General features: G+C 47.9%; 49 protein-coding genes (2 of these 49 running past the window's edge). 28 read left to right on the top strand and 21 right to left on the bottom strand.

All coding sequences use genetic code 11. From position 1 onward, the window contains the following. Both OXH00_13590 and OXH00_13585 read left to right on the top strand, forming a co-directional pair. Positions 1-5,215, top strand: the 3' portion of a protein-coding gene (locus OXH00_13590; GenBank protein MCY3742043.1) for a hypothetical protein. 1,301 nt of this gene lie to the left of the window's left edge; only the last 5,215 of its 6,516 coding nucleotides appear in the window; the start codon falls outside the window, past its left edge; it ends in the stop codon at positions 5,213-5,215. Further along, positions 5,215-8,370 carry a BamA/TamA family outer membrane protein gene (locus tag OXH00_13585; GenBank protein MCY3742042.1) on the top strand — a complete coding sequence of 1,052 codons (3,156 nt, stop codon included), beginning with the start codon at positions 5,215-5,217 and terminating at the stop codon, positions 8,368-8,370. The genes OXH00_13590 and OXH00_13585 overlap by 1 nt, the downstream gene beginning before the upstream one ends. Positions 8,371-8,472: 102 nt before the next feature. Here OXH00_13585 and OXH00_13580 read toward each other — a convergent pair whose 3' ends face one another. The 6 genes from OXH00_13580 to OXH00_13555 all read right to left on the bottom strand — a co-directional run bounded on the left by OXH00_13580 (position 8,473) and on the right by OXH00_13555 (position 18,035). After that, positions 8,473-9,396 (bottom strand): ABC transporter permease, encoded by a 924-nt coding sequence (locus tag OXH00_13580; protein ID MCY3742041.1) that lies wholly within the window; start codon positions 9,394-9,396, stop codon positions 8,473-8,475. Between the two features lie 414 nt (positions 9,397-9,810). Continuing rightward, entirely contained in the window at positions 9,811-12,516 is a 2,706-nt protein-coding gene (locus OXH00_13575; GenBank protein MCY3742040.1) for a leucine-rich repeat domain-containing protein, read from the bottom strand. Positions 12,517-12,799: 283 nt separating this feature from the next. Next, entirely contained in the window at positions 12,800-13,873 is a 1,074-nt protein-coding gene (locus OXH00_13570; GenBank protein MCY3742039.1) for an ABC transporter permease, read from the bottom strand. Beyond that, positions 13,870-15,483: an ABC transporter ATP-binding protein gene (locus OXH00_13565; GenBank protein ID MCY3742038.1), complete on the bottom strand. Its 1,614-nt coding sequence runs from the start codon at positions 15,481-15,483 to the stop codon at positions 13,870-13,872. Before OXH00_13565 ends, OXH00_13570 begins: the two co-directional genes overlap by 4 nt. After that, positions 15,484-16,338 carry a PmoA family protein gene (locus tag OXH00_13560; protein MCY3742037.1) on the bottom strand — a complete coding sequence of 285 codons (855 nt, stop codon included), beginning with the start codon at positions 16,336-16,338 and terminating at the stop codon, positions 15,484-15,486. It abuts the gene before it with no gap. 56 nt (positions 16,339-16,394) lie between these two features. Then, the gene (locus OXH00_13555) at positions 16,395-18,035 is read right to left on the bottom strand and encodes an AAA-like domain-containing protein (GenBank protein ID MCY3742036.1); all 1,641 of its coding nucleotides are present in this window, start codon (positions 18,033-18,035) and stop codon (positions 16,395-16,397) included. 239 nt (positions 18,036-18,274) lie between these two features. Between OXH00_13555 and OXH00_13550 the strand changes: the two genes are divergently transcribed. The 7 genes from OXH00_13550 to OXH00_13520 all read left to right on the top strand — a co-directional run bounded on the left by OXH00_13550 (position 18,275) and on the right by OXH00_13520 (position 26,803). Beyond that, complete coding sequence (locus OXH00_13550) at positions 18,275-19,315, top strand: BMP family protein (protein ID MCY3742035.1); 1,041 nt, start codon at positions 18,275-18,277, stop codon at positions 19,313-19,315. Positions 19,316-19,384: 69 nt separating this feature from the next. Beyond that, complete coding sequence (locus OXH00_13545) at positions 19,385-20,422, top strand: BMP family protein (GenBank protein MCY3742034.1); 1,038 nt, start codon at positions 19,385-19,387, stop codon at positions 20,420-20,422. An 86-nt stretch (positions 20,423-20,508) separates the two neighbouring features. Continuing rightward, on the top strand, positions 20,509-21,579 hold the full coding sequence (locus OXH00_13540; protein MCY3742033.1) for a BMP family protein: 1,071 nt from the start codon (positions 20,509-20,511) through the stop codon (positions 21,577-21,579). A gap of 50 nt (positions 21,580-21,629) precedes the next feature. Beyond that, on the top strand, positions 21,630-24,329 hold the full coding sequence (fdhF, locus tag OXH00_13535; GenBank protein ID MCY3742032.1) for a formate dehydrogenase subunit alpha: 2,700 nt from the start codon (positions 21,630-21,632) through the stop codon (positions 24,327-24,329). Between the two features lie 133 nt (positions 24,330-24,462). Further along, positions 24,463-24,861 (top strand): VOC family protein, encoded by a 399-nt coding sequence (locus OXH00_13530; GenBank protein MCY3742031.1) that lies wholly within the window; start codon positions 24,463-24,465, stop codon positions 24,859-24,861. Positions 24,862-24,965: 104 nt separating this feature from the next. Beyond that, on the top strand, positions 24,966-25,271 hold the full coding sequence (locus OXH00_13525; protein ID MCY3742030.1) for a cupin domain-containing protein: 306 nt from the start codon (positions 24,966-24,968) through the stop codon (positions 25,269-25,271). 44 nt (positions 25,272-25,315) lie between these two features. Continuing rightward, positions 25,316-26,803, top strand: coding sequence for a leucyl aminopeptidase (locus tag OXH00_13520; GenBank protein MCY3742029.1), 1,488 nt, complete (start codon positions 25,316-25,318; stop codon positions 26,801-26,803). Positions 26,804-26,894: 91 nt separating this feature from the next. On the opposite strand, the gene OXH00_13515 is transcribed toward OXH00_13520, so the two are convergent. The 3 genes from OXH00_13515 to aroF form a co-directional block, all read right to left on the bottom strand. Next, positions 26,895-27,335, bottom strand: coding sequence for a hypothetical protein (locus OXH00_13515; GenBank protein MCY3742028.1), 441 nt, complete (start codon positions 27,333-27,335; stop codon positions 26,895-26,897). A 142-nt stretch (positions 27,336-27,477) separates the two neighbouring features. Beyond that, a complete protein-coding gene (locus OXH00_13510) occupies positions 27,478-29,031 on the bottom strand; it encodes a 2-isopropylmalate synthase (GenBank protein MCY3742027.1) in 1,554 nt (517 codons plus the stop codon). Between the two features lie 149 nt (positions 29,032-29,180). After that, on the bottom strand, positions 29,181-30,197 hold the full coding sequence (gene aroF / locus OXH00_13505) for a 3-deoxy-7-phosphoheptulonate synthase (GenBank protein MCY3742026.1): 1,017 nt from the start codon (positions 30,195-30,197) through the stop codon (positions 29,181-29,183). Between the two features lie 731 nt (positions 30,198-30,928). Between aroF and OXH00_13500 the strand changes: the two genes are divergently transcribed. From OXH00_13500 to OXH00_13490, 3 genes are all read left to right on the top strand, one after another. After that, positions 30,929-31,582: an AAA family ATPase gene (locus OXH00_13500; protein MCY3742025.1), complete on the top strand. Its 654-nt coding sequence runs from the start codon at positions 30,929-30,931 to the stop codon at positions 31,580-31,582. Between the two features lie 343 nt (positions 31,583-31,925). Further along, a complete protein-coding gene (locus OXH00_13495; GenBank protein MCY3742024.1) occupies positions 31,926-32,378 on the top strand; it encodes an Hsp20/alpha crystallin family protein in 453 nt (150 codons plus the stop codon). Positions 32,379-32,490: 112 nt separating this feature from the next. After that, positions 32,491-32,922: an Hsp20/alpha crystallin family protein gene (locus OXH00_13490; GenBank protein ID MCY3742023.1), complete on the top strand. Its 432-nt coding sequence runs from the start codon at positions 32,491-32,493 to the stop codon at positions 32,920-32,922. 77 nt (positions 32,923-32,999) lie between these two features. On the opposite strand, the gene OXH00_13485 is transcribed toward OXH00_13490, so the two are convergent. Next, complete coding sequence (locus tag OXH00_13485; GenBank protein MCY3742022.1) at positions 33,000-33,647, bottom strand: aquaporin; 648 nt, start codon at positions 33,645-33,647, stop codon at positions 33,000-33,002. Between the two features lie 298 nt (positions 33,648-33,945). On the opposite strand from OXH00_13485, the gene OXH00_13480 reads away from it, so the two are divergent. After that, positions 33,946-34,251 carry a cupin domain-containing protein gene (locus tag OXH00_13480; protein MCY3742021.1) on the top strand — a complete coding sequence of 102 codons (306 nt, stop codon included), beginning with the start codon at positions 33,946-33,948 and terminating at the stop codon, positions 34,249-34,251. A gap of 47 nt (positions 34,252-34,298) precedes the next feature. On the opposite strand, the gene OXH00_13475 is transcribed toward OXH00_13480, so the two are convergent. The 5 genes from OXH00_13475 to OXH00_13455 form a co-directional block, all read right to left on the bottom strand. Further along, positions 34,299-34,736 carry a hypothetical protein gene (locus OXH00_13475; protein ID MCY3742020.1) on the bottom strand — a complete coding sequence of 146 codons (438 nt, stop codon included), beginning with the start codon at positions 34,734-34,736 and terminating at the stop codon, positions 34,299-34,301. Between the two features lie 11 nt (positions 34,737-34,747). Then, a complete protein-coding gene (locus OXH00_13470) occupies positions 34,748-35,728 on the bottom strand; it encodes an ABC transporter permease (GenBank protein MCY3742019.1) in 981 nt (326 codons plus the stop codon). Positions 35,729-35,808: 80 nt separating this feature from the next. Then, the gene (locus OXH00_13465; GenBank protein MCY3742018.1) at positions 35,809-37,923 is read right to left on the bottom strand and encodes an ABC transporter substrate-binding protein; all 2,115 of its coding nucleotides are present in this window, start codon (positions 37,921-37,923) and stop codon (positions 35,809-35,811) included. A gap of 126 nt (positions 37,924-38,049) precedes the next feature. Continuing rightward, positions 38,050-38,985: a hypothetical protein gene (locus OXH00_13460; GenBank protein MCY3742017.1), complete on the bottom strand. Its 936-nt coding sequence runs from the start codon at positions 38,983-38,985 to the stop codon at positions 38,050-38,052. Positions 38,986-39,125: 140 nt separating this feature from the next. Beyond that, positions 39,126-40,076: an aldo/keto reductase gene (locus tag OXH00_13455; protein ID MCY3742016.1), complete on the bottom strand. Its 951-nt coding sequence runs from the start codon at positions 40,074-40,076 to the stop codon at positions 39,126-39,128. A gap of 477 nt (positions 40,077-40,553) precedes the next feature. Here OXH00_13455 and OXH00_13450 point away from each other — a divergent pair, with 477 nt between their 5' ends. From OXH00_13450 to rsfS, 9 genes are all read left to right on the top strand, one after another. Continuing rightward, positions 40,554-40,712 carry a hypothetical protein gene (locus OXH00_13450; GenBank protein MCY3742015.1) on the top strand — a complete coding sequence of 53 codons (159 nt, stop codon included), beginning with the start codon at positions 40,554-40,556 and terminating at the stop codon, positions 40,710-40,712. Positions 40,713-40,746: 34 nt separating this feature from the next. Further along, a complete protein-coding gene (locus OXH00_13445) occupies positions 40,747-41,748 on the top strand; it encodes a hypothetical protein (protein ID MCY3742014.1) in 1,002 nt (333 codons plus the stop codon). Between the two features lie 3 nt (positions 41,749-41,751). Next, complete coding sequence (locus OXH00_13440) at positions 41,752-42,264, top strand: hypothetical protein (GenBank protein ID MCY3742013.1); 513 nt, start codon at positions 41,752-41,754, stop codon at positions 42,262-42,264. A 29-nt stretch (positions 42,265-42,293) separates the two neighbouring features. Continuing rightward, positions 42,294-43,061: an SIS domain-containing protein gene (locus OXH00_13435; GenBank protein ID MCY3742012.1), complete on the top strand. Its 768-nt coding sequence runs from the start codon at positions 42,294-42,296 to the stop codon at positions 43,059-43,061. A gap of 107 nt (positions 43,062-43,168) precedes the next feature. Further along, on the top strand, positions 43,169-43,768 hold the full coding sequence (gene nadD, locus OXH00_13430; protein ID MCY3742011.1) for a nicotinate-nucleotide adenylyltransferase: 600 nt from the start codon (positions 43,169-43,171) through the stop codon (positions 43,766-43,768). A gap of 46 nt (positions 43,769-43,814) precedes the next feature. Continuing rightward, a complete protein-coding gene (locus OXH00_13425; protein MCY3742010.1) occupies positions 43,815-44,213 on the top strand; it encodes a hypothetical protein in 399 nt (132 codons plus the stop codon). A 78-nt stretch (positions 44,214-44,291) separates the two neighbouring features. After that, a complete protein-coding gene (gene yacG, locus OXH00_13420; GenBank protein MCY3742009.1) occupies positions 44,292-44,534 on the top strand; it encodes a DNA gyrase inhibitor YacG in 243 nt (80 codons plus the stop codon). Next, positions 44,535-45,158 carry a bis(5'-nucleosyl)-tetraphosphatase (symmetrical) YqeK gene (gene yqeK, locus OXH00_13415; protein ID MCY3742008.1) on the top strand — a complete coding sequence of 208 codons (624 nt, stop codon included), beginning with the start codon at positions 44,535-44,537 and terminating at the stop codon, positions 45,156-45,158. A gap of 11 nt (positions 45,159-45,169) precedes the next feature. Next, complete coding sequence (gene rsfS, locus OXH00_13410) at positions 45,170-45,637, top strand: ribosome silencing factor (GenBank protein MCY3742007.1); 468 nt, start codon at positions 45,170-45,172, stop codon at positions 45,635-45,637. A gap of 52 nt (positions 45,638-45,689) precedes the next feature. On the opposite strand, the gene OXH00_13405 is transcribed toward rsfS, so the two are convergent. Next, positions 45,690-46,424, bottom strand: coding sequence for a Stp1/IreP family PP2C-type Ser/Thr phosphatase (locus OXH00_13405; GenBank protein ID MCY3742006.1), 735 nt, complete (start codon positions 46,422-46,424; stop codon positions 45,690-45,692). A gap of 182 nt (positions 46,425-46,606) precedes the next feature. Between OXH00_13405 and OXH00_13400 the strand changes: the two genes are divergently transcribed. From OXH00_13400 to OXH00_13390, 3 genes are read left to right on the top strand one after another with little or no spacing between them, the layout of a single operon-like run. After that, the gene (locus OXH00_13400; protein MCY3742005.1) at positions 46,607-47,746 is read left to right on the top strand and encodes a hypothetical protein; all 1,140 of its coding nucleotides are present in this window, start codon (positions 46,607-46,609) and stop codon (positions 47,744-47,746) included. Between the two features lie 15 nt (positions 47,747-47,761). Further along, positions 47,762-48,799 carry an iron-containing alcohol dehydrogenase gene (locus OXH00_13395; GenBank protein ID MCY3742004.1) on the top strand — a complete coding sequence of 346 codons (1,038 nt, stop codon included), beginning with the start codon at positions 47,762-47,764 and terminating at the stop codon, positions 48,797-48,799. A 5-nt stretch (positions 48,800-48,804) separates the two neighbouring features. Then, a complete protein-coding gene (locus tag OXH00_13390) occupies positions 48,805-49,878 on the top strand; it encodes a dipeptidase (GenBank protein ID MCY3742003.1) in 1,074 nt (357 codons plus the stop codon). A gap of 19 nt (positions 49,879-49,897) precedes the next feature. Here the strand turns inward: OXH00_13390 and OXH00_13385 are convergent, their stop codons facing one another. The 5 genes from OXH00_13385 to OXH00_13365 form a co-directional block, all read right to left on the bottom strand. Further along, a complete protein-coding gene (locus tag OXH00_13385; GenBank protein MCY3742002.1) occupies positions 49,898-50,905 on the bottom strand; it encodes a glycosyltransferase family 9 protein in 1,008 nt (335 codons plus the stop codon). Between the two features lie 116 nt (positions 50,906-51,021). Then, the gene (gene thiI, locus OXH00_13380) at positions 51,022-52,179 is read right to left on the bottom strand and encodes a tRNA 4-thiouridine(8) synthase ThiI (protein ID MCY3742001.1); all 1,158 of its coding nucleotides are present in this window, start codon (positions 52,177-52,179) and stop codon (positions 51,022-51,024) included. A gap of 68 nt (positions 52,180-52,247) precedes the next feature. Beyond that, on the bottom strand, positions 52,248-52,955 hold the full coding sequence (locus OXH00_13375) for a ribonuclease HIII (protein ID MCY3742000.1): 708 nt from the start codon (positions 52,953-52,955) through the stop codon (positions 52,248-52,250). Between the two features lie 32 nt (positions 52,956-52,987). After that, entirely contained in the window at positions 52,988-53,557 is a 570-nt protein-coding gene (locus tag OXH00_13370) for an NAD(P)H-dependent oxidoreductase (protein MCY3741999.1), read from the bottom strand. A 29-nt stretch (positions 53,558-53,586) separates the two neighbouring features. Continuing rightward, on the bottom strand, positions 53,587-54,615 hold the full coding sequence (locus tag OXH00_13365) for an RRXRR domain-containing protein (protein ID MCY3741998.1): 1,029 nt from the start codon (positions 54,613-54,615) through the stop codon (positions 53,587-53,589). Between the two features lie 450 nt (positions 54,616-55,065). Between OXH00_13365 and OXH00_13360 the strand changes: the two genes are divergently transcribed. The 3 genes from OXH00_13360 to OXH00_13350 form a co-directional block, all read left to right on the top strand. Further along, positions 55,066-55,854: a LamG domain-containing protein gene (locus OXH00_13360; protein MCY3741997.1), complete on the top strand. Its 789-nt coding sequence runs from the start codon at positions 55,066-55,068 to the stop codon at positions 55,852-55,854. Between the two features lie 303 nt (positions 55,855-56,157). Continuing rightward, positions 56,158-56,949 carry a LamG domain-containing protein gene (locus OXH00_13355; GenBank protein ID MCY3741996.1) on the top strand — a complete coding sequence of 264 codons (792 nt, stop codon included), beginning with the start codon at positions 56,158-56,160 and terminating at the stop codon, positions 56,947-56,949. 95 nt (positions 56,950-57,044) lie between these two features. After that, positions 57,045-57,671: the start of a tetratricopeptide repeat protein gene (locus OXH00_13350; protein MCY3741995.1), read on the top strand. It continues 687 nt past the right edge of the window; only the first 627 of its 1,314 coding nucleotides appear in the window; it begins with the start codon at positions 57,045-57,047; its stop codon lies off the right edge, out of view.

Raw genomic sequence — 57,671 nt, 5'->3', positions numbered from 1 at the left:
GACGGTCCTCAATACGATAACACTTGCGGATTCAACACTGCGTTGCCTGATTGATGCGGGTGAATTGAAAGTCGATGGCAACCTTGATGAAACCGAGATTAACATCACGGGTCCCTTCCCATTAGCGGATCAAGAGGCTTTAGACCTCCGGATGTCAGGTATTAACTTTGACGATTTGATGAAAATTGTCAACAGTGCGGATCTCGGTGGAACTGGAGAATACACAGCGAAGTTGTCGTTGGATGGCACCTTGGCAGGTTCTATGAAAATCCCGAACGCGAGTTTCAATGACATCCCGCTCGGCATTCTGGTAGGTAACCTTGATTATCAAGAGGGACAGGTATTCATTGAAAACGGTCTGCTCACTAAAAACACGATAAACGACCGCGTGACAGCGTATGAGAGCCGGGCCACAATTAGGGGTGTTGTAGATGTTGAAGGTAATTTCCCGGCGGAATTTAGCATCGTCGCAGCCCCCGTTTATGCCCAACACTATCGGAGAGTATTGTTAGGAGCAGACTATCCGGTAGACGGCGAAGCGAGAGGTGAACTCAAACTATACGGAACGCTGATTAATCTTGATGGCAGTGCCGATTTCAGTGTCACCAAGGGCGTGGCGTGGGGTATCCATTTGGATCCGCTAACGCTGCCGTTACGGATTGAGGATTACAACATCGATCTTCCCAACTGTGAGATAACCACCCGTGGTCAGAAGGTTACGCTCAATGTTTCAGTAGCCTCGAATGCTGATTACGATCTGTTGCTTGAAAGCGATGCCCCTGTGAGTTTCCAAGCACTTGCAAGCGCAGCAAACATCTCCGATTTCCCTTTTGGCGGGCAGTTTGATGTTCGGGTCGTCGGCACGCTCAAAAAACCGAAAAATACTGACTTTCAGGTTAAACTGGATTTCTCGGACATAACCTTCTTAGACAACGGGCGTGAGACTCATCACCCACTGGGTGATGCTTCCCTGCACGGCACACTCGTAGAACTGAAAAATGTTACGGGTGAACCGGATCGTTTTGATTTCACGGGAAGTGGGTTTAACGGTCAGATTCAGGGTTATGTTAGTATGGCTACCGACAACCCTTACAAATTCATAATGGAGAGCGAAGCACTTGAGGTTACACCGATTCTGCGCATCTTGCATCCCGCTCTTGAAGCGGTCACAGGGACTGCTAATGGACGCGCCGAAATCAAAGGAACAGTCGCAGCGCTTGCGCCAACGGATGAGGAAAATAGCCGTCAGCCATCAACCATCGGTTTCCATCAGCAAGAAAACCGCCTTGCTGAAAGCGATTCTTCCTTGAACATCAATCGATCTATAGATACTTTTGATAAGGCGCAAGTTGATAGTCAAAAACAGCGGATTTACCCTTACGATGTTGACATTACAATTGACACCAGCCAACTTTACTATGAAAATTCAACGGGACACAAGACCCCATTTACAAATGCCGGGCACATTCAATTGTCCCTCAAAGATGACAAATGGACGATTGATGCACTTTCTCTAAGGACGTTAGAAGACGAATCACCTTTTATGGAACTGACAGGGACCTATAACGCAAAGGGCGAGGTGATAGATTTTGAAGCGAAATCTGACGGGTTCGCGCTGGCACCTTTTGGCGCAGCGTTAGGGCTTCCGTCTGCTATGCTCAAAGTTGGGAGCGGTCGTTATACCTCAACAGTCACTGGCACCAGCAAACATCCGATAGTCGTTTTGGACTGGACAATCCCGACATTGGATTTAAAAACAGAAGTGGGTGATATTCGCATCAGTGATGCTGGCGGTGCGATCGCATACCGAGACAACTTAATGCGCCTTGAAAAGACTGCTTTGAAACTTTTGGGTAACGCTGTAGATATAAGCGGCGAGATAAACGTTCACCCAGAAGAGGTTAACAAGTCGCGGCTAAACCTCAGCGTCAACGCTCCGGATTTAGCACTCACGACGTTTAGCGACTTAATAGCGAAGGCTTCCGAAAATGGCATTAAGGGTGAGGATCTCACAGGCGGTGCGTTAGGGGTTTCAATAGACATCACAGGCACCCTTGCTGAAACTGTTATCGCCGTAAACGCGCAAACGGCACCCCAGCAACCGATTCGCCTCATGGCTAACGTAGCCCCGATCACACTGGAAAGCCTGCATGCGACTGCTACTCTTAATTCGGATGCCCTAAATGTCCGATCAATAGCGGCAGATGGACGGATCGGCGATGGCAGCTACACGCTCCAAGGAGATGCCTCGTTCTCAACGCAAGACGCAGAGGTTGCGATTGATGTGTCAGTATCTGACCTGGGGATTGCTGACTTTGCAACCGTGTTGTCAGGAGAAGTTCCACCCTTCCGCGGCACCGTTTCTGGATATGCGAACCTCAGCAGTAAAGGGCACCTGCGCCCAAACCTCGGAAGTCACTCGACACAGCCACTGCGTGGGGTGCTTCCGACAATCTCAATAACCGGTGAAGTGAGTGCGTTGAATTTTCAGGGCTATGGTATTAACTGTAGCAACACAGCACCGCTCCAATTCCAATCCGAACGAGGGGACCTTGTCGTGCGTCTCCCTTTAGCGCTGAAGTCGCCTGAAATGGTGACAACAGCAAACGTTAATATTACAGGCACTTTTGAGGCACCGGAGATTACAGCGGAATGGAACGGCGACATCAATGAGATGGAATGGAACGGAAAAGTCGAGTACCGTGATGAACGGATAACACTCGCAGGAATTGAGATAAAGAACCGTGCGGGTACGTCAACTATTACCGGTGTGATTCCGTTCAATTTAGGATTCACAGGGATAGACATATCGGATCGGTTTCCGGATGAACCGATTGATGTACATTTTCGGGGTAGTGAACTACCGCTTGAATTTTTCCCCGGCATTGATCTACTCTTTTCAGAGGCAGATGGCACGGTTGACATAGATTTAGCACTACAAGGTATAAGCAGCGATCCTTACATAACGGGGAGCGCATCGCTTGAGGCGGTGCAACTCCAACTGAAGAATTTCCATGAACCGATTCGGAACATGAAGATGAAGTTTAGTGCTCGCGAAGATACGATTGACCTTACAGAACTCAGATTCGATTTAGGGGCAGGTTCCTGTACGCTTCAACAGGCGCAATTGGCATTGGACGGATTAACACCTAAAGACTTCACGCTAATAGGATTGAAATTTGAATTATTCCCACTCGGCTCAACGGTTCAGCATGCCCTGCCGCCAGAAGTGTTGGAAGAAGTTGAGGGGCATCTGAGTACGACGCTCAATGAATTAACAATTCCTTTCAGTAGTTTTCTGACAAAAGGAGAAAATACCGCATTTCCACAAATCCAAAAGGTCCCTTCACTCGCAGATATTGTGGCAGTCGCAAACGCCAAACTATCCATTAACAGTGTCCGTTTCGCCTTTAAGGCACTGGATCAACCCTATAACTTCCAAAATCCGAGTTCCATTCAGGTCATGCTGAAGGCGGGAACAATAACTTTACCTAAAGCGTTTACCCTTGAAAATCAGTACACCTTTCCGGTCACGCAGACGTTTACGGCTGAAGATGAGAAGTTAGAAGATGTTGTCGGCAACGTATACACAGTTGAAGACGCAAAAACGACGCTCAGTATTGATGCCGGAAGTCAATGGTCGGTAAATGGAGAATTTAACACAGCCCTACGCCTCAAAAATTTCGATGTCTCGGCGGTAACTGACCTTTGGCCCGCGCCCTATCGGATTGTAGGTGCGCTGTCGGGAAGCCTACAGATAAGCGGTACCAGTGAAAATCCGAAGATAACTTTGCGACGACACCAGTCTGAACCCGCGGAACTCTACCTGCATGACATACCTATTGACCTGCGCTGGAGAATTCGGTACCAGAACGGGAAGTGGGAAATCTCGAAAAAACGGTATGTTGAAGCGACGTTCGGTGGAAATCTCCTTACTTTTTCGTGGACGATGCCTTATCACCTTGAGATAACGCCGTTTTTAGTGGCACTGCAACGGTCTCCAGAAGCAGTTTGGCACGAACTCCTACAAACAGAGATGGACGGTATCTTGGATATTACAGTCAATGATCTTGACATTCTACGCTACTTAGTACCGGGTCTGGAATCTCCTGCAGGGACGAGTCAAGTCTATGTCGTACTCAATGGGACGATGGAAACGCCACAAGTCGAAGGCGCTGTGCGTTTCGACGGTATAGGGTTTGAACTTCCCGAAGCCGGCATTCATGTTAAAGAGACAACAAGTAGAATTGCGTTATCAGAGCAAGGCGCGACTGTTGAGCAGCTTGAGGGTGTGTTGAACGATGGTCCTTTCTCGATGACCGGCAGCGTCAAGGCACCGCCCGATGGACGTGTATGGGAAAACCCACCGACGATGGATTTGCAGACCAGCATCTCATCCGCGCTTTTTGAACAACCCGGAAAGTATCAAATTCAACTCGGCTCTAATCCGACGCAATTACACCTACGCGGTGGATTTGATGATCCGTCTTTAACAGGCAATCTGAATATAAGTCAGGGGTATTATGAACAAAACTGGGAGGCAGTTGTCGATTGGTTCGCGGGGGCTTCCGTAAGCGAAGTCGATGTTATATTGGATTATCCGATTCTTCGCGATTTATATTTGGATGTTGATATTGATATCCCTGATAACTTTGATGTGCGCTCATCTATCACGGGCCCGACAGACATTGAAATTTCGAGTTCCGGCGGTAAACTCATCGGTCGGATTCAAAAGCCGGTTTTCAATGGAACTGTTTCGGTGCTGAGTGGTAAAATTGGACTTGTTCCACAGACCTTTGAATTTATTGAAGGCTCAAGAATTACGAACGGAAGTACGAGCGAATTTGATCCAGAACTCAACATCTCTCTCCGAACACCGGATCGTATTCGCGGTGTCCTGCCGAGGGATCAAAGCACCGTTGACCTTGAGATTACCGCGAGTCTGACTGGCACCTTAACGAACCCAGCGTTTGTGCTGAGCGCACCGAACGCGCCTGAAAACCTCTCACATGAGGAGATTATGACGTTTCTGATACGCAACGCTGCATTTTCGCGTGCCTTCTGGGGCTTCACGTTTAATTTTCACCGTCCGCATGATGAAGACGCGCGGTCTGTCAGCGCAGAATATCAACTGAGAAAAAACATGTCCATTAAAATTGAGAACAACGAAAAAGGCGAATACGGGGTCGGTTTTGAGATAAAGGGGCGTTTTTAATGGGCGCTGCAAATTATAACACATTCATAAATAGTGTGATTTGTCTTATCTTGATGTTCTGCTGTTTTTTTCCGCAATCTGTAGGGGCGAACGCACCCACGGAAACGTCAGATGATATAAGGGCGGAAAAGTTTGCGCTGCGCCAGGCGTTTGGGACGACGCGCATAGACAAAATTGCGTACTACATTGATGCAGAAGTTGTAGCCGAAACGACAGAACAATACGACACGCTCAGCAAGCAGACCTCGGTACGTGTTGGGGACAAATTGTCTCCGTACGCGATTCAACAGAGTATTAAGAGACTTTACGCGACACAGCAATATTCCCAAATTCAGATTTACGCACAAGAGCACCACAATGGCGTTGCGTTAACCTATCAACTCACATCTTTTGATCTCATTAAAGCCGTTGTCATTGCCGGTATTCCACCGAACCCATTCAGGTCTGCCATTGAAAATGCGGTAAAATCGAAGCCGGGCGGGAGGTATATCCCTGCGATTGCCAAAGCAGATATTATCTATATCAAACGGATTTGCAGAGACCATGGCTATTTTGACGCACAAGTTACGGTTGCCGATGTCCTTACCGAAAATGGCGTATTAACCTATCAGATAACCCCAGGTGCGTCGTCAACGATCAAAAGGTTGCAAATTCAGGGGAATTTCGCTATCTCAACCAACCGCCTCAAACGTGCGTGTGGCTTCAGCATACGCTATCCGGTTTATAACAAAGTTAATGTTGACAGTGATGTGGCAGCAATGGAAGCACTCTACCGTAAAAACAACTATCCGACTGCCACCATCGTGCCGACCTTTACACCTGAAACAGGGCTGTTGCAGTTTGACATCAATGAAGGTAAGCAGGTCGAGCTTAATTTTGTTTTGGGGACGGGTGAACTCTCTTTATCCGAACAAGATACCTTCAGAAAAGATATAGCCGAGGTGATAAGTCCGGGGGCACCCTCTCTGTGGGAAGGACGGATAAAAGCGTATTTCAAAGACGAAGGTTATCATGGGACGACTGTGCAGGAGAAAGCTTCGGATGCCTTCAGCGTTCAACTTACGATTAATCCTGGGAACCGTTATAAGGTTACGCGTGTATCTTTTTCTGGGAACCGCGCCTTTCCGGACGCGGATTTACTCCGAGAAATGACAGTAAAACCGACAGTCGGACTTCTGGGCAGTCTGCGACTCTCGAATCTTGTTGCCAGGTTCCTCTCGCGGCGAGAACAGAAACGCTTTTTCTATGAAGAAGACCTTGAGACAGATGAACATCGACTTGATATTTTATACGAGAGAGCGGGTTATCCTAACGCAGTCATCACAGCAACACCTAAAAAACACCCTTTAAACAGTGGAAACATTGGCGAAGTCACAATACACGTCTCTGTTGTTGAAAACCGAAAAGAGGTGATTCACCGCTGTACGATCAGCGGTAATCGCGCAATAGATACTGCTATGCTTCTGAAAGATTTGGAAAGCGAATTTCGGTTGCCACAACCGAATGCTGTGTTTGAAAGAACTGTCTACCAAGATGCAGTTCGCAATGCTTATCGTGAACGCGGATACATTAACGTCCAGGTTGATGACACCTACATCTCAGAAACGCCTGTTTTTGAAGTAGAAGGTAATTTTTCGGAATCTCTTTTGGAAGGGAACCTCCCTTTGGAAATCCGAGATGAATTTAAAAGGCACAATCTGACACTCGCGGGACTTTTCATAGCGACAAAGGTCGGTAACCGCTGGAGCATCCAAGATATTGAGGGCAATCCACGCTATACACTCAACCAGGAACCGACACATCTTGAGGTCTTTGAACACGGTATCCTCAATCTTGCTGTCGAGACAGAGGGTGAACAAGTAACATTCGGTAAATTCTATTTTCAAGGCGATACGGACATCGTGAAACAACACGTTCTCAAACGGGAAGTAGCCCACCTTAAGGCGGAGCTTTGGACATCTGAAAGATTGAGCCGTGCCTTGCAAAACCTCTCCGGGTTAGGGATTTTCCGCAGGGTTCACGCAGAACCACAAACCCCAAAAATAGAAGGCAACGATGGCCTAAAGACCACTGACGGAGAGAACCCTCACGCTATTCCGAGAACCTATGACGTTTTAGTAACAGTCGATAAGCAGCAACCGAGAACCTATAGTTATGGCGGTGGCTATAGTTTCGCAGAAGGTTGGTACGGGACGCTGGAGCTCACGGATAGCAACTTCCTTTTTAAACGGAACATCCGCGGGTACTTCCTCAGTAGATTAGGGTGGCGTGATGAATTAGGTTACCTTGTGGATGCGAGGCTCACCGAACCGTGGTTGATTGGCAGGACACGCGGCACCTTACGGTTATCTGCTAAGAAGTTAGAGATAGATGACAATGTTCGCGCCCTCCAAGGGAGTTTCATCCTCAGTCGGAAATTAGGCGCATCGCATCATTTGGATTTGCGATACAGTTACAGAGATTTGAACCAACCGGTGCCACCCATGGGGCAAGGGGCACCGATAGAGCTCCGTTTACCTGAAGAACAGAACCCATTCAGCACAATCGTGAGTAGTCTACGCTTCTCTTGGACTTACGACGGTCGTGTGCGCTATCTGAATCCGATAGGCGGCATGTTCAACGAGATGACACTTGAATACGCGGGTGGACTCTTGCAAGGCGAAACCAGTTTTATTAAAACGACGACAGATACTCGCTATTACCAAAAACTCATCGGCAGTTTTGTGTTAGCGACCGCGGTTCGATGCGGTGTTACTACAGGCTTGCGTTCAAACCGCCGCGCGGAACTTATCTCTTTTGAGCGGTTTTGGGCAGGCGGCAGCACGACGGTTAGAGGTTACGCCGAGCGTTCCCTCGGTCCCGAAGGTATCACAGGGATCTACCGTGGTGATGTCCAATTCATTTTTAATACGGAATTACGGTTCCCAATCTATTCGGTGGTCCGCGGTGCCTTCTTTTTCGATGCTGGCAACGTCTGGAATTCACTGGCAGATATTGAGCGTAGTTTAACGCGTTTGCCGTCCGCTGTCGGTGCTGGACTCCATTTGGATTTTGGGGCGTTCACATTCGGGCTTGACTATGCTTTTCCACTGGTCCCCGTTCCGAGTTCACCCGATACAAGAAGGGCACATGTCCGCCTCGGCAGTACTTTTTAATGGTTGTCAGTACGATTTTTTTCAAAAAATCTTTCAGTTATCGGTTATCAGTTAAAGAGGTTTGCTGTGGTATTCCATCAACTTATCACTGACAACTGACAACTATTCCCGGTACGGTTTTCCCAAGGCGAGGGGTGCCTCAGCACGTCCGACAAACCCTGCCAGTACCGCTAAGCACAGTACATAAGGCAACATCAACCACAACTGATACGGAATATCCCAGCCCAGGGCTTGGAACCGCGCATCAAGTGCGGAACCGAGTCCGAAGAGCAACGCAGCACCACACGCCTTCACCGGATGCCATTTCCCAAAAATAACGATCGCCAGAGCGATGAATCCGCGCCCGACTGTCATCCCCGGTGTAAAATAAGGGACATCGGCGAGGGAGAGATAGCCGCCAGCGATGCCTGCCATCGCACCCGCGAAGAGTAGACAAAGCGTTCTCAAGCGGCGCACATTAGCACCGACGGTGGCAATCGCCTTCGGATGCTCACCACACGCGCGTATCCTGAGTCCGAGTTGCGTATGGTAGAGGAAAAAATAGACACACGGCACCAGCAGAAACGCAATGAAAACGAGGATATTGTGTGAAAACAAGGCATGCCCTAAGACAGGGATTTTGGAGAGCATCGGGATGTTGATCTGCTGGAACGCTGGCACGCCTTTTGCAATCCCTGTTGCCCCGAAGAGTCGTTGATAGATGACTTCAGTCAACCCCAGTGCCAAAAGCGTCATCGCAGTGCCGATGATCACTTGGTCACCACGGAGTCTGATGGCACATAACGCAAAGAGCGCGGCAGCGATAAGTCCACTGAGTCCTGCCATCAGCAGCCCGAACCACGGCGCGAACATCACGAATTCCGCTGTGTAGAAGGAGCCGACCATCCCAAAAAACGCGCCGATGAGCATCATCCCTTCGATGCCGATGTTCAATACACCTGCACGTTGGGAGATGACCTCACCTAAAGCTGCCAGCAGGAGCGGTGTCGCTCCGCGTATCGTCGCCGAAAGAATCTCTTCAAACATAATTTTTAACTATTGGGTTTCCGCTCGTTTTTCTTATTTTTATCTATTGGGTTTTTGCTCGTTTTTCTCCGTTGTCGAAAAACGGTTTTTTCTTAGGTTGTTACGGTATCGAAATAATTACGTATTAAAGTCCCCCTGATAAAGGGGATTTAGGGGAAATGCGTAAGTCCTATAGGTGGACATCTTTGTAGCATGATGCACGTCGCATCTGGGGTTTTTGCTTGGGTGTTTCTTCAAGTACGCCGCAAAACTGTTAGTTTGTGCCAGTCTGAATGCCTGTCATAGGCATTCAGACTGTTTGAGAGTGCCCAATTAATTATAGGTTCTACTATAAAACTAAAAAAATCTACCATCGCGTGTTAAATTTCCGTAAGTCCTTTTACGTTTTTGGTCTCTAATAATGGTATCAAAAAATTACTTCCATATCAACATTTTTCGTGTTGCTGTGAAATCTCCGGCTGTTAGCGTGTAGAAATAAATTCCGCTGGCGACAGACTCACCGAGGGCATTCCGTCCATTCCAATACGCGGCACGGCTCCGGGACTGATACGTTCCAACAGGTTGATGCCCCAACGCCAATGCCCGCACCAATCTCCCATCCACAGCATAGATGTGCAATGTCACCGCCGCGGGTTTCGCTAACTGATACGGGATCCACGTCTCAGGGTTGAAGGGGTTCGGGTAGTTTGGTAACAAAGCCGTCTCCTTTGGCAGTAAGAGTGCCAGCAGCTGCTCCAGCATCGCAACGCCGCGCAGATAGGCAGGATCTGTGAGTGCCATCTGGCGTGCTTGTGTTAGCAGATCTTGTACCTCCGCGGCGGTAAGCCCTTCAAGATCCGATGGATGTAGGGTCGGTGAGGCAGCCGTTCCGTGTCCTAAAGCACCAGCGACCATGACGAGGTCTTGGATATTGACGACACCGTCGCCGTTGACATCTGCGCTACTTTGACCCGTCTGTCCAAGACTTGACGATACCAAAACGAGGTCTTGGACATTGACGATGCCATCGCCGTTGACATCTGCAGATACGACGGCATCGAGTGGGCGTTTATAAACAGGATTAACATCTGCTCTGATACCGACAAACATACTCCAAGCCCTAGCGCGCTCACTGACCTTCACGAGTAAGAGATTATCACCTTTTTCCAAATCAACTGTGAAATCGTCCTTGAAATCAGACGCACTCCGATCAATAGGGTGATTATGCACCACTTCCCCGTTGAGCCAGACCTTGATAGCGTCACTACTTCCGACCTTCATCAGCACACCGGACTGAGCCGTGGCGGATTCAAGCGTGATCAGCGCGTAAGAGGAATGATCGTTTATATCACCTTTTGCCATCCCGATAGTATTCAGGAGGTCATTGATATTATCTCCACCGCGCGGTGCAATCTTTCCCAGTTTCCAGACATAATCACCGACGGTATCGCCTTCTTTGGCACCGTTCGTCGCGACTTCCGCCTCTGTCACAGCACCCGCACTCGCAGCAGCGAGTGAATCTACATTGATGGAGCGTTTGCCCCCTTGCCGAGGTTCGGTTGGCGCGATCATCCAGAGCCAGGGACCGATAATTTTGCCAAGGTTCAGATCATAGCTGATTCTAATTCCTTTCGCCTGCAGGGCGGGGATGTGTGTGTTGAGAGAAGTGTGACTCAGTGGATTGTTCCCAATAGACAGGAGTGTCAGTTGCGTTAATCCGGCTAAAGGCGTTATATCGCTAATTTGATTCCCACGAAGGCTAAGATATGCCAAGTGTGTTAATTTTTTAACGGACCCAATATCCTGAATCCGATTATTGGAAAGATCTATGCTACGAAGTTTCGTAAGTTCTGTGATTGGCGTAAGATCATCAATAGCATTGTAGGGAAGATTTAAATATTCGAGGTTGGTTGCATATTCAAGACCCGTAAGGTCTTTTATTTGCTTTTCAGGTAGACGACCGGAAGAACCGTAAGTATACTTTCTCGATATATTATTATATGGAACGAGTCTACCTAAGCCTAACATATCCAATTCTGTGATAGGAGTTCCAGGTGCTAAGTCAAGGGTTTCCCTGATCGCCGCTGCTAAATTTGCATCGGGTATTAATATAGATTTGGATTCTGGGAGCAAGGCGGTTATATCAATCGGAAATCTTTCGCTTATAGTAAAGTTGCCATGCGCATCAATAACGTGAAGGGCAACATATTCAGTTGTGGGTGCTAATTCAGTTGTGACAAATTCAATTGTGAGGTTGTTTCCGTTTACAGATTTACAATCAGACACTGTGATTTCGTCAAAATATGGATTTCCTGGCCAAGAAAGTGAATTCGTAAGCAGCTGGGCTTGATGAAGTTTTGCGGAAGAACTTATCTCAAATTGGAGACGGATAGTATTCGGTGAAGATACGAAAGCAGGATCAAGCATCCGTATTGTTGACACTTGGGAAAAAGGGTCACGGGTAGTATTAAAGTATCGATGCGCATCCAAAAACTCAGCAGCGCAGTACGCCAATTGGTTTTTGACAGGAGAATCGCCATAAGACATAATGTAACGATCATCTCGGAAATCGTGCTGTAAACCAAAGGCGTGTCCAAGTTCGTGGGCAATTGTCGTCCATGCTCGAGTATAGAGGTTCTTGGGGGCATTGTCGTCAAAGTCTACGAGTGTAATGTTTGCAGTTCCATTAAATGGACTACTAGAGGCATTACCACCGACTTGGCTAAAATTCTGATTATGGTCAAATTTTATAAAATTAAGATATATGAGATGTTCCGACCTATCAAACTGTTCACTAATTTCTTTGTTCGCTTTCTCAATCGGGTTACTTCTGTAATGTTCATTGGTAAACTTCCCTTTAACGTAGTGCCTGACTGGATTTCCCTGTGCATCCGTTTCAAGTTGAAAAGTTTTTCTGCCGAACCCGTGACGTTCCATCTCATCGGCATAAAACTGTTGTACGTGTTCTACCCACTCGTCTAATGTTGCGTCTATATCCTGTAAGGGTCCAAGGTCGCTTGGGTGAAAGTAGATCTGCCGCACTATATACTCGGGTGGGGTTTCTTGCGCAAAACTACTTGGCATAAACACAAGCGTAGCAAAAATGAGGAGTGTAAGTGTGAGATATAACATTGTTTTCATGAATTCGTTCTCCTTTTTTATGAAGGGTGTAGGCATTTGTGTTCATGCTTCTGAATTGAAGGGTAAGTTAGTTCTGATGTTGAGTTTCGCTCAAACTTACAACCCGCAACTTAGATTACAATTAGTTAATTTTACTTATTATTTTAATATTAAATTATAAGTCTATATCTGACTAATATCATACAATATTTTTAGGGAAAAGCAAAGAAAATCCCGTGCTGTGTGCGATTTTTAGGAGGTCTCCGTTCAACTTCCAGATCAAATATATAGGTTGAATATATCCTTAAGAACGCGAAGACTCACGTTTTCGGAACAACTGCACAGAACTATAACCGATAACAAAAAGGAGAATTGTCGCTTGCATGACAAATGTCACTTTGTCAGAGATGCCGACCGTTCGCTGCATACTGTATGAACCGGTCGATAGCGCGCCAAACAGCAAGGCAGCAGCAACCGTCACCAACGGATTCAACTTCGCCAGTAGTGCAACTGCAATTGCTGTGTACCCGTATCCGGGTGAGAAATTGAGAAAAAGTCGGCGGGTCAGTGCGGTGAGTTCAATCGCGCCGCCGAGTCCGGCGAGCGCACCACTAATAAAAAAGACGCGGAGGGTGTTATGCATAATCGAAATCCCCGCCGCTTCCGCTGCAGCCGAGCCTTCGCCGACTGCGCGGAGTTGGTAGCCAAACGCTGTCCGAAAGAGGATAAACGTCAGGATAATCGCCAATACGACAGCGATAACGATGCCGAGATGGACCCGATGCGGTGGGAAAAGTCGCGGTAGAAATACCCACTCGGCGATCCGATCGCTCTGCGGCCCGCGTTGTGCGGCTTCTTGCAACGGACCGCCATCTATCATCATACCCACCAGATGGAGCGCGACGTAGTTCAACATGATCGTACTGATAACTTCGTTGACCCCGCGTGTCACCTTGAGCACTGCGGGGATAAGTCCCCATATCCCGCCTGCGAGCGTCGCAATACCGAGGCATATCGGCACAGCAATCCAAGGCGTTTCAGGGAAAAGTGGCGCGAGTTTCGTTCCAAACCACGTCGCTACTAACGCGCCCATCAGGAACTGTCCTTCGGCACCGATATTCCAAATCCCACACCGAAACGCCATCGCAACTGAGAGCCCTGTCATCAGAAACGGCGTGCTTTTCACCAAGGTTTCTCCGAATTTCCGGCTATTCCCAAATGCGCCACCCACGGCTGCTTGATAAGCCTCTAACGGGTTGTAGTTGCAGAGCAGCATGATAATGGCGTTTGTAACAAACGCACTCGCGAGAATTAGAACCGGTGTCACCACCCAGTGAACGTTGATTCTTTTAAATATGTTGGCTACTTTTAGCATCATGTTTTCAGGCTATCACCAAAATCTTTATGGGTTTGCCCCGTCATTAACAATCCGAGTGCTTCAATATCGTTGCGCTGCGCCGTCGCTTCGATCAGTTTACCCCTTGACATGACGTAGAGTCGATCACTCAACAACAAGACCTCGTCTAACTCTGTTGAAATTAACAGGACAGATTTTTTTGCCTCGCGTTGTGCCAACAAATTTTCATGGACATAGCGAGCGGCGTTGACATCTAAACCGCGTGTCGGATTAACAGCAATAAGTAGATCGGGTTGCAGCGAGATTTCCCGGGCGAGGACAATTTTTTGTTGGTTGCCCCCAGAGAGTGTGGCGGCAGGAATGCCACCGATAGGCGGACGGATGTCATAATCCGCGATAAGTTGTTCTGTAGTGTTCCGTTTTCTTTTTTCATTGAGGACATTCCACTGTGCGGTGTTTTCCAAATGCGTTACATTCAACAAAAGGTTTTCTGTAACTGAGAACGACGCGATAACGCCAGTCGTTTGCCGATCTTCGGGGATATAACCGACCCCGCGCCGTCGTACTGCCTTTGTCCCTTTCGGATCGGTGTCTAAGATGCTTATTGTCCCTGATTCGCTGTGCCGTAATCCCATAATTGCTTCGGCGAGTTCGCGCTGTCCGTTGCCATCAACGCCAGCGATACCGACGATTTCACCGCGATGGGTTGTCATAGAGACATCTGACACCGCGATTTCGTTACGACTGCCGAGTACGGTCAGATGTGAGAGTTGTAGCACACTGTCTGATGCGTCGTTTTTGAAAGGGGCGTTTTCTGAGCGTTCAACTTCGTTGATTTCTTCGCCGATCATCTCCCGTGCGAGTTCCCGTGCAGTTAGTTCACCCGTCGGACCGAGATAGACTTTTTTGCCGCGCCGTAAAACGGTAATTCTATCGCTGATGTTTAAAACTTCTTTCATTTTGTGGCTAATGAAGATAATCGCTCTGCCATCGGCTTGGAGTTTGCGGAGAATTGTGAAGAAACCTTCTACTTCTTGCGGACTTAGAACAGCTGTCGGTTCATCAAGGATGAGAATCCGAGCATCAACTGCCAATGCTTTTAGGATTTCCACGCGTTGTTTTAAACCGACCGAAAGGGTTCGTACCAGCGCAGTGGGATCAACCGCGAGACCGAATTGCTCCGAGAGTGCTTGTGTGATTTGGGCAGCCTCCTCTTTCTTGAAAAGGAACTTGCCTAACCATTTCTTATGATCGCCGGTTTTAAATGCGTTCCGTGTGGTGTTCGGATACACTTGCCCAAGACTCAATGCGATGTTCTCAGCGACAGAGAGATTTTCGATCAACATAAAATGTTGATGCACCATGCCGACACCGTTAACAATCGCATCACGTGGCGATTTTGCCCGTAACCTACGTCGCCAGCCTTCACGGTCTGTAACATAGATACGTCCCGCCGATGGCTGGTAAAGTCCGTAGATAAGATTCATCAGTGTGGACTTTCCGGCACCATTTTCCCCTAAAATCGCGTGAATTTCACCCGCTTGAAGCGCAAAATCAACGCTATCAACGGCGACCAAATCACCGAAGGTTTTCGTAACATTCCGAAGTTCAAGGATATTTTCTTTTTCCATCTACAGCAGGCACCACTTTTCCGCGCTCGCGGGTGTCAATTCTCCATCGTAAGCGATAACGCGAAGCGAAACTGTCCAACTCTCGCCTTCAGGTGTTGATACGGAGCCTGTCCAAGTCGGGTTATAGAGTGCCATCCCGTAATCGCGAATGAACCACGGTCCGCGAATGCCTTCATTAAGGATGCTCATAAAGACACCGAACGCGCCATGCCCTGCCAACACATTCTGGTAAGCAACGAAATCCGATTCGCCTTCGTGGACGACATCAACCTCTCCGCTGCGTCCGTTGTCCCCCAACACAATACCCCCCATGACAGGCAAAAGTCTCGGTTCAACGCGGATACCGATGCTCCCGAACTTCGTCTGTGGATACGTCGCAGCACCGTAAGTGGCGATCTTCTCACTCGTCATATCGCAGATAGTAGCATCCGCAAGTGCATGAAGATTGACGGTACGAATTTCGTCAATTAACGGTTCTTCGTTTTCATCACGCCAGACAACATTCTGAACGAATTGGACACCATCGGCATGTGGTGTGATGTCAATATCCTTCTGTGTGTCCATCCGTCCCAATCGCTCAAAGACTTTGTCCGTCCAAGAACGGCGGGGCGGCGATGCCCAAAAACCTGCTTCCCTGTCGCCGACTTGAACCGGTCCTTGTCCGACGAAAATACCGTTGTGGAACGGGTGATCAAAGGCAAACTCCTGAACGACGGTATGTCCTACCGGTGTATAGAACGGAAAGACAAACGGACGGTAAAAGTTCGCTCCCACTCCGCCCAAACATCTGCCTGTGTTGCTTTCAACAACCAGATGCGTTTTGGCATTTACCTTAACTTCAAAATTGTTTTTCATAATTCCTCGTTTACGTTGAGATTAGAAACCTCAACACAGATACAATTTTTAACGGATCAATTTTCTGATTCGTGAGTTTCAGAAGCAGGGTGAACAGCTGAAGGGCGTTCTTGCACCACAGGTATGACGTAGCTCTGGATTGTCAACCCTTCGAGCATCTCAGTCTCCACGCGAGGTTCGGGTTTTTGGCGATGATCAAAGACAACGTAATAGCCTTCCGTTGCGCCTTCCGATGTGAGATACGCGGCGAGCTGCTGCTTGCCTGCTTGATAGCGGATCTCGCCCCGCCAAATCTTTGTTTCGACGATGTATTTTCGCTGATTGTGCGTGATGAGGATGTCCATTCTCCCACGACCAGTTTGCACCTCTATGTGCATGACACCACCGATACGCCTAACAAACTCGTCAAGATAGGCAAGTAAGAGGTGTCGTCCTACCGATTCTTGCGGCGTATCGGGCACCTGCAAAATTCTGAAACCTGCCCGTGCTATGAAATCTCGGAAGTTATCCAGTAACGCCTCCATCTGAATCTGCCCGGTAGATGTGAGATACTCATGAAGTGCTTCGTCGGTATCTTCTGGGAAGTATTCTTGCTCTAACCCGTTTACGAGTGGCTTGAACGCCCTCATAATCCGGTAAAGATAAAGCGGATTGAGAATCTCACACATACCATCAGTGCCCTCTTTAATAACACCATAGGTAGCGAGTTCACTGATAATATCATCGTCGAGATTGAAGTCTACGCCTTCTTCACGCGCCATAATCCGCATGAGAACGCTTTCAAAGCGTGGATTCCTGCGGATATTAGTCGTCAGATGTTCAATGTTGGTATTCCGTCCACGGAGGAGTCGTGTATGTGCTACCGTAAAATGTTCCATCGCAATCGTCTCAGCTTTCGGGATATCCATCTCTTCGGTAAGAATCTGTGCCAACCGATTGACAAGCACAGGTTGACCAGCAGTCTGCTTGTGAATGGATACCACAACTTCAGGAGCGAACCCTTGACCGACCTCCGCAGTATATTGTCCAAGCAGTTCTTTGACTTGTTCAAGTGTAAAGTTGGGTAGATGGAACTCATCCTGAATATTGAACGGCGAGATGGATCTGTCGTAGTTGAGTTGAATGATGTTCTTGACACCAACAATGCCGACACTGTGGGGACACCGCGTTCTATCGGAGAGATAAATATGGCGTAGTGACCGCAAAAAACCTTTAACAGCGGCGCGCGGGATCGCATCAAACTCATCAATGAGCAGCACAACTTTCTGCTTAATGGTATAGGACGAATCAAGGAGGCGCGCCAGTTGGGCAAAGAACCTTCTCATCGCTCTATGATCTGTTATCTCGGTCTTTTCCAAAAATTCTATAAGTGCCTCAGAAGGGACCTGTCCACGCTGCTGAAAAACCTTTTCTATTTCTTCACGAATATCTTCGGAGAGTCCCCGGTAAAAATCAGCGGGGCTATCGTCTTCGGACTCCTCAAAGTTCAGTTGAATTGGGAAATATGTTAAATCCTCAGTTGTAAGTGCGTCAAGTGCTAATCGGAAGAAGGTCGTTTTGCCGGTCTGGCGCGGCGCAAAAAGGACGATATATTTCCCCTGCTTGATACGGTCTATGAAATCGGCAGTCGCTTTTGTGCGTGGGACGATGTAGTTATCTTCAGGATACAAGCGCCCTTCGGTTCCAAAACGTTTCATCTAATTTTCGGGTTGGAAACCCAAGTCTTCAGGCTTGGGTAGTTGACGTACCCTTTTCCCCGCTGTTAAATTGTGGTTTGATTGCGCGACGTGATAGGGTATTGACTCTCGATTAAGTATATCACATCATTGCTTAGCAGTCAATATAAATATAAGATGAAATTCCCGCTTTACATTTACAAGGCAAACATGCTATAATATCCCCATATTTTACAATGTAATGGAGGAAAAGTACACACATGAAAAACTTTTGTTGGACTGTCTTATGTCTTTTCGCAATCGGATTCATACTTGTTGGGAATATAGATCTCAACGCGAAAGGGCACGAGAAATTCAAGGTTGCGATGCTCCTACCCGGTTCTATCAGTGACGCGGGTTGGAATGCTTTGGCGTATGAAGGGCTTAAAGAAATTGAAGAACAACTCGGTGCGGAAACCAGCCACGCTGAGACCCGAACCCCGGCGGATCAGGAAGAACAATTCCGTTCCTACGCACTTGACGGTTACGACTTGGTGTTTGGACACGGCTATGAGTTCCAAGACCCAGCGAAAGCGGTGGCAGCCGACTTTCCTGAGACGATTTTCATAACATCTTCCGGTGGCACGATCACGGATAATATCTCACCAGCGAACTTCCGCGTTGAAGAGCCTGCCTATCTTTTAGGGATGATCGCAGGCATGATGACGAAAACCAATAAACTCGGTGTGATGGGTGGACAGAATATACCGTCTGTGAATAGCACGTTTATGGCGTTTGAAGGCGGTGCGAAAAGTGTGAATCCTGATGCTGAAGTCTCTTGGGTATACGTCGGAAATTGGGAGGACATCGGCAAAGGTAAGGAACTCGCCCTGGCACAGATTAATGAGGGTGTTGATTTTATCTTCCCGAATGCTGATGCTGCTGGACTCGGTGCCTATGAGGCGGCTGAGATTTTTAATAAATCTGAAACCGCCGAAAAAGAGGAAAGGATGGTGTATACCTTCGGGGCGAATCGCGACAAGAGTGATATTTCTCCGACCGTGATTGCGAATGCCGTGATTACGCCGAACGCTTTTGTACAGATTGCCAAACTCATCAAGGACGGCAAGTTTAAGCCACAGGTTTATACTTTCAATATGTTGACAGACGAAGCAATCACCCTTACCTACAGCCCCGCCTTGAAGGATAAGGTTCCAGAAAATGTCCAAAAAGCCGTTGAAGATGCAAAAGCCAAGATCCTTGCGGGTGAGTTGAAGGTACCACAAATTGATTTCACTGAAAAGGAAGACGACAAAGATTAACCTATCTCCGCAACCGTGCGTCGCTGGCGCGTTTGCTGAGCGCGCCAGCGGATACAGAGAAGGATTTATATGAAATATACCGCTTGTAAATCAGGGCATAGCTCTGCAACCTATGCTATATACTTGTGGCTTTTCGCAATCGGACTTATGCTCATTGGAAATACATACGCCTACGCGAAGGGACATGAAAAATTTAAGGTTGCTTTACTTCTGCCCGCTTCCATCACCGATGGCGGATGGAATGCTTTCGCTTACGATGGTCTCAAAGCGATTGAAAAGGAGTTAGGGGCGAAAGTTAGCCACGTTGAGAGTCGAACTCCTACGGATCAGGAAGCACACTTTCGCGATTACGCACTGGATGGGTACCAACTGATTTGGGGACACGGCTTCGGATATCAGGAATCTGCGAAACAAGTTGCGCCAGACTTCCCCGAAACGGTTTTTATTACCTCCACTGGGAACACCGTTACCGATAACATATCTCCGATAGTTTTCGCGATTGAGGAGCCCGTTTACTTGTTAGGGGTTATAGCCGGCTCAATGACAAAGACAAACAAAATCGGTATTGTTGGTGGACAAAACATCTCAGCTATCAATAGTATGTTTAGTGCGTTTGAAGAGGGTGCGAAAAGCGTTAACCCTGATGTCGTGGTGCGTCGGGCGTATGTCGGTAATTGGTCGGACATCGGGAAAGGGAGGGAACTCGCCCGGGCACACATTAATGAAAACAGCGACTTTCTCTTTCCGGTTGCAGATGTCGCGGGACTCGGCGTTTTTCAAGCTGCAATGGAGGCACAATCCGATGGAAAGACGGTCTACACTTTCGGGGTATATCGAGACCAGAGCGAGTTGTCCCCTACAACTATAGTCGCGAGTGCGATTGTTACCCCCAAGGTCTTTGTGAACCTCGCCAAGGTTGTGATGGAAGGCACCTTTGAACCGCAACCCTATCGCTTCACAATGGCAGAAGATGAAGCACTTACTTTTCTCTACAATCCGGCATTGAAGGATAAGGTGCCAGAGACAACACAAAAAGCCGTTGAGGATGCAAAAGCCAAAATTCTCTCAGGGAAATTAAAGGTGGAGCAAACCTATCTTACACAATAGCCGTCAACCGTCAGTTTGTGTACCGCTGGTGTCCTTGCCCAATTTCAAACCTCGCCAGCGGTAACGAATAATAAGGAAGCATTCAGGTGAAACAACGAATTTATCGGAATTTGTTAGATAAACTTGGACGTTCAGTCCTAATCGTATGTCTCTTCGTCATCGGGTCTATAAGCGGTTGCGAGAGAGTTCAGGATAGCAGCAAAATTATCTACACGCCAGAACCCGGAACATTCAAAGTTGGTATGCTCCTACCGGGTTCCATTAAGGATCAAGGTTGGAACGCCTTGGCGCACGATGGCTTAACAGCGATCGAAGCCGAACTCGGTGCCGAAATAGACTACGTCGAGAGTTTAACGCCTGATGTCTGGGAAACAGACTTTCGTGCCTATGCTATGGATGGCTACCGCCTCATTTTCGGGCACGGCTACGAGTATCAGGAGGCAGCGATAGCCGTCGCGCAAGATTATCCTGAAATCATCTTCATTACGTCTGCGGGCGCAAGTGGAGCTATTCGTGAGAATGTCTCCCCGATTGTCTTTCGGCTTGAACAAGCCACCTATCTGTTGGGGATGATAGCCGGTCTGATGACCCAAACCGATAAGATCGGGATGGTTGGTGGCCAGGAACTTCCGTCTGGTAGTAGCGTGTTTATGGCGTTTGAAGGCGGTGTGAAAAGTGTCAACCCTAATGCTGTCCTGCAACGGGCTTATGTTGGCGACTGGGAGAGCATTGCTAAGGCAAGAGATATCGCTACCACACAGATTCAGGAAGGCGTTGACTTCATTTTTCACAACGCGAATGAGGCTGGACTCGGTGTGTTCGAAGCAGTTATCATGGCGCAGGACGCTGGCAAAACCGCCTATTCCTTCGGTGCCAACCGCGATCAAAGTGCTGTCTCTCCTCGGGCAGTGCTTGCTAATGCCGTGATTACACCGAAAGCCTATATACAACTCGCAACGGCTGTCAAGGCAGGGACATTTGAATCTAAACTCTATGTCTTTACAATGACAACCGACGGTGCAATCGCTTTGACCTATAACCCAGAGCTGAAATCTCAGGTGCCTGAAGAGGTACAACAAAAGGTTGAGGCAGCGAGACAGCAAATTCTTGCCGGTACATTAGCGGTGCCACAAATCAATTTTAGTGCGGCGGAATAACCCGTTTGGTAGGAGCGATCTCGGGTCGCGACACATTGAGGTTTATAGCGATGAAAGATAAAATAGAAATTGATGGTGTTGAAGTTACCTTCTCCGAGGATGAAACGATTCTTGAGGTTGCGCAACGCCATGAAAAAGAGATTCCAACGCTCTGCTATGATCCGAGGCTTGAGCCTTTCGGTGGTTGTCGCCTTTGCATCGTCGAGTTAGAAGGTGCGCGAAACCCTGTGGCATCTTGTACGACGCAAGCTACACCCGGAATGGTAGTGCGGACAGCCACTGATACAATAGAGGCGTACCGGAAGACGCTGCTGGAGATGGTTGTTAGCGAGAATCGCGAAGTTGATGTGTCCCCATTGCGCGGTTATGCTGCTGGTGAACTCGCGGACCTCCGCGATAAGTACGCAATAAACGGCACCCGTATGACAGGTGCGAAATCCGGCAGTAATAAAACCGAAGATGATAACCCGTTTATCCTCAGAGATTATGAACTTTGTATCTCGTGTTATCGGTGCGTCCGCGTCTGTGCTGAACAAGAGGGTGACCACGCTATTAACGTCATGAACCGCGGCTTCCATACACAGATTACGACTGAATTTGATGGTCTCTTAAAGGATTCCGCTTGCACTTTTTGCGGGCAGTGTATCCAGACCTGCCCGACCGGTGCACTCGCCGACAAGAAAGCACTTCGCGCAGCGGATGAAGTCGCGGACACCATCCCTGACAAAACCCGCACTATCTGCCCGTATTGTGGGGTCGGTTGTTCCGTTGATATACTCACAAAAAATGAGAAAATTGTTGGTATTCATCCCGCCATGGATGGGCCTGCGAACCAAGGCGCGCTCTGTGTTAAAGGTCAGTTTGCTTACGACTTTGTGCAGCACTCGGACCGGTTGAAAACCCCACTCATCCGTGGAGACGACGGCGAGCTCCACGAAGCTACATGGGAAGACGCGCTTGACAAAGCCGCTGAAGGTTTCCAACAAGCCAATGCTGAACACGGTAGACACAGTATCTACGGCATCGCTTCTGGGCGCGCACCGAGTGAAGCTGCGTATCTGATGCAGAAGTTTATCCGTGTCGGGTTCGGGAGCAACTACATCGACAACTGCAGCCGTGCCTGACACGCGCCGACCGTTGCCGGTCTGGCAGCGACAATCGGACGTGGCGCGATGTCTAATCCGCTCGTTGATATGCAGAAGCCGGAGGTCATCTTCTGCATCGGCACAAATATGACAGAATGTCACCCTGTTGCAGCAACGGGGCTTAAGAAGGCAATCGCCCGTGGTGCGAAACTCATCGTCGCGGATCCGAGACGCATCGGGTTGGCGGAGTTGTCGCATCTCTACCTACCGCTCCGCGTCGGTTCCGACACAGCACTACTCCTTGGGATGGCACACGTGATCGCCCGCGAAGGCTTGATTGACGAAGATTTTATCGAAAATCGCACGACTGGGTTTGACGAATTCTTTGAGCATATCAGCCAGTGGACACCGGAATGGGCAGAAACGATTACGGGTGTACCCGCAAAGGATATTGAGACAGCAGCGATGTGGTACGGTGGCGCGAATAAGGGAGCCATCTACTACACGCTTGGGATCACAGAACATATCTGTGGCGTTGAGAATGTTCAGAGCCTCTGCAATCTCGCCTTGATGACCGGGAATGTCGGGCGCGAGGGAACGGGTATCAACCCGATGCGCGGGCAAAACAACATTCAAGGTGCGGGCGACAGCGGCGCACTGCCAAACAACTACCCCGGCTTCCAAGCCGTTACGGATCCAGAGTATCAGGCGAAGTTCAAAGCAGAATATGGCAGAGCCATTGATTTAGAGAAGGGTATCACTAAAGTGACCGCCTTAGAACTTTGTGGTGACAGCATCCATGCGATGCTCATTGATGGCGAAAACACATTGCTCTCCGATCCGGATCGAGAACATTGTGAGCACGCGCTCCGTTCGTTGGATCATCTCGTGGTTATTGATATTTTCCTCACCGAAACCGCCGAACTTGCCGATGTGGTGCTACCCGCGACCGCATGGGGTGAAACAGATGGGGTCTGCACAAATACGGAACGCCGGGTCCAACGGATGCGCGCTGCAGTCCCGCCACCGGGTGAGGCGAAACCGGATTGGTGGATTATTTGTCAGATTGCCCAACGTCTTGGGTTTGAAGGGTTTGATTTTAACGCACCGAAGCCGATTTTCAATGAACTCTGTCGGGTTTCACCGATTTACGCAGGATTAGATTGGGAACGCATTGACAAGAGTGAATACCAATGGCCCGTGCCGCACAAGGAACATCCGGGTACGCCACGGCTACATGAAGAATCGTTCATCAACGGTCGTGGTATTTTTTCAAACGTCCATTACCGAGACCCGGCTGAGACAATTAGTGAAGACTTCCCGGTATGGCTCACAACAGGGAGACGCTTGCAGTCCTATCACACACGAACACAGACGGGTAGGGCACAAGGGATTGATTACCTCTTGTCGGAAGAATCGCTTGAAGTCAATCCAGCAGACCTTGAGAAGTGGGAATTAACGGATGGCGAATGGTGTAAAATGAGTAGTGCGCGCGGCAGTATCAACATCAAAGTCAAATCGACGAACCGTTCGCCGCGTGGCACCGTCTTTGCCAGTTTCAGTTTTGCAGATGTTCCAGTTAACCTATTGACAGGTTCTGGTTATGATCCGATTACGCACACGGCTGAATTAAAAGTGTGTCCGGTGCGGTTGGAGCCACTTTAGTGGGTTTTCAGTTGTCGCGTAAGAGCCGTTTAGGACAGTACCGAATTAAATTCTAAAATCTTCATTTAAGCAAGTTTAAGTGAAATTGTAAAAAAAGTTCGCTTCATCGGGCGAATTCGAGGTAAATAACATTATGAAAATTAGAGTAACCGCCATTTTCGTTAAAGATCAGGAAAGTGCGCTAAAGTTTTATACTGAAAAATTGGGATTTGTCAAGAAGAGGGACATTCCCTTAGAAAATGGTGACAGATGGCTTACGGTAGTAGCAAAAGAAGAACAAGACGGGCCTGAACTTTTATTAGAACCATTATCTGATAACCATTTTAAACCCGCCGGAACGTATCAAAAAGCTTTATTTAATGCAGGGCTTCCATATACCCAATTCAGTGTGGAAAACGTTCAGGAAGAATATGAGCGATTAATCAACCTTGGCGTCGAATTCAGTGTAGAACCTACTGAGATAGGAACAACAATTTTTGCTGTTTTCGATGATACTTGCGGAAATAATATTCAGATCGTAGAAATTGAGTGAGGGTGGTTCATTTTAATATGAGGCGTGAGTGCAGGATATAATTTCAGAAACGGTATAATATCCACAGAAATCTCTCACCAATAAACCAACCAAGGAGATGCTTCATGAATTGGAAATCACGTTGGTCTGAACAGCATGTAGATGTTGATGCTTTAAAGCAACAATTAGAAACCGAAGGCTTCAATGCCTACGAGTGGTCGGGTCGTCCTGGCGGTGCCTATCTTGATTATATCCATACCCAAGATGAAGTTGTCTGTGTGTTATCTGGCACGGCAGATGTGAAGGTCGCCGACGAACACGGGTCTATAGAAAGTGGTGATAGGGTTGATGTTCCTGCGAATACCTACCATTCGATTACTGTCACAAGCAAAGAGCCGTTAGTTGTTTTAACAGGTATGCGGAAAACTTAATATTGTACGGCTTACACAAAATTTAAAAATAAAAAGGAGAACATATGAACATCACTGTCAAAACAGGTGGATTTGCCCAAGAACAGAGCGATGTGATTGCCATCGGTGTGCTGGAGAATCCAGATTTCTATAGTGCTCCGCTCCAAACTATAGATCAGGCACTCGGTGGACGCATTCGCGAACGAATGAACCTCGGCGATTTCACAGGCAAGTTGAAAACCACGAGTTGGCTCTATACAAACGGTGTGATAACCGCGCCTCGCGTGCTACTGGTCGGTTTGGGTGAGTATCACGACCTCACTGTCGAAAAAGTCCGTCAGACAGCCGGTCACGCCGTTCGGACGATTCGGGATATGGGCTTAAGAAACGCCGCTGTTCCGATTCCAAACGAAGCCACCCCTGAAATGATACAAGCCGCAGCGGAAGCCTCTCTCCTTGCCCTCTATCAGTTTGATGAACACAAAACCGGAAACGATGATGAAGACGAAAAGAAAAAATTTGAATCCATCACGTTCTTAACTGAAAGTGATCACAATCAGACAACAGTAGAAGCAGCAGCTCAGCGCGGAGAAGTAATTGCTAACGGCACACTGCTCGCCCGTGATTTGAGCAATCAACCTGCAAATTATCTCACGCCAACGCAACTTGCCGACAAAGCAGAAGCGGTAGCAGAGGCAACAGGACTCGGTTGTGAAATTTTTGACAAAGCCACCTTAGAGGAAAAAGGTTTCCGAACACTCCTCGCTGTCGCCCAAGGAAGTGCCGAAGAACCACGCTTTATCATTCTGGAATATACGCCTGACGGTGAAGGGCAAGATACCGTCGTGCTTGTCGGAAAAGGGATTACATTTGACACAGGTGGTATCTCGCTCAAAGGCGGCAGCGGCATGCATGAGATGAAACATGATATGTCGGGTGCTGCTGCTGTAATCGGCGCGATGCAAGTCATCGGTCAACTCAAACCGAATGTGCGTGTCATTGGTATCGTTGCCGCGACCGAAAATATGCCGAGTGGAACGGCGATTAAGCCCGGTGATGTCGTTACCTCTTATGGCGGTAAAACGATTGAGATTCTTAACACCGATGCTGAGGGACGACTCGTGTTAGCGGATGCGCTTGGATGGACGGCACAGTATAACCCAAAAGGTGTTGTTGACTTAGCCACACTCACGGGTGCCGTGATTGGTACTTTAGGACATATCGCAGCGGGGGCATTGGGGACAGATCCAGAACTCATGGGGAAAGTAAAGTCCGCAGCTGAAAAAACGCACGAACGGGTCTGGGAACTACCGCTCTGGGACGATTACGATGAAGGCGTTAAAAGCAAGGTCGCGGATGTGCAGAACATCGGCGACGGCACGGCTGGCACGATTGCCGGAGGCGCGTTTCTCAAGAAGTTCGCAGAAGACTATCCGTGGGTGCACCTCGACATCGCTGGCACTGCTTGGGGTATGAAAGGCTCTACGTATATCCCTGAAGGTGCGTCAGGCTACGGCGTGCGGTTGTTGGTGCAATTGGTTGAAGACTGGTAGATTTCTTTGCTATACTACAACAAAAAGCCCTGTCGGATTGTCCAACAGGGCTTGATCTGTCACTATTTCACTATTGAAAAGATTTAACTGTTTAATTTACAAGTTCTGGTTGATGCAATATCTTCTTTTCATCCGAAACAATAAATTCCGCTTGAATATCCCATATACTGTGCTGATCAATTTTAATCTCGTAAATCCTACATTTGAATCTATATTTCTCATTCGGTAAAATTTCTACTTCCTCGCCATTTTCATCCATGCTATGAAGACCAGCACCATGCGTGGTAATGGAGAACAGTCTAAGTTTATTGTTGGTGTATAACTCTACATTACTTCCATAACGTGTGTGCTTTACAACTGCCTCAAAGGTTAATACCTTATCTATATACATTTCAGGATCGTTTAATACCTCTGAAAAAGATAAGGCAACATTTGGATCGCTTGTATCTCGTTTAGATACACCTATCGTTCCACATCCTATGGAAATGAAAGACACGATGACTAATATGTATACGAACGATGTTCTCAACATTGAATTTTCCCCTCACACAACTCGTGTCAAGATAGATTGTCGTTGAAAAAATTTATCCCATTTTCAAGCAATCTCTTCATAACGCGCCGCTGGCGAGGTTATAAACCTCGCCAGCAAAGGCATTTGTGTAAATCCTAACTTCTTATCCTTCAGAGCGGATCTGGATTAACTTATTAACAGCGTGAATATATGCCCGGGCACTTGCCTCAATGATGTCTGTGCTGGCACCGTGTCCTGTGATGATGTGTCCGTTGTCTTGTACCTTCAACGAGACTTCACCGATAGCGTCTTCGCCTTCGGTTACGGAACGGATCTGGTAGTCGATGAGGTTCAGTTGGATGTCAACAACCTGACCAATCGCCTTAAACGCCGCATCAACGGGGCCGTCTCCAGTTGAGGCTTTTTCAACCACACCGTCTTCCGTCCGAATCCCGACTGTCGTTGTCGGCGAAATTTTCGTTCCACTGACGACTTGAATATAATCAAGTTCAAAGACAGCAGGGATTGCGCGAATCTCATCGCTCATGATCGCTTCAAGGTCGGCATCCTGCACCGCTTTCTTCTTATCAGCGACCCTCAGGAATCTTTCATAGACTTTGTCTAACTGTTCAGCATCCACTTCATAGCCGAGTTCGCTGAGTCGGTGTCTGAGTGCGTTGCGTCCGGAACGCGGGCTGAGGATGAGTTGACTCTCTTTCCAACCGATCTCTTTCGGGTCAATGATCTCAAACGTTACGCGTGATTTGATGATCCCGTCCTGATGGATACCCGAACTGTGTGCGAAGGCGTTCGCGCCGACAATCGCTTTGTTCGGTTGCACGGAAATACCCATCGTTCGGCTCACACGCCGACTAATCGGGACAATCTCTTTGGCGTTAATCTCGGTATAATATTCTTTGAAATAGTCTCGCCGCGTTCGGATTGCCATAACGACCTCTTCAAGTGAGGTGTTCCCGGCGCGTTCTCCGAGCCCGTTGATTGTGCATTCTACCTGACGCGCGCCTTGCTCAATCGCGATAAGACTGTTGGCTACTGCCAATCCGAGATCGTTATGACAATGAACACTAATAATGGCATCGTCAACGTTCGGGACATTTTCCATGATGCCTTTAATCAGGTCGCCAAATTCCGTTGGGACTGTCCACCCGACGGTTTCTGGGATATTGACGACCGTTGCACCTGCAGCGATAGTCGCTTCAACGACTTCATAAAGAAACGCTAACTCTGTCCGCCCTGCGTCCATCGGTGAAAATTCTACATTCGCATCCGAGTGTCCTTCACAGAGACGCTTAGCATAGGCAACAGCATCCGTTGCCATCCGGAGTGTATCTTCGGGGGTTGTCCGTGTGATGCGTCCCATGTGAATCGGCGATGTACCGACAAAGGTATGGATACGGGCGCGCGGCGCGTCCTCAATCGCTTTCCATGCAGCCGTAATGTCTTTCTCTACAACGCGAGAGAGGGCGCAAATTTCCGGTCCTTCAACCTCGTTGGCTATCCGTTTGACAGCTTCAAAGTCACCCGGTGACGAAATTGGGAATCCAGCTTCAATGACATCAACATTTAATTTGGCGAGATGCTTGGCAATTTCGAGTTTTTCCTGGATACCAAGAGCAGCACCGGGAGTCTGCTCGGCATCACGGAGCGTTGTATCAAAAATATAGACTTTCTGCTGGTTGGTTTCAAAATCGTCCAAGGCTCTTTCCTCCAGTTTAGAGTCGTCAGTTATCAGTTGTCATGCTTCGCAGTGAGAACAGTTAAGAGGGTTTGTGTGGCAGCTACAGTCAACTGGACTGCCACAAGTGATCACCTGAAAACTGAGTACTGAAAACTGACGACTATTCTTTACATTTCACGTCCGACAGCGATAGCAATCGGTTTCAGCTCTCGCATGAGTGTCTCAAATTGATCTGGGAACAACGATTGTGCGCCATCTCCTGTCATTGAATGATCAGGGTCATGATGTACTTCAAGTAACAGTCCATCGGCACCTGCAGCCACAGATGCCTTCGTCATATCACACACCAAACTCCGAATACCGGTGCCGTGGCTTGGATCAACGACAATTGGCAGATGGCTTAATTCGTGAATAACAGGAACCGCATTCAGATCAAGCGTGTTACGCGTATGGGGTTCAAATGTACGAATGCCGCGCTCACATAGAATAACATCCGGGTTGCCTTCTGCGAGAATATATTCAGCAGCGAGCAGCCACTCTTCGATTGTTGAGGACATCCCACGCTTGAGGATCACCGGTTTCTGCGCCTGTCCGACTTCGCGCAAGAGATAAAAATTGGTCATGTTCCGGGTCCCGAGCTGGAACATGTCTGTGTATTCGCCGACGAGTTCGACTTCGTGTGGTGTCATGACTTCGGTGACAATACCGAGTCCAGTTTCGTCTTTTGCTTCTTGTAGCATCTTGAGCGCGCTTTCACCGTAGCCTTGGAAACTATAAGGTCCCGTTCTCGGTTTAAAGGCACCGCCCCTGATGAAACTCGCACCTGCTTTTTCAACGAGCCGAGCGATGGTCACGATCTGTTCTGTACTCTCTACTGCACACGGACCGGCGATAACAGGGACCTGCTTGCTGCCAATCTTTGTGCCGTTGACTGCAATCACTGTGGGTTCATCCCGAAATTCGCGGCTCGCCAACTTGAACGGTGCTGTAATCGGCATCGTCCGTTCAACACCGGACATGGATTCTATCGGAATATCACCAAGCAATGTTTTATCTCCTATAACACCGATGACCGTGTGCCGTTCGCCAGTTGAGATTTGCGCTTTCAACCCGACACTTTCGATCCGTTTAACAACAGCATCGATATCTGATTGTGTCGCATCGGTCTTAGTAACGATTACCATTCTTTTCAACTACCTCCAACAAATTACGCTATCTGTCCCAAATCAAATACGGTTAAAAAAAATTACCCAACATCGAATTTATCTTCAACGCTGGGTGGTGATACTGGAATCGGTTAGTCATACAATTGGGGCATTACCTACGAACCTTCACCACCTATCGTTGCCGTACAAATATAAGTACAGATAAAACACAAATACGCCTTTTAACAGCAAACTGCTGCTTGCAAGCCGCATAAGTCTTTTCAATAGCAAGTTTTTGCTTGCAAGCGGCGCAAAAAAGGCCCAAGCATCAAGAACGTCCTTCCGAACGATCCCTACACCGGTTATTTGTGTTTCAATGGTGTTGTGTTCAAGCGTTCGCATTATCAAGTGCCTCGAATCTGGACAACGAAAAACATATCCACTACGTCTCAAAACAGCCTCTGCTATTTATTAATAAGACGTTATTTAGAAAAAAACGTTTAGTTTTTGTAATAGGGAAACCCCATAACAAAACGGTAGTGTCCGCTATCACTAACTTTAATTATATAATAACACATTTTTTTTTGCAAGTCAAATTTCTTTTTTGTAGAATCTATCGGCAGTCAGTTGGCAGCCATCAGCGAGTGTTGTTACCGTGGAGGTTGCTCTTACAAGAAAGCATCCAAAATAGTTTTGACAGACAAGCCGAAGTATGCTAACATACAAAACTGAATTCCCACAATACACAATATAATGTAGACGGAGAAATTATGCAAAAAGAAGAGGCTTTCACACCTATCACTGTTGGAATTATGGGCGGTTCCGCTTCTGGGAAAACGACATTTGCCAAAGCTTTGGCGGAAGCCCTCGCGGAATACTCGCCTATTGTGCTAAACCAAGATTCCTATTTCCGGGACTGGTCGGAATACTCCGAGGCAGAGCGAGAACGCGTAATTACCGCGAATCATCCGGATGCCGTCCTATGGGATGCCCTCATTACAGACATCAAGAAACTGCGTGCCAGAGACGCTATTGATGTCCCGACCCCGGGCACCCGCGGTGCCCAACGCGGGGACGAACAGACGAGTGTTCACCCGAGCGATGTTGTCATTGTAGAAGGACATCTTATCTTCTGGAGTGAAGATTTGCGTGATTTGATGGACATCAAACTATTCCTTGATGTAGATGCACACGAGCGCGTCTTGCGCCGGATGCTCCGTGATGTTGCACAGCGCGGTGGCGATCTGGAGTGGGCGATCAACTGGTACCGGCGCGATGTCCTCCCAAATTTTCCTGTCTACACCGAACCTTGCAAACAGTACGCAGACCTCGTTATTCCATTCCAAAACGAAAATCCGATTGCGTTGCACACACTCGTTGCCGGAATCCGCGCCCGAATTCAGGAAAACAAAACTTCTTCATAAACGCGCGTCGAAAACGTACTTTCCCCTTCATAGTCATTTTGACATACCCTCAGTGCCACAGTGGCAAGGGTGATGTCAATTTGGCAAATCTACACTGCCTCCCTACTTCTTCTATGAATCGTGTTATATAGATGGGGTTTCCACGTGGTAAGCACAAGACCTACCGCCACAGCGATTAGGAAACTCCACTCGCTGTGGACAGCCAGCAGCTGAAAAGCTGCTTTGGCACGGAATTTGCTTCATATACAAACAGAACGGTAACACCGTCGGATTGCCCCTGAAAAGATTGGCATAGAACTTGCACCTAACATTTACACAAACAAAATTCAGAAGGAGAAAAAAAATGACTTACTTAACAACACGCAGACCGATGCGAAACCTATTTAACCTCCACAACCAGATGGAGCGGGTTTTTAGCGACCTCTTCGCCTCTCACGAAGATGGAACGGATACGGACAGCACCGCTTGGATGCCTACCGTAGATATTTCTGAAACGGAAAATGGATTTGAGATCCGCGCTGAACTTCCCGGCGTATCCGAAAACGATGTCAACGTCTCTGTAACCGACAATCTGCTCACGATCAAAGGCGAAAAACATCAAGAAGCAGAGACAGACGGCAAAAACTACCACCGTGTTGAACGCCGGTACGGCAGCTTCCAGAGAAATTTCACGTTGCCAAGACACATCGAAACCGATGCTATCAAAGCGGAATTCAAGGACGGCATCTTGACACTCGGAATTCCGAAGGCGGAAGCCGCGAAACCGACTGAAGTTCCGATTACAGTAAATTCCTAACCTAACGACTCGGGCGTGCCTCGTCTGTTAGATAGCACACGGGGCATGTCCAATAGCACATAAACAAAAATATACGAGGCATAACGCCTTCACACTACTAAAGGAGAAAAAAATGACTTATTTGACTTTACACAGCCCGGCAAGAAACCCATTCAGATTTTACAGCCCGTTTTTTGCACCTCCGCGCGTAAGAACCGACGCAGGTACATATCACTGGGCACCCTCGGTTGATATTTCGGAAACAGACGACACATTTGAAGTCCGCGCCGAATTGCCAGGTGTCGCAAAAGATGATCTCCACGTCTCTGTCAAAGATAATCTCTTGACGCTCAGCGGCGAAAAGCGGCAGGAAAATGCAGATGACACGCAAAACTATCGCCGCGTTGAACGCCGCTATGGAAGTTTCCAACGCAAATTTACGCTTCCATCGGAAGTGGCGACAGACGATATCAAAGCCGAATACAGTGACGGTGTGTTGACGCTCTCTATTCCGAAACCGGAAGCAGCGAAACCGACCGAAGTTCCGATTACAACGACATCTTAAGACACACCCCTTAAAACCAACAAAAAGGCTGGCGCGTCAATGTGCCGGCCTTTTCGTTTTTCCTATGATTAAGTGTGCTACGCTTCGCCTTTGTCTTTCAATACACCGATATAGAGGAGCGCAGCGAGGATTGCACCGACGCACGGTCCCACGAAGTAGAGCCAAATGTCGGCATAATTTCCACTGACGATAGCAGGTCCCAAAGTCCGTGCCGGATTGAGAGAAGCCCGCGTCAACGGTCCCCCCATAAGGATACAGAAAATTAGTGCCAGTCCAATTGCGAACCCCGCGAAATTGCCTGCTTTCCCACTCACAGCGGTGTTGAAAATTGTGTTGACGAGGAAGAAGGTGAGTACAATTTCGATAACAAGTCCTTGCAGCGGCGTAACACCTTCAGCCAAAATTGTCACACCCAGATCGCCGGGATTCGGTAGCACGGCATTAAGCAGAACTGCTCCGAGAATTCCGCCAAGAAATTGCACGACCCAGTATCCGATCGCTGCCACGAATTCAATCTCGCCTGCTATCAGTAAGCCAAGCGTCACAGCCGGATTGATATGCGTGCCGGAGAGGTGCCCATAAGCATAGATAAACACTACAATGACTAAACCGTGAGCGAGTGCAACACCTAATAAGTTAGCTTGAGTGATCGCCAGCGCGCCAGCACCGATAAAAATCAGGGCAAACGTACCCACAAATTCAGCGACTAAACTCTTCGTATTCATAAAACTTTCCTCGAATGTGAACTATCAGATAACCATTCCTAATCACTATTTTAATCCCAACTTTTGACAAAATATTGACACACCTTTGGTAATTTGATTTGCAAATTGACAATTCTTGGTGAACATGCTACATTATAGTAAATTTCATAATTATTTGCACACACGGTAACTCGTAGGGGCTGGGTGACCCAGCCCCTACGAAGGGGAAAAGTGTAAACATATTTTCCGATTTTACTATAACTTCCAAATTTTTACATCAAATACTGTTTCGTAAGCAATATCAAAAGGAGAAATCTTCATGGAAAAAGAAATCAGAGCTGATGTCAAAGGCATTGACCGTTTTATCTTTGAAGCGGGGGCAGACAGGGAACAACTCCATCTCCACATCTCCGAAGTCGGACCCGGGCAACGCGCGCATCCACCCCATACACACGACGGACAAGAAATTTTCTACGTATTTTCTGGGGAAGGTGAAGTCTTATTTGGTGAAGAGACACACGGCGTCAGCAACAACGAAGCCGTCCATGTCGATTGCCAAGTTTTACACGGGATCCGCAACGTCGGGGAGACACCGCTCCGCTATGCCGTGATTATCGCGAAGTGATAGGTCTTGAAAGACGCGGTTGTCTATGAAACTCTTTTAGCGTTATGCTATTCTGGTGAGTTGTCGGATAATTGCGCCGTGTATAAGTGACAGATACCGTAAATGCCCGCAGCGATCAGGACGATTCCGACACCTGCTAACCCGCGCCGCACCCAAATTGGTTGTAAAAAGATTGGCAACCCGACAGTGAACCAACGCGGTTGCAGTAGTTCTGACATAGCGATGCTGAAATACAGTACACCGTAAGCGATCAAACCGATGTCGCTTGCGAGTTCCTGTTTTAACGGGGTGACCGGTAGTTTGAAAGGATTGAGGAGATAATCACCTGATAAGATTAGCGTGATGCCCACAACCAGAAATGCTGAGAGAATCACACTCGGATACCCTGAACCCCGGAGGGTTACCAGTAAGACGATACTGATGCAACCCAATAGGAGGCTCATCACGCCTTGCATAACTTGATAACTTCTATTTTGTGAAATCATTTACCACTTTCTTATCCGAATCGGATGCGCGGATCAACCAACGTATAACTGATGTCGGTTAGCAACAGACCGACAATATACAGTACAGAGGCAAGATAGACCATACTTCGCACAATAGCGAAATCTTGTGCTTGAATCGCCTCGATCGTAAAACTTCCCAACCCCGGAATCGCGAAAAACGCCTCCATCACCAAACTTCCCATAAACAACAGTGGAATTGCCAACACGACATTCGTTAAGATCGGAATCATCGCATTTTTCAGTGCGTGTTTAAAGAGAACACCGGCTTCACTCACACCTTTTGCCCGTGCTGTCCGGACATAATCCCGATTTACCTCCTCAAGGAATATCGTACGATAGAAGCGGATGCCACCACCGATACCGCTAATGATACCGATAACCACAGGGAGGATCACAAACTTCAGCATGTCTACACCCGAATCATAACCAGAAATCGGAGAGAGGCGCAACATTTTGCCAAACAACCACTGACCACCAATAATATAAAAAAGTTGAGAAATAGACATAACCATCACCGCAAGGATTGTGCCCCAGAAATCGACGTAGGTCGCCCGGTAATAAGCCACAATCATAGACACAGTGATATTCACGAGAAGTCCGATCAGAAACGTCGGTAAAGCAATAGCAAGACTTGCCCACATGCGCTGCGAGATCTGTGATGTTATATCAATGTTGTTCGTATCAGATTTCCCGAAATCAAAGAGGAAAAGTTTCGCTGATTTCTGAAAGAAGATCGTCTCAGTAAAGTGTCCGCCCCCGGATGCCTCAGTATTGAAGAAGAGGGGCAAGTGATAACCGTTCTGTTTCTTCCAATTCTCAACATCTTCCTGCGTAATATTCTTTTCACCGAGAATCTTCCGTGCCATCTGGTCGGGTGAATTGACGACAAAAAAGAGGAAAAAGACGATGAGGTTTACGCCTATTAAGATCGGGATCGCATAAAGAGTTCGCCGTATAATATAAGTGAGCATTCTTCACCAGAGCAATAGATTTTTTACAAAACCGTGCCGACTTCAGTTCGGGCAAGCAAACATAACTGATATTTTTACTTTTATGTGCCTTCGTCAGTAGTATGGGCCTGTTTTGTTTGTCTTTCTCGTTTCCAAATTGTGATGGCCGCTGGAATCGTGCCTAAAATCAGCAATCCGAGGCATACCCACAGGGGCCAAACAACAGGCTGATTCCACGCTTGACGGCTCTCTGTCCGCTGACTGGCATCAATGCGGAGATACTTGAAGTTTCCACCGCCCAAGGCACTCGGTTTACTGTTCTTCAACCACTGATGCGACAGGCCGAAAACAACAGGGTGATAAACAAAGACCCAAGGCGCGTCTCGTTGTAACAGACGGTTCATTTCGCGAATGCGGGTCAATCGTTCCGGCGAGTTTTCCATGCTTTTCATCGTTTCAAAGAGCCGGTTGTATTCTGGATTATCGTAGTTGGCAGCATTTTCGCCATCGCGTAGGACTTTACTATTCGGACCGTAGAGCAGGAATAAGAAATTTTCTGCGTCCGGATAGTCCGCATGCCATCCCCAAAAGATGATTTGGAAGTTTCCTTTTTTCACTTTATCGCGAAAACGGTTGTAATCGGTGGTGCGACTCTCCATCGTGATGCCGAGCTGCTCTAATTTATTCCGCATCCACGTTAAGCGAGACGTGGCACCTGCCGAATTCCACGTGTTGTCAAAAGAGACAATCAGCGGATTCCCCTTACTATCCTGTCCACCCGGGTAGCCAGCTTCTGCGAGAAGCTGGCGTGCTGCTTCAATGGATTTGCGAACCGGACGGTTGGCACTTCCATCCCAGTCGTATATATATGGATTAATACCGGTCTCACCCGCTTCGTAGCCGAAAATACCAGGGGGCAGTGGACTGTGTGACACAACACCACGTCCATTGAGAAAAATTTCAATATACTCTTCGTAATTCAAGGCGATCGAAATCGCCTGCCGAAGTTTCTGTTTCTCTGGGGTGTACCCACCGACGATATCGTCTAACATATTAAAAGCGAGATAAACAGTCGTCGGTTCTACGCTCGTACGTAGGACAATATGTTTCGCCTTCAATGCCTCACTTTCCTTCGGATCCCCCGTATCATCGAACATAATCGCGCTGTCAAATGTATCTGAGGAGATGCCTGAACTATCGTAATACCCTTGCAAGAACTTATTCCAGCGCGGAATATATTCTTTTTCTAATTTGTAGACGACTTTCGGTATAAACGGGACGGTTTCCCACGCATCGTCAAGAAGTCCAGCATCCCTATCACCGGGTTCCCCACCCGATGGGTAACGCTCAACCCGAAAATTCTCATTCTTGACGAGAACGATCTCCTTGTGTGCAAGGAGCGTTTCTATCCGATAGGCACCTGTTCCGACAGGAAACCTATCAATCGTGATGTTCCGCTCCTTCATAACGGGTTGGCTGTAAAAGTCAATCGCCTCTTTAGGCATCGGTGAAAAGAAAGGCATCGCCAACCAATAGACAAACTGCGGATATTTCGCTTTTAGGATAACTCGATAGGTGTGCCGATCCACAATCTCCACGCCCAGAAAGGGTGCCTCTTCCTGTCCGTTAGCAAGCGCGGCGGAATACGTGTCCATTCCAAGGATATAATCTTTCAACGTGCTAAGAATAGGGCAGGCGAGACGCGGGTCCGCCATCCGTTTGATCTGGTAGACATAATCCGCTGCGATAAGTTCACGCGTCCCTGTCATCGGAAAATCTTTGATCTCGGTAAAACCCTTCACGTCTGCTTTTTTCAAGGCGTGGTACCGCAATATGTCCCTTTCAGTTTTTGCAAAACAGGCGTGCGGCTGATACATGATACCGGGACGGATACGAATTTCATACACAGCGCGCGCGACGGACGCTGCGGGAGCATCTGACGATAGCGGCTTGCCATCAGCATCATAATATTGGGGTTGTGGGACCGCCGCTGCCGTTAGTGGGATCAATTCGTAGGGTCTTTTGAGGTAATGATACCGTAAAGGCGGTTCATAAATTTGCTGGATGAACCTGTATTCGTCTGAGCTGTAGGACACTGCCGGATCGAAGTGCTTCGGTTCTTCACTAAACGTGCTGTAATAGATTTCCGCGTCCTGTTCAGATTTCGGATATGGATTATTCGGCACGCCACAACTCAGAAAAAAAGCGAGTGCCATTAGGACTATGAAACATCTGCTCGAAAGCAATGCCCTAAAATTGATTCTTCGTGCTGTGTTGTGAGGTTTCAATAATTTTATCATTTTCTTGTAGGAATACGCCTTTTTTCGAGGCAAAACGATATTCTAAAACGCATATAGAACTGTCAAGGACACCAGAGGACCGAATTCAAAAGCGTCGCGCTCCTCGTATCTATCATCAAGCAAAGCAGCCGTGTCGTCATAAAGCGTCTCCTGATGTAAGGGCAACATCACCGTCAGAGACAACGGCACATTATAAGGCGTTATAACGGATGCTCCGAAACATGCCATACTGAACCGGAGCCCGGAATTGATGTCCTGTTCGCCTGCCCAATAGGCGAAGGACTGATAAAAGCCGAGATAGCCAGCTTGGAACGAAAGCCAATCGCTGAAACTATAATCCAGACCCCCTGTGTAAGTAACCTCTCTGGAACCACGATAAGCCTTGCTATTTTCATAGAAGGGTAACTTTCCGCGGAGACTGACGTTCGCTCGCAAACCTTTATAGAGGGGCAAACCGTAATGCAGATCAGCGATCGGATTAAAGGTACCAGTCCCAAACTGGATATGGAGATGCTTAAGTCCTGCATCCCCTAACTTCCACGGATCCTCTTCAGTTTTCCCAAGAGGAATCGTCGTTCCGATACGCCCCACAAGGAAATCGTGATCCACGAACACGCCTTGCCTCTGATACCCTAAGAAGATGTCCGTGTCCATAGGTCCCGTGTAAGTTTCATTGCGGTGATGATTGTCCTGATTGTGCGCAATTGCTTTTCGTTGTGCCTCCGTGACAGGGTCAATTTCTTCAATGATTGCCTCTTGAATTTTGGTCTCGTACGGTATATTTGTTTCCAGCATCCACTCGGAATTGAGGCGATATTTCAACCCGATGTCAACGCGAAAAATGTTCAATTTAACATGGTGTCGGTGCAGCGGGACCTCTATCACTTTTCCATCTGCGGAAATCCCTTTTGTTTCGAGGTGTCCGCCCTGTGCGTCAAACCACCGCATCATACTGAAGGAGCCCTGGAATCTCTTCATCTCTCCTGAAGCCAAACTGACTTCACCGATCCCGCCACGTGGAATCGCGGGATTGCTTCAGGCACCTCAACTCTCTTGGGCAAAGCCGAAGGGGAAAAGGATGAATTGAAGGCAGAGTAGGAGACAAAAAATTCGAATCATCATAGGGGATCGCTATCCGTTTCTAAGTTGAGCCATTGCATTTCAGCATCAGAGAGTTCAAGCCCCATTGCACCGAGTGAGGAGTCCATTTCATCTAAAGTCGCGGGTCCAACAATCGGGAAAACTGGAAAAGAAATATTCAAGCAGTATGCGAGGGAGACTTGAATTGGGGAATAGCCGTATTTTTCGCCTAATTTCTTTGCGCGTGTAAGTCTTTCAAAGTTTTCGTCATTGTAATAGACGCGCACCATATCTCCGTTATCCCGATTCTCTGGTGTAAAAGCACCGCTAAAGAAACCTCGCGCTTGCGAAGACCACGGCATCAACGGAAATTGGCTCTCCTGATGCCATGCGCGTGCGGCATCATCAACGCAGACGCACCCACCCCACATCGGTTCCATCGGCACAGCGAGACTGATATTGTTGCTACAGGAGACGAAACCCGCAAGTCCATTTTCCTCGGCATAGGTGTTAGCTTCAGTAATACGCTCCGGTTGCCAGTTAGAGGCAGCAATGGCTCGGATGCGTCCAGCCCCGATCTCTTCGTTCAGATAATCAATAATTGTACGCACCGGAATTACGGGATCATCCCGATGGAGCATGTAAAGATCGATATAATCGGTCCGGAGGCGTGTAATGCTTTCATCAAGATCAGCTTTGAGTTCTTCAGGCGAGAGACGCGGGCGTGGCACTCTACCTTGTGGGTGTCCACCTTTATCAATAAGAAAAACATCGTCTCGGTTCCCACGTTGCCGCATCCAGAGACCGATGAGCATCTCGCTATCGCCACCGCCATAACCGTGTGCTGTGTCGAGGGCATTTCCACCCGCTTCAAAAAATGCGTCGAGCATTTCAGTACTATAGTCAAACCTGGTAGGGGAGAACATCATGCTGCCCAGAATCAGGTGTGAGATGTCTTTGCTAACTCCGGGAATCTTTATGTGTTTCATTAAAAACAGTGTCCTTTTTTAGAGAGGCATACGAGTCATGCCCTTTGGAATTTATTGAATCCTCTGCAAAATACATAAAAATTATAGCAGACTTCTAACTTTAAAATCCACAAGAAAAAGAGAAAACCGCACTCGCCAAGATGCGAAAAGGCGAAAAATAAAACAGTTGACACTTGAGCAATTCCATCCCATATTAAACATGAGAGCGGTATAAAGATGGCAATCGTTCGTTAATTCGCCAGAACCGCTCATTGGACGATCACAGCACATATTTTTCGTAAAATTCGGAAAAAATATGACTTTTACCCTTAACTTTTCCGATTTCGTTTCTATAATATAGTGTAAGAGGGGCTATAAACCAACCTGTAACACGTATCAATGCACGCCTTTTAGTGGAAAGTTAAGGACTTCGTTAGACGCAAAAGGTTCTCTAAGGAGTTTTCACCGATGCGAAAATACAAATACCTCTGGAGATAGTTGTCCATCGTTCTATTCTTTCTTTTGGCGATGCTTGGTTATGCTGTGGGCGCGAAAAACGCGACGCAGATGCCGTGTCGTCAAAGTCCCGAAATCTGTCAACCCAAACCGATCCTCCCGCCGTGTGAATCCATCTGTCCCAATGCGGGGACGAGATAACACGGACTTAGAAACAACCGAAAGGAGTAAGACCATGTTTTTACGAAAATACTGGATCCCGCTGACAGTGTTTCTTGTGCTGATTACCGGTGTCAGTGTCTACTATCTCCAGACCCGACCCCCGAAAGAACCTATAAAGATTTACACACCTGTCGAACCGTTAGAGAAACCGCCCCCGCCGGGTGAGTCTGCCGAGAGCGGACACTGGCACGGCGATGAATGGCACTCGACACCCCATGAAAATGAGATACACGAGGTCTCTGGTGAGGCAACACCGCCCCAGCAGAGCGTTCAAACGCAAACCGTCGGCGGTGGCTATTGGTCAAATGGTGTCTATCACCGCCCCGTTGGCTATGTGCATGCTTACCCGAGCGGACAGACCTCCTCTAACCCGTTTTTTGCTGATGGCGTTCCCGAACACCTCAAATGCCCAGAGAAATGGATCGGCGTTTACGTTTGGGCAAGTGGCGAGTATAGTGAGGTTGACCAGAAAATGAGACAAATTTATCGCGAAGTCGAAGGGAAGTATAACCCGAAGCGTCCGATCCATGAAGTCTGGCCCCGTTTTATTGAAGCTGAACTGTTTTATCAGGCAAATGCCGACATCCCGCCATTAGACCCTGAGAGGGCTCCGCCGGGGAGTTTTGCCGAATTTGCGGCAGCCCCTGAACTCGGTGAAGGTGCGAACAGAATCGATTGGTTGATTCAAAATGCCCTTGATTATCCTGAAGTTACAGAGCTCAGGCACACTGACAGCAGAAGGTACGAAAATGCGTGGCGTATGGAGTTAGGTTTCGATAAGCCCGGTTGGAACGCTGTAGAGCTTCTTGATGGGCGGATATTCTACGAGCGGTCGAACCACCGCTATAAGTTCACATATACCGATGGAGATCAGACCTTCACCTCGACGAGTCAGCATTCGGGGCCTCCGAATGCGCCACTGGTGGAAATCAACCTCAACGAGACCTCAGACGCAGAGTTAGAGGCACTCGGCATAGATTACAGCATTATTCCGTATAGACAGGGAGGGAAATAGCAGATGAAAATCCGTTTTGTTTCTATTTTATTGACACTGCTACTGGCATCGTTTTCAGAGGCGGAGGTGTTACACAAGTGGTTTGAGTCGAATCCGGATCATTCCTATACGTATGCTGGTACGGATGAAGACCTTTTTAACACGTATACGACGAAGGATGCGTCCCGTAGTGAGTCGGAGGGTTCTTGGCAGGTGACAGCATCGGCGACGGCATCGGCAAATGCGCAAGCCCCACTCCCTCGTTCTTGCCACTGCCAACGGAAACCTTTATCCTCAAAATGGACACACGCCTGCCCTTGTTGCGTTCTGAACTGTGATTTCTCTGATGGCTATGATGCCCATGATAAGAGAACCCATCACAAGCAACTGAAAAAAGTAGACGAAAAAACCGAAAACCAAATCGTCCTGAGGCCCTGCAGAAAAACATTGTGGATATGTCAGAATTGTGATAGAATAGATGCCGGCATTTTAGCAATATGGACACACGCATTACACTTTAATAAATTCAAAAATTAAACGATTGAGGTTCAGCAAACAACAATATTATGAGTACTTCCCATCTCAGTTATTTACACACTGCACAAGACATTTTGAAACAGATTGAAGCGACGCAAACCGACGCGATTGCACAAGCCTCCGATATGTGTGCTGAAACAATAGCAGAAGACGGTCTCGTCTACCTATTCGGATCGGGACATTCGCGCATGGCAGTCGAGGAGATGTTCCCGCGTTACGGAAGCTTCCCGGGTTTTTTCCCAATCGTGGAATTAGCCGTTACGTATCACAACCAAGTCGTCGGTTGCAACGGTCAGCGACAGGCACTCTTTTTGGAAAACATCTCAGGATATGCGGAAGTGATCTTACGCAACTTCACCTTCGGTCCTCACGACGCCATGATGGTGTTTTCCAATTCAGGCACGAATATCCTTCCGATTGAAATAGCGATGGGAGCGAAGGCGCGGAATCTACCTGTCATAGCGGTGAGTTCCATCGCACACAGTCGTTCATCTACCTCAAAGCACGCCTCTGGTAAACGGCTTTTTGAAATCGCGGACCTAACGATCGACAACTGCAATCCGCCGGGCGATGCCGTTGTTGACATCCCGAATCTGGCGTATCCGGTCGGACCCACGTCCAGCATTGGCACACTCTCGATTGTCAATGCGATTAAATGTCGAGTCGCTGAATTGCTGACGGAACGCGGGAAACCGCCTGTTGTGTTGACCGGTGCACATTTCATCGGTCCCGAAGAATCCGCAAAACAGATTGAACGGGCTTATGATGATTACAAGGCTCGCGTACATGGCGGTTAGCATGTCCCGATTTTCCCATTGACTTTTCTCGTGTAAAGCCGTATACTTTAAGGAGCATGGAGAAGTGTGAGATTGACTTATTGAGTTCATATCTGCTGGACATTCTGATGCTGAAGACAACCCAAAGAATTGCTGTGATGGGCGGAACATTCAACCCGATTCACTACGCGCATCTGCTGAGTGCTGAACAGGTCCGGGTCGGATTGGGCTACGATAAGATCTTATTTATCCCTTCTGCGAGACCCCCGCATAAGGTCGCAGATACCGATATTATTGAACCCGAACACCGGTATCAGATGGCACTTTTAGCGATTGTTGAGAATCCGCATTTTGAAGTGTCACGGATAGAACTGGAGCGCGCCGGTCCGTCATATACCGTTGAAACGCTAAAGGCTCTACAAAAACTTTACGGAGAGACGACCGAACTCGCATGGATCATCGGTGCAGATTCGCTCATTGAGTATAAAGTCTGGAGAGATTTTGACAAGGTTTTGGCACGGTGTATTATGATTGCAACGACACGCCCGAATTACGACCTAAACCGGGTGCCATTGGAGGTTCGCAAGCGGGTTACGACCTTTCCAATCACGGGTGTGGATATATCTGCTACCGCCATTCGTGAACGGATTTGGAAAGGGCTTTCAATCCGGTATCTCGTACCAGAAACAGTCGAATCTTATATTCAGCGGTATCGGTTGTATCAATAACAGGAAATATCCGTTTAAAATTCATCAGAAAATAAGGATCTACATCATGAAAACGATTCTACTTTGCTTGCTACTTCTTTGTGCAATCACGTTGCCTTTATATGCGCAATCGGAAGGGGATGACACACTCAAAGCAGATGTCCTTGTGATGAAAACCGACCTCAAGAATCTAAAAGAGAATGTCACTGACGGTTTTGACAGGGTTGAAAAGAGTTTTGACAGGGTTGAAAAGAGTTTTGACAGGATTGAAAAGAATTTTGACAGACAAAATAACATCATCATTGCCTGCATCGGTTTACCTTTGGCGATTCTTGCGATAGGCGCAACTGTGTCGGGCATATTGGCACACAGGCGCAGTATCCGAGACAATCTACAACGGGAAGAAATTGAGACGCTCAAAGCAGAAATAGAAACCCTGAAGCAACGCCACATTGTCAGTTCCTGAGGAAACATTCTTAACAGGTTGTGCAATGCTTTCGCGTTGTGTGAAAAGCACTCTTTTGAATATAAGGACCTTAAAAACGTGGAACACACATGCAGTATGTGCGGAACAGCTTACGACTTTGTATGGGAAGTCGGGACCCCTTTACCCAAAAATTTCCCATTCTGTAGTGCACGGTGCAAAGCCGCGGATCTCTCAAAATGGATTAATGAGGAATACGCGATTCGTACCCCGTTGCCGGACACGATTTTGTCTGAGACTGAACGAGAACTGCTTGCTGAATTAGCCGAATTAGGGATTCACATTGACGATGAGAGAGAGTAATTGGACTACGTATACGATCAAATAGACACCACACTTTCAGAACTCCGGGCACACCCGAAGTCGATTGAAATTCAACAGTATCTTTCAGATAAATTGAGCGCGAAACGGCTTCAGCATGTCCTCGCCGTACAAGAGATGGCGGTTGATCTCGCGTGTGTTCATAAAGCGGATGTTTGGCAGGCAAGCCTGGCTGCGCTTTTACATGACAGCGCGAAATGGATGAACGCCCAAGCGTTATATGCGGCAGTACACGCCTATGAAATTCGCCTAGACCCGATTGAAGAGGTAAATCCTTCGCTCCTGCATCCACTTATAGGCGTGAAATTGGCGGTTGAGAAATTCGCTGTAACAGAACTTGAAGTGCTCGAAGCCATTCGCAACCATACAACCGGAAACCCATCCATGGGGGTTATATCACAGGTATTATACGTAGCAGACTTCGCGGAGCCGACACGGACACATAAAGCTGTTCATCTCGTACGGGAGTTAGCGTACATAGACTTGAGGCGTGCCGTTCATCATGTCGCTCGCGCGAAAATTGAACACCTCCTTGATAAAGGTGTAATGATTCATCCAAATACGCTTCATACTTACAACAGCACGTTAGAGAGCGTTAACACTTAAAGGAATTTGCAATGGAAAACGGAAAAAACACATTAGATATGGTAAAAGCCGCCGCTTCGGCAGCGATGAGCCGCCGTGCACAAGATGGTGTTATTCTTGATTTACGTGAACTTGATGGTTTCACGGACTTCTTCGCGATCTTCAGCGGTGTCTCCGACATCCAAGTAGAAGGTATTTCGCAAGCCGTTCTTGAAGAACTTGAAAACAACTGGTCACAGAAACCTTGGCATCAGGAAGGCGCGCGTAAAGCGGATTGGATTCTCTTAGACTACGTTGATTTTGTTGTCCATGTCTTTCTGTCCGAAAGACGTGCTTATTATAACCTTGAACGTTTGTGGGCTGAAGCCGGGCGGATTGAACTGCCAGAGTTAGCAATACCTGTACATGTGGAAGAAGCAGAAGCAGAAGCAGAAGCAGAAGTAGATCCAGACGGCGTGCTGGTCTTTGGAGAACATGGGGAAAGTACGTCGGAATTATAATTGCGTTTTTGGGAAACTCACGCACCTGAAAAGAGGTGCGGGGTATGGCGGATTAATCAACATCTATAAGAAGTACCGTAACGTTATCGGTGCCGCCATAATCAAGTGCCTTGCTGATGAGATTCTCAGATGCCTCTTCAATACCAGAAGCAGACAAGATAATGTCGGCGATCTCGTCATCGTTGATAATTAGGTCATGCAAACCATCGGTACAGGCGAGGACAATATCACCGGGGACAAGCGGATATGCATCTGCATTGACGCTAACCTCTGGCTTCAAACCGATAGCTTGTGTAATGATGTTCCGTTTTTCATGGACGCGCCCCTCTTCTGGTGTTATTTCACCTTTTTCGACCATTTTTTGAACGAAGGAGTCGTCTGTCGTTATCTGTGTGAATGTTTCATCGCGTAGGACATAGAGTCTACTATCGCCGACGTGCACGTACGCGAGATAACTAAAGGTAACAAAACCCGCAATGAGGGTTGTGCCCATGCCGCGACCTTTGCCTTGACTCTCGGCGGAAGTATAGATACGCTCGTTCGCTGCCTCCGCAAGTTCGCTGAGAACACCGAGTCGTTTCATGGGACCTAAGTCGCTCTGTGGAGATGCTTGGGTTTCCGCCCACTCCTGAATAACTTCAAGAGCAATGCGACTCGCGATGTCGCCGCGTTCGTGTCCACTCATACCATCGGCGATAGCAAACAGTTGAAGCTGCGTATCAAAATAGTATAAGTCTTCGTTCCTATCGCGAAGTTTACCTGTATCCGTTCTGACTGCAAATTGCATTTTCTTTTTTTTTTGTCCGGATCGCTTGTGGTTAAGAATACAAAAGGCTTATTGCGCGCTATGTTCAGGAAGGTGCCGAATTCATTCAGAGTGACCACTTAGCTTTTTGGAAATGTAGACTAAATGGTAAAACGATATAAGTTGGATTTCGGTTTCAAAATTCGCATCCAATAAGAAATAACATGGATATAAAAAACCTGTCTATGCCGCCAAAGCACCATTTTTTCGGGTACTACGGCATTAATCCTTGGGATAGCACAACGCGGTATCATCTTGCATTAGAGACAGATTTTCATACACATCGTCCTATGCCAGAAGACGTGGCAACAGTCGGATGGGTTGATCGGAACACGCATCAATTTATTCCGCACGCGAAGACCACCGCTTTTAACCTCCAACAGGGTAGCATGATGCATTGGATAGACGCTACCGCTGCTGCAGAATTTACGTTTAACGACTGGGAGGATGACGCGCTGGTATCGCGTGCCTTAAATCCAACTACGGGTGATGTGCGTACGATAAAAGGGGCGATTGCTGCCGTGTCGCCTACCGCACCGCTTGCGATTGGGTTAAACTATGGACGGATGGCACACTGTCGAGCCGTCGTCGGCTACGCTACCCACAGCAAACCAAGTGACATTGAGGCACAACCGGAGACAGACGGTTTATATCAACTTAACCTCCGAGATGGAAGTTCTAAACTTGTCCTCTCTATCGCCGATGTTATACGAGCAAGTGGTGACGCACGGATGGTCGGGAAACGGACCTGGTTCAATCATGTTTTATTTAATACAGATGGCACGCGCCTCCTATTTTTTTGCCGAGTGCGTGCGGAAACAGGGTTCTACACCTCACTCTGGACGGTGAACCCTGATGGCTCTGATTTGGAAATGCAAATTCCGTTCGGGTATCGCGTGTCACATTTCGATTGGCGGACACCGACGCGGATTCTTGTCTCTTCAGATATTGTTGATGAGATGGGGTTCGTTGAATTTACAGATGGGGCACGTGACTTCAGACCTATCGGACGCGGTGTGTTACCTCACGATGGACACGCCTCATTTTCACCCGATTGGCAGTGGCTGTTGTGCGATACATATCCACGAGGTCCCGAACGGTTAGCACAATTGATGGTTTACAATATCGCTGAAAATCGGAAGATTGTCTTGGGTGAGTTCCATCATGAAGCGCAATTTACTGGAGACATCCGATGTGATTTACACCCGCGTTGGGCACCAGACGGACAAGCAATTACTTTCGATTCAGTTCATGAAGGCTCCCGACAAATTTATTTTCTCGAGTTACCGGTGTCAGTGAAGTAAGACCAGAGGATTCTGATGTTATTAGAAGAGCATTCTGAAAAAGATATTGGACGATTGCCGAGTATTGTGTCACGCGCGATTGCTGATATTAATGAGCACCGCGAGACAGTCGTTTTGACAACAGGACCTGCTTGGAAGGCAGTCGAAGGCGTCGCTATAAATCCACATCAACTTCTCTACGTTGACGGAAACACGGAGGCAACTATGGCTGCGTTTGCCGACGGATGCGAAGGTGAAGTGGTTTACGGAATCGGTGGTGGCCTGGCAATTGACACCGCTAAGTACGTTGCCTCTGCAAACGAATTGCCTCTCATCGCGGTCCCGACGATTTTGTCAACAGATGCTTTCCTCACCGATGCAACAGGTGTCAGAGAAAACGGATGTGTCCATTATCTACCTACAAAGACACCTGATACTGTTATCGTAGATATGGATATGCTCTGCAACGCTCCCGCTGCAATGCGAGCGAGTGGCGCAGCGGATGTGCTCTCAATCGCAACAGCACTCTGGGATTGGCAAGAAGCGGAGAAGATGGGTGAGAATCCATCTGATCAACAAATTACGCCGCAGACAGTTGCTATTGGGGAGACCCTCCTCCAAACGCTCTTGGAAAACGCACGGGAGATCGGCAACGGTACACCTGAAGGATTGAAACTTCTACTCGACCTGCTCTGTATGGAGGTGCAGCTTTGTAATCTATGCGGACATAGTCGCGTTGAAGAGGGAAGCGAACACTATTTTACTTACGCACTTGAGAAGCACTTAACATCTGCAGGCAGTGGCGATCTTTTACACGGTGAATTGGTAGGGCTTGGTATTTTACTCATGGCTGCGTTGCAATCGCAACCGTGGAGGCAGTATCGTCATGCATTAGAATGTTTGCAGATTAACTATCGTCCGTCAGCTGTCGCCCGTGAGGCAATTGTTGATACGCTTATCAATTTGTCCGACTACGTCGCGCAACACCAGCTCCCGTACACCGTCGCGACAACGCTACGGATTACGCCTGATATAGCCGAACGAACGATACAAACAGTACTGGATTTACCCTGAGGACTATGGAAAAGAAAAACAGACAACCCCAATTGGACAAACGGATCGCGGAATTGCACGAACAGGCACTCGTGATTGACTCACACAATGATGCCATCGTGGCACATATCCGTCGCGGTAATGTGAGTTTTGCTGACGAGAACGCCCGAAATCCAGAGGATCCGGTTGGCACTATCGCCTATCTGCGCGGTGCCGTGCCACCGGTAGAGGAAGCCATCGGTATCCAACTCAATATCCCAAAAATGCGGCAAGGTGGTATTGATGCTGCTTTCTTCGCCGTTGACGTGACGCGCGCCTGGAAAAACCATCTCGCTTACGCGTTAGATGCGTTCGGATGGTTCAACGAAGAAGTGACAGCAAATGCTGACGACATCTGCATCGTTCGGAAAGCGAGTGACATTCGCAGGGCGAAGGCAGCGGGTAAACTCGCTGCAGTGCTCGTCATTGAAAACAGTGAGGCAGTCGAACGGAGCCTGAATATACTCCGCTCGCTCTACTTGCTCGGTGTCCGCTCCATCGGCTTAACGCATAACCTAAATACATGGGCATCAACAGGAAATGATGAAGAGGATATGGGGGGCGGCTTGACCCGATTTGGGATGGCATTGGTTAAAGAGATGAACCGCTTAGGAATGCTCGTGGATGTCTCGCATATCAGTGAACGTGGATTTTGGGATGTTCTCGAAATCTCGGAGCATCCGGTCATTGCGTCTCATAGCAATTGTAAGACTTTGTGCCGACACCCACGGAACTTGAGCAACGAACAATTGAAAGCTTTATCGGCTAATGGCGGTGTTGTCGGAATCACCTTTGTTCCAGGGTTTATTACGATAGACGGTTGGCAGAAAATGCCGCCCCTGGCGCAATTGCTTAACCATATCGCCTACGCCATTGACATCGCTGGCGTTGACCATGTCGGTATCGGTTCGGACTTTGATGGCGGCGGAGATTTACTTAAGGATGCGAGTGAGTTCATCAAAATCGCAGAAGGGTTGAGCGAACGCGGTTATTCCGATGAAGATATAAGAAAGATACTCGGCGAAAACCATCTACGCGTTTTTGAGGCAGCGTGCGGATAACACCTTAGCACGGAGCCGATCATGAGGCTTTCGCAAGGGCACCAGAGATAGACTCCCATACTTCATCGACACCAATCCCTTTCATGCAGATATTGTCTTTACACTTATCTGTGAACTGCTTACATGGACTACACGGCACGGCGTGACGGATGGTTTGATGCAATGTTCCAAGCGGTTGAAATCGGATGTGATCGCCGGGACCGAACAGAGATACAGTCGGAGTTCCGACCGCTGCGGCAATATGCATTGGACCGGTATCGTTGGTGAGAAATAGATCACACTTTTCAAGGCAGGCGGCTAACTGCCTGACCTGAAGATTACCAGCAAACGGAATAGCAGGTGCGTTCATAAGATTCACAACCGTCCGCACGAGCGTCGCCTCTTTTGGTCCCCCGAAAATCAAGACATTGGCGTTGAAATGCTCTACCAATCTATCGCCAATGGCAGCGAAGCGTTCAGGCATCCATTCGCGCAACTTCCATCCGGCACCGGGAAAAAGTCCCACTGTTAACGCTTCATTGTTAACGCCTGCAGCGTCAAACCGCTGCGTCGCATCTAACCGTTCAGATTCGGAGAGAAAGAGTTCCAGCCTCCGATCTTCTGCCGGAATCCCAGCTGCATGTAACAGATCAAAATAGTGTGCTGTGGCGTGTTTGTTACCCTGTTCAGGAACGCGGACGGTACAGAATCGACCTTTACCCACGCGTTCAGTGGCACCACTGAAATACATGAGCATCTCAGTACGAAATTTCCGTTGAAAATCAATAGCCATCGTAAATTTCGCTTCACGCAGATGACGCATAATTCGCAGCATCTCGCCGGTATCCTTGTCTTTAGCGAGCCGGTCGAACGTGATTATTTCATTGAGATGTGGATTTTCACGGAGGATCTCTGCGGATTGTTTTGCGATAAGCATGGAGATGTATGCGTCCGGGAAACGGGCGCGAACCGCTCGGATCGCGGGTGTTGTGAGCACGATGTCGCCAAGGGAACTGAGTCGGATCAGCAGTATTTTTTCAGCAGCCATTTGTGTAATTCGGTGTCGGTTGTCAGTTATCCTCTTGTGGCAGTGAAAGTATCTGTTAGCACCACAAGGACGCTCTTAACTGAAAACTGAAAGTGAAGCGAACCGATAACTGATAACTATTCTACTACCTGTTTTTCAAGGTTATTCAGTGCGTCTTCAACCAATGTATCTATATCCAGCTCTGATTCTGCATCTTCCAACTCGGTAAGCGATGCCCGCGTGGCAGGATGCTTAGGCACAAAGAGTGAGCAACAGTCCTGATGTGGACGTATAGACACATCAAAGGTCCCTATCCGTTGTGCTTTTGTAATTATCTCAGCCTTGTCCTCTCCGATAAGTGGGCGCAGGATAGGGATTTCGGCAATCGCTTCAATCGTTCGGAGATTCGTCAACGTCTGCGAAGCCACCTGTGCGAGACTTTCCCCCGTAACGAGAGCCTCAGCATCAACCATAGTGGCGACGCGCTGTGCGATGCGCGTCATCATCCGCCGATACAACACAACCCGGAACGGTGCTGGCGTTGCGGTGACAATCGTCTGCTGGAGATCTGCAAACGGAACGAGATAGAGGGTGCTACGATAGTTGGATACCGCTAAGATCTGCGCAATTTCGATGACCTTCTCCAGAGAAGCCTTATCCGTATATGGGTAACTATAAAAGTGAATAAAAACGGCTTTCGCGCCACGTTTGATCATTTGCCATGCAGCGACGGGGGAGTCAATCCCACCGGACAACATGACGAGTACCTTACCGCTCACACCGACTGGCAAACCACCGATCCCTTGAATCTTCTCTGCGGAGATATACGCAGCGTTGTGTGTTATTTTAATCCAGCAGGTAAGGTCGGGGTTATGCATATCAGCCCGAGCACCTGTTTCCTTGATGAGATACCCACCGACCTCGGCACTCACCTCCGGGGAAGTTAGTGGAAAGGTTTTGTCTGCTCGCCTGGTTTCAACTTTCAGGGATTCGTAAGAAGCCTCTTGGATTTGCCGCAATGCCGCTTCTTTAATAGCTGCGATGTTGTTTTCGGTACGGCATGAAAGCTCAAAATGGGCGATGCCCATGACTTGCCGTAAACGTTCCTTAATTTCAGTAATATCCGCATGTTGCCCAAGATGCACAAGAATCCTATCGTGAAGCCGCTCTACTTCAGCGTATCCGGTACCTTGCAGGGACAGTTTGATGTTGTTCGCAAGCCGTTTTTCAAAAAATGCTCTATTTTTCCCTTTGAGTCCGACTTCGGCGTAATGGATACTAAACAATTCTTCCATAGTTTCTCTCGTGCTACAAAAAATTTTACAAAATTAACGTAACAAACGTTGGTAGGGAGATACATTGCTTACAAAGCACGGACAGCATCGGTCAAATTGAAATGGAGTTTCGCTACATTCTGTAATGCGTCACTTCCGTGCAGCTTAACAAATTCTCTACCGGCTTCCACCACCTGATACGCCCCCCTTGGTAAACGCATCTCGTATTTTTCGGACAACGTGTCCATCCCGGTCAGAAAAGCATCGCGGGCGATGATAGAGGCTGCAGCGACCGCGATATCGCGTTCTGCCTTTGGGACCTGTTTTATTTCTATTCCACAGGGAGTAGACGCGGCTCCACGCTGTAAAGGCGGTGCGTTATTGGCTCGCTGGCTTAGCTGCCGCGTGATAAGATCTTCTTTAGAAAACTGGTCAACAAGTGCGTATTTCGCGCCGACGCTGTTCGCTAATGTCCGAATCGCTTCAGCGTGAAGCGACGCGAGCAGATGGTTTAGGTTTTGCCCGCGCCTGCGGAGAGTGGCATAAAGGGAATTGTATTCAGCAGGCATCTTTTCCACAACAACGATATGCTGTGCATAATGACAGCGCATCGATTCCGCAAGATTTTGGATCCGACGATTTGATAGCCTTTTTCCATCAGTAATGCCTAAATCTGAGAAAGTTTCGCGGCATTCTGCATCCACGTAAACGGCTGCAGCAACGAGTGGCCCGAAATAATCACCTTTTCCGGCTTCGTCTGTGCCGATCCATGCATTCCAGTTATGTATTGCGTCCATTGAACCTGCTTCAATTCGTTATCGTTTTGGATTTATGCTGAATTCCGAAGTGCGGCGAATTCGGTAACCTGCTTACCTACAGCTTTGAGGCGTGCAGTTAATTCAGGATCGTGCAAATTACCCTCAGCATCAAAGGCATTAGATGAGTTCGGGATAGATGCGTCTTTCGGGACGACCCACGCGTGGAGCGCTGTGCCAACCGTGCGCAACATAGAAAGCGCGTTAGTTGCGCCCATCCGTCCACCGGAGACCCCGATGAGTCCGACGACTTTATTCTCAAATTCATCGAACCCCATGAGGTCAAGGGCACTTTTAAGGACACCGCTGAAGCTGCCGTGGTACTCAGGCGAGCCGAGAAGTATGCCGTGTGCACGTTTCACCTTTTCTCGGAGTTTGAACACACCAGCAGGATAGTCATCTTCGTTAGCGACAGACCCTTGAAAAACGAGGTCATACGCACTAAGTTGAAGCAATTCGACCTCGGCACCCGCATCTTTCGCGCCAGAGAGTGCAATTTGGAGCGCAGCATGCGTTGAACTCCCCTCCCGCAGACTCCCACAGATAGCAACGACGTATATAGGTGAATTATTAGAACGCTTCATCAAAATATTCGGGCAGGATACCCCTTGCTTTAGCTGGGGGAGGAATGCCCGATCCTATAATTAAAGTTTAGTTTTCTTAGGACTTTGAAGTCCATTCGTTTTGCACCCGTTGTGAGTCGTTTTCCATCCAAACTGTAGAGAGAAAACAAACCTTTGGCGTTGAGCCCTGCTAACCTTGTTAATCCGTATTTGATATGCTTAACAAGGGTATTCTTTACTAAACCCTTACACAGCACAGTGCCCCCATATCTTGAACGAATGCCGCCCTTTTTGTATTGTTCTCTATGCAGATTGCGCCTTGCTATAGGGATCGGTGATATACACATCACTGCTTTGTTGTCTACACTGCTGGTGCCACCGACAGTATAATGTGCCAAGCACCAACTATCGACACAATGTGCATCAAAGTCTTCAGATGACTTCTTCGATGACTTCTTGAGTCCGAGTTTATCACGAAGCTCTTGCGTTTCGTAGCCCTGAAGCAGCAGCAACTCCCACCGTTTTTCGATTTCGCTATAGAACCACTGTTTGCCAACTTCAAGTGGACTAAAAGAGGTATTCCACTTCTTGGCATGTGCTATCGTTCTTGCTTTGATATCCTCAACACAGACATGCGTCACAGGAAACAGTTTTGATAACCAATCAAGGATGCGAAGTTTCCAGTCCCAGCGTGCGCGGGTGCCAGCAGGTATACGCTGCTTGTTCGCGAGACGGTTGGTTCTCTGCTTGCGGTTCGGACACTTCCGTGAACGTCTACTTCTACGCAACTCGCGACGCTTTGCGACTTTCTTACCCACTTGATTATGGGCGTCTGCTTGCACATTCAAGTAGGTGTGTGCTGCCGATTTGGTGCTAAAGCCTTCTTTCTTGCTACCGGGATCAACACCGACAGCAATCTCTTGTGTATTCCTATCAGACGGTTCTTTGTTGAGACGGATACAATATATGCCATTATTTACGTAGGGTGTTGCTTCGCCACGCTTGACGAGTTTTCTGGCGCGTGCGGCGTGTAGTGGCATGAGTTGTTGTCCGTCTTTGGTTCTAACAGGCACAAACATAAGTTTGTATTCTCCCTTACGGGGTATATGTTTCCCCTTCCAGATCACAGTATCCAAGAAGAATCAGACTTGGGGAGCATCCGAAACGTCGTTCTAACTACCACGCCAAGATACTGCGATATTTTACTGTAGTCAACGGTTTACCTTGTGGAGTGGACGTTTGGTATACGCCTCGCACAAGCCCCCGAATTTATTCGAGGGTTATTGACTATTTTCACTCTCCTTTTTTAATTATAGCATATCCAAGATTAGACATCATCTATTTTTTCATCGGATATTAGATTAGAAAGTTATAGACGCAGATTTTTCTTGACATATTTTAGCGTTTTTTTTATAATGCTGTTTTGCGTAAAAACGCGAGTCTTTCCATTAAAGGGGTCGTTTGAAAATCCCTTTATACAATCGGCTTGCATAGAATTTAATTCGTTTAAAACATAAAGAGGTTTGCTCATGCGTTTAATCATGTATCTATGCGCCGTTGCGCTGTTGACCGTAGGCAGTGCGATCCCCACGCATGCCGTAGTTCAAGACGACGGTTTAATCCTTTACTTCAGTTTCGATGCAGAAGAAGACGGATTCGTTATAGACGAGACTGGTGGTCGCAATGACGGTCTAATTACGGGTGCCGAAATTGCCACCGATGAAGTCGTCCACGGTAAAGGGTCGCTGTTATGCGATGCTAACGGTGATGGTGTGACAGTCGAATCCTTTCCAGCATTAGAAGAGTATACAGATAATTCCTATCTCTTCTGGCTCAATTTCATTGTGGCGAACTCTGGCGGTTGGGATCAAATCATCGCCAAAAAAGCACCCGGTTCTGACCGTTCACCCGGGATATGGACCTGTAACCGCGTAACTTTGCATATTCATTACCGTTTCAATCCGGGGAATGCCGGAAGCCTTTGTGTCGGTCCTGAGGGCGAAGGTGACGAATTTGGTATTGGGGACTGGCACCATATCGCCGGTGTCAAAGAAGGGGACGGCTTCAAGTTTTATATTGATGGCGAAGTCGTCGATGAACAGACGGTTCCGGCAAATCATGCCCAGGGGGCTGAGAAACTGTATATCGGTCAAACAGGTTATAACTCTGCGAAGTTCTATATGGATGATCTCTATGTCTACGATAGAGCCGTTAGTGCTGCTGAGGTCTCAAATATTATGGAGGGTAACCTCACCCCTGTTGAACCGAAAGGCAAACTCACCACAACGTGGGGACAGCTGAAAACACGTCAAGATTAATTTCACATCCTGAAACGTTGGGACGGTCCCACACCGTCCCACATTTATTTTCCCATCTCTGTATATCTACCCATCAAAGTTTTTATCTCGCTTTCTGAGCATGAAAAGTCCGCTATTCCATCGCTACAATAACCATGTCTGAAATCAGACCTTATCTTTTTCTTGACAGATTTAAGCGTTTCTGTTAAAATCCCTCTGTGAGTTGAGACGCGAGCATTTTTTATTCAAAAAACGGTCAAAAGCCGCTCTAATACAAAATGTCCGCACAGCAGATTAATTTTTTTAGACATGAGGAGGTTACTCATGCGTTTAGGTATGTATATACTCGTCGTTGCACTACTAACGGTGGGCAGCGCACTCGCCACACATGCCGCTGTTAAAGACGACGGTTTAATCCTTTACTTCAGTTTCGATGCAGCGAAAGGCGGAAAGGTTATAGATGAAACCGGTGGCGGAAATGATGGGGAAATAGTTGATGGCGCGAAGATTGTCACCGATGAAGTCGTCCACGGTAAAGGCGCGATGTTATTTGACGAGGGCGGGGACAGTGTGATAGTCGATTCCTTCAAAGAATTAGAAGATTATCAGGACAACTCCTATCTCTTCTGGCTCAATTTCACTAAGGCGAACTCCGGCGGCTGGGACCAAATCATCGCGAAAAAAGCACCCGGCTCAGACCGTTCACCCGGGATATGGACCTGTAACCGTGTGCCTCTGCACATCCACTATCGGTTTAACCCGGGTAACCAAGGCACACTCTGCGCAGGTCCTGATGGAGAAAACGATACGTTTGAAATCGGCGACTGGTATCATATCGCAGGTGTTAAAGACGGTGCCAAGTTGACGTTCTATGTCAATGGCAAAAACGTCGCGGAACCGGGTGTCCCGAAAGAGCACGCGCAAGGTGCAGAGAAAATGTATATCGGTAAAACGAATTATAGCTCTGCGAAGTTCTATATCGATGACCTCTATGTCTACGATAGGGCAGTTGATGCCGACGAGGTTGAAGATATTATGGACGGCAAACTCCTGCCTGTTGAACCAGCGGACAAACTCGCCACAACGTGGGGACAAGTGAAGAAACGTCGTGATTAGTGCCACACCCTGAAATATAGGGACGGCTCTCATGCCGTCCCTATTCACATTCTCATCAATGCATGTCTACTCGTCAATGCTATCTACTCCCCATATTGAAAAGCATCATTCTCTCTTTTGTTCTGCTTGTTTCGTTTCCGTCAGTGGGATGGTGCAATACTGAGCAAGAACTGAATCGCCGGTTTGAACGCGGTGTCCACTATCTTGATGCGGAGCAATATAATCTGGCACTCACCGAATTTCAAGCCATTGAAAAAGAATTTGCTACCGCAGCGGACATTAGCAGCCTCGCCCAATATTATATCGGTATTACGCATCAGGAACTCAATAATCTGGACCCTGCTGCATCAGCATATCAGAAAGCATTGGCATTTAAAGCACCACAAGAGGTGCACGGGAACGCACACCTTCATTTAGGCATCGTCTACAAAGCACAAGGCAAGTTAGCACTTGCTGAAAACCATCTCAAACAAGCATTCGTCCTGCTAAATGAATCTGCGGAAGCACATATCCATCTTGGCGATGTATACATTCTCCAACGTAGGTTCAGTGCTGCTGAAAAGACTTACCGAGAAGGTATCCGCCTGAACCCAAACCATACTGAATCTTACTACGGATTGGGTAGAGTAGCAGAAATGCAAAATCGCCTCCAGCAGGCTATGGAATATTACGATGCCGCGCTCACGCGGAACCGATATTTATCGCAGGTACATTATAGGCGC

Source organism: Candidatus Poribacteria bacterium (genome assembly GCA_026706025.1).
Lineage (GTDB): Bacteria > Poribacteria > WGA-4E > WGA-4E > WGA-3G > WGA-3G.
The sequence above is the reverse complement of the archived record's forward strand: the minus strand, read 5'-3'. Positions and strand labels throughout refer to the sequence as shown.

What these genes read in the sequence shown, in the direction of transcription:
- OXH00_13440 (MCY3742013.1), top strand. Translation starts at nt 41,752, where the DNA reads ATGAAAATCCGTTTTGTTTCTATTTTATTGACACTGCTACTGGCATCG.
- OXH00_13425 (MCY3742010.1), top strand. Translation starts at nt 43,815, where the DNA reads ATGAAAACGATTCTACTTTGCTTGCTACTTCTTTGTGCAATCACGTTG.
- OXH00_13400 (MCY3742005.1), top strand. Translation starts at nt 46,607, where the DNA reads ATGGATATAAAAAACCTGTCTATGCCGCCAAAGCACCATTTTTTCGGG.
- OXH00_13385 (MCY3742002.1), bottom strand. Translation starts at nt 50,905, where the DNA reads ATGGCTGCTGAAAAAATACTGCTGATCCGACTCAGTTCCCTTGGCGAC.
- OXH00_13570 (MCY3742039.1), bottom strand. Translation starts at nt 13,873, where the DNA reads ATGATGCTAAAAGTAGCCAACATATTTAAAAGAATCAACGTTCACTGG.
- OXH00_13445 (MCY3742014.1), top strand. Translation starts at nt 40,747, where the DNA reads ATGTTTTTACGAAAATACTGGATCCCGCTGACAGTGTTTCTTGTGCTG.
- OXH00_13435 (MCY3742012.1), top strand. Translation starts at nt 42,294, where the DNA reads ATGAGTACTTCCCATCTCAGTTATTTACACACTGCACAAGACATTTTG.
- OXH00_13495 (MCY3742024.1), top strand. Translation starts at nt 31,926, where the DNA reads ATGACTTACTTAACAACACGCAGACCGATGCGAAACCTATTTAACCTC.
- nadD (MCY3742011.1), top strand. Translation starts at nt 43,169, where the DNA reads ATGCTGAAGACAACCCAAAGAATTGCTGTGATGGGCGGAACATTCAAC.
- OXH00_13390 (MCY3742003.1), top strand. Translation starts at nt 48,805, where the DNA reads ATGGAAAAGAAAAACAGACAACCCCAATTGGACAAACGGATCGCGGAA.
- OXH00_13545 (MCY3742034.1), top strand. Translation starts at nt 19,385, where the DNA reads ATGAAATATACCGCTTGTAAATCAGGGCATAGCTCTGCAACCTATGCT.
- OXH00_13555 (MCY3742036.1), bottom strand. Translation starts at nt 18,035, where the DNA reads ATGAAACGTTTTGGAACCGAAGGGCGCTTGTATCCTGAAGATAACTAC.
- OXH00_13515 (MCY3742028.1), bottom strand. Translation starts at nt 27,335, where the DNA reads ATGTTGAGAACATCGTTCGTATACATATTAGTCATCGTGTCTTTCATT.
- aroF (MCY3742026.1), bottom strand. Translation starts at nt 30,197, where the DNA reads ATGGTAATCGTTACTAAGACCGATGCGACACAATCAGATATCGATGCT.
- OXH00_13370 (MCY3741999.1), bottom strand. Translation starts at nt 53,557, where the DNA reads ATGAAGCGTTCTAATAATTCACCTATATACGTCGTTGCTATCTGTGGG.
- OXH00_13490 (MCY3742023.1), top strand. Translation starts at nt 32,491, where the DNA reads ATGACTTATTTGACTTTACACAGCCCGGCAAGAAACCCATTCAGATTT.
- OXH00_13480 (MCY3742021.1), top strand. Translation starts at nt 33,946, where the DNA reads ATGGAAAAAGAAATCAGAGCTGATGTCAAAGGCATTGACCGTTTTATC.
- OXH00_13465 (MCY3742018.1), bottom strand. Translation starts at nt 37,923, where the DNA reads ATGGCACTCGCTTTTTTTCTGAGTTGTGGCGTGCCGAATAATCCATAT.
- OXH00_13530 (MCY3742031.1), top strand. Translation starts at nt 24,463, where the DNA reads ATGAAAATTAGAGTAACCGCCATTTTCGTTAAAGATCAGGAAAGTGCG.
- OXH00_13525 (MCY3742030.1), top strand. Translation starts at nt 24,966, where the DNA reads ATGAATTGGAAATCACGTTGGTCTGAACAGCATGTAGATGTTGATGCT.
- OXH00_13575 (MCY3742040.1), bottom strand. Translation starts at nt 12,516, where the DNA reads ATGAAAACAATGTTATATCTCACACTTACACTCCTCATTTTTGCTACG.
- OXH00_13460 (MCY3742017.1), bottom strand. Translation starts at nt 38,985, where the DNA reads ATGAAGAGATTCCAGGGCTCCTTCAGTATGATGCGGTGGTTTGACGCA.
- OXH00_13455 (MCY3742016.1), bottom strand. Translation starts at nt 40,076, where the DNA reads ATGAAACACATAAAGATTCCCGGAGTTAGCAAAGACATCTCACACCTG.
- OXH00_13550 (MCY3742035.1), top strand. Translation starts at nt 18,275, where the DNA reads ATGAAAAACTTTTGTTGGACTGTCTTATGTCTTTTCGCAATCGGATTC.
- thiI (MCY3742001.1), bottom strand. Translation starts at nt 52,179, where the DNA reads ATGGAAGAATTGTTTAGTATCCATTACGCCGAAGTCGGACTCAAAGGG.
- OXH00_13395 (MCY3742004.1), top strand. Translation starts at nt 47,762, where the DNA reads ATGTTATTAGAAGAGCATTCTGAAAAAGATATTGGACGATTGCCGAGT.
- OXH00_13560 (MCY3742037.1), bottom strand. Translation starts at nt 16,338, where the DNA reads ATGAAAAACAATTTTGAAGTTAAGGTAAATGCCAAAACGCATCTGGTT.
- OXH00_13470 (MCY3742019.1), bottom strand. Translation starts at nt 35,728, where the DNA reads ATGCTCACTTATATTATACGGCGAACTCTTTATGCGATCCCGATCTTA.
- OXH00_13520 (MCY3742029.1), top strand. Translation starts at nt 25,316, where the DNA reads ATGAACATCACTGTCAAAACAGGTGGATTTGCCCAAGAACAGAGCGAT.
- OXH00_13475 (MCY3742020.1), bottom strand. Translation starts at nt 34,736, where the DNA reads ATGATTTCACAAAATAGAAGTTATCAAGTTATGCAAGGCGTGATGAGC.
- OXH00_13485 (MCY3742022.1), bottom strand. Translation starts at nt 33,647, where the DNA reads ATGAATACGAAGAGTTTAGTCGCTGAATTTGTGGGTACGTTTGCCCTG.
- OXH00_13355 (MCY3741996.1), top strand. Translation starts at nt 56,158, where the DNA reads ATGCGTTTAGGTATGTATATACTCGTCGTTGCACTACTAACGGTGGGC.
- OXH00_13375 (MCY3742000.1), bottom strand. Translation starts at nt 52,955, where the DNA reads ATGGACGCAATACATAACTGGAATGCATGGATCGGCACAGACGAAGCC.
- OXH00_13500 (MCY3742025.1), top strand. Translation starts at nt 30,929, where the DNA reads ATGCAAAAAGAAGAGGCTTTCACACCTATCACTGTTGGAATTATGGGC.
- OXH00_13405 (MCY3742006.1), bottom strand. Translation starts at nt 46,424, where the DNA reads ATGCAATTTGCAGTCAGAACGGATACAGGTAAACTTCGCGATAGGAAC.
- OXH00_13585 (MCY3742042.1), top strand. Translation starts at nt 5,215, where the DNA reads ATGGGCGCTGCAAATTATAACACATTCATAAATAGTGTGATTTGTCTT.
- OXH00_13365 (MCY3741998.1), bottom strand. Translation starts at nt 54,615, where the DNA reads ATGTTTGTGCCTGTTAGAACCAAAGACGGACAACAACTCATGCCACTA.
- OXH00_13580 (MCY3742041.1), bottom strand. Translation starts at nt 9,396, where the DNA reads ATGTTTGAAGAGATTCTTTCGGCGACGATACGCGGAGCGACACCGCTC.
- OXH00_13565 (MCY3742038.1), bottom strand. Translation starts at nt 15,483, where the DNA reads ATGGAAAAAGAAAATATCCTTGAACTTCGGAATGTTACGAAAACCTTC.
- rsfS (MCY3742007.1), top strand. Translation starts at nt 45,170, where the DNA reads ATGGAAAACGGAAAAAACACATTAGATATGGTAAAAGCCGCCGCTTCG.
- OXH00_13360 (MCY3741997.1), top strand. Translation starts at nt 55,066, where the DNA reads ATGCGTTTAATCATGTATCTATGCGCCGTTGCGCTGTTGACCGTAGGC.